We start from the raw sequence: 55688 nt of genomic DNA on the forward strand, positions 1-55688 counted from the left end.
CGGGCCAAAATAGATCGGCATCAGCACGTCTTTTGGCAACACGTCGGCCATCGGCGGGAAGCGCTTGTCGAGGGTGCCGAGGGCTTTGTCGACGAGTTTGTCGTCGAGGGAAAACAGCAGCGTCGAACCATGACGGGCGAGACTGACGTTCATGAACGCCTTGCCGGAAATCGCCTCCGGGTTTTCAGCGGTTTTCGCCGCGTACGGACCGAAACTGGAACTGACCTGACGCTGCCACACATGGCTCTGGCCTTCCTGCTTGTCGATCACCGGGAATACTTTCTCGGCGACGTTGGCTTCGAACGCGCCAACCATCGAACCGAACAGTTTGCCCAAATCACCATCAAGCTTGCTGCTGTCTTCGTCTTTGAGGCTGGCGACCAGCAACGGCGTGTACAGCCGCGAGTCGGCGTACCAGCACAGGCCCGCCGCGCCTGCGACGTGTTCGGTAAGGGTCTGCGCCACCGCTTCGTCGGCGCCGAGTTTGATCAGGATCGGCTTCTGCGGTTCGGCCGCCACCGGCAGGGTCACGCAAGCGCTCGCCCCCAGCGGCATCGCTTGCCAGACCGGTTTGAAATCGAAGTCCGGCTGGTTTTCCAGTTCATCCATGGCCAGATAGCTATGCCAGCCCTTGTCGTCCATGTCGAAACGCAACCCGGCGAAGTTCGGGATAAAGCGCTGATAGCCCATGGCGAGGACGCTGGAGTTGACCGATAGACGCTGCTTGGTTTCCGGGGTTTTCGCCGGCAGGCCGAACGCTTCGGGAAAAAGCTTTTCGCCATTGAGCAACGCCGCCAGCGCCGGCGCCGAAACGTGGCCGGACTCTTCCGAGACGCCGCTTTCCGGCTCGTAATACTTCGCCGGATTGGACAGCACTACCAGTTTGTCGCCACGGGACGCGAACAGCAGCGATTTACTGGCGTTGTAGCTGAGCTGATACAGCGGCACTTCGTCGCTGCCGACTTTGAGAGTGCCGAAGACGCTGAGCTGGGCGTCATCCAGCGCCACTTTGGCCAGCGGCTCGAGCAGCTTGGCCAATCCGCCGCGATCCATCACCAGCAGGAAATCCTTCAAGCGGCCATCGGCGCCACGCCACAGCGCAACATCGGCCGGTTGATCGAAAAGCTGCTCGATCAGGCTGTCCTGCAACTTCAGGTCATGCTCGTAGATGATCCGCCGCAGGCTGCCGATCAGGCCGAGGCGGTCGGCGTGAGTTTCGTAATAGAAGACGAAATCCTCGGTGAGCGTGGCCTTGAGAAACGGCACCGTCAGCAGATCCTTGGGCAACTGGCTCAGCGAGCGAGTTTCGAGCAAGGCGTCTGGACGGCCGAGGCCGAGCTTGTCACTGGCAAGTGTCGCCGGCGGCGCTTTGGGCTTGAGCAGCAGCCAGCCGAAACCGCCCGCCACACCGGCCACCAGGCACAGGCCGAGCACGACCAGCGGCCAGCGCCGCGAAGGTTTGGCCGCCGGTGTCGCGGCAGCTGGAGTCACAGTGTTATCGCTCATGTTCACAACATCCGAGTTCATCCGTGGCGGGATGCTTAATAGTTGAAAGTCTTGACCAGCAACAGATCACCGATCGCCCGCAGGGGCACGATGAAGGTTTCGCGTTTTTCGTCGACGGTGTTTTCGTTGAGCACCAGGGTGATCTGCGAGGTGATCACCTCGTTCTGGTTGCTGGTCTCCTCGAAGTTATAGCCACCATCGCCGTAGTTGCCCCAATAGTTGACGTAGACCAGATAGGTGCCGTGCAGCGGCGCGGTCATGGTGAACATTTCCGGGCCGGGGCCGTCGACGCCATCCGGGTCGAGGCCGCCGCCATTGCTCAGTGCTGGCCGCGCCCAGAACGCATGCTGACCGTCGGGGGTGACAATATGCAGATCCAGCTCGGATTTCGGGTCGTCCCATCCCAAGACAAGACGAATCTTCGCCGGCGTGCGCAGATTATTTGCTTCATAAAATTGCACGCGCTTGAGCGACTGGCCTTCGGCGCTGATCACTTCGACGCTATTGGAACCCGCACCGAATGCGTAAGGCCGGGCGAAACGCCCCTGATCGTCGGTGTACAAATTCAATGGATTGCCGTTGACGGCGAGGCTGTGCGGCGGGCGCATGTGCCCGAGGGCCTTGAGCTGGCCCTGGATCATCGTGCGATTGCGCTGGATGCCGCGATCGATCGGCGGTGTCGGGTAGGCGACCTGCGGATTTTCCGAGCGATCAAGCAAGCCGTGATAACGCCAGCCGCCGACCGGCTCGGACAATTGCGCAGTCGGCGCGGCCCACAGCGCAGGCGCGCAGGCGAGGCCAATCAACAGCAATAGAAATGAACGCATGTGACGCCTCCTGCCATGCCTTGAACGAAACCTTGCACCCGATCCTCGGTACTTCACAGCGGTGAACTGCGTTTCGTCTGAATGACCCACAACTGTCGGGCCGTAGAAGCCGCGAAGATTAGCGATTCGGCAGTTCTTTAACAATCGGATACATGTGTGATTGCTGCAGGAATTGCGCCGCCGGGTAGACGGTGAGCCGAATAGCCGGCATATTCGGCTCACCAAATGAGCCGAATAGCGCTGTTATTCGGCTCACGCATGCAGGAAAGATGATCGATGAGCGCGCACTGGATCTGGCAACAACCCGATTGGCCTGACTTCAACTGGCAAGCCGAGCGCCTCGCACCGCTGCTGCGCGAGTGCGTGCAGACACAGGGCCAACTCCTTGGCATGGCTGGTTCGGTCGGCGAATCGATGAGCGCGCAGAGTGAGCTCGATGCGTTGCTTCAGAACATCGTGACCTCTTCCGCCATCGAAGGTGAGCAACTGAACGTCGGTTCCGTGCGCTCCTCTCTGGCGCGACGGCTGGGCCTGGAATGGATTGATCGCGAGAGCGTCAGCCAGCGTAGCGAAGGGTTAGCGCAGTTGATGCTCGACGCCACCCACGGTTTCGACGAGCCGTTGACCCTGGCACGCTTGCTGGAATGGCACACATGGCTGTTTCCGGCCGAAGAAGCGACTTTCAGTGCCCGATCGATGCTCGTCGGCACACTGCGTGGCAAAGAACCGATGCAGGTGGTATCCGGGCGACTCGACCGGCCAACGGTTCACTTCGAAGCGCCACCGCGCCAAGGGCTGGAACAGCAAATCGAGCGATTCTTGAACTGGTTCGAAGCCAGCCGCGACCAGGTTTCGCTGGATCCGCTGTTGCGCGCAGGCATTGCGCATTTCTGGTTTGTCACTCTGCATCCTTTCGATGACGGCAACGGTCGTCTGACTCGCACCATCACCGATCTGGCACTGGCTCAGGGCGAAGCGCAGGCGATCCGCTTTTACGCCATGTCCGCGAGCATTCTCGAGGATCGAACTGGTTATTACCGGATTCTGGAATCCAGCCAAAAGGCCACGCTCGATATCACGGAATGGCTGACCTGGTTTTTGCAGACGTTGCTGCGCAGCCTGCAGCAAGCCATCGCCCGGATCGACTCGGTATTGGGCAAAACCCGCTTCTGGCAGGCGCATCGTGAATCCGACCTTTCAGCGGAGCAGATCAAGGTGCTCAATCGCTTGCTCGACGGCGGTGAGCGCGGTTTCGAACAGGGCCTGAGTGCCGGGCACTATCAAGCTGTTGCGAAAGTGTCCAAAGCCACCGCGACCCGACATCTTGCCGAGTTACTGGAGAAAGGTTGCCTGCGACGCTTGCCGGGCGGCGGACGCAGTACGCGTTACAAAATCAACTATCCGCAATGACTCGCCGACCATAATGGAGAGAGTTGGCGATGGCCCGCTCATTTGCCCATACCCCCCCTATCTGCTAGTGTCGCGCCGGTTTAACGTCTACCGGAAATTGCCGCCATGGCCCGCAAAAAAGCTGCACTGGATTTCGAACAGTCCCTCGCCGACCTGCAAACACTGGTCGAGCGTCTGGAGAACGGTGAATTGTCGCTGGAAGACTCGCTGACCGCTTTCGAGCAGGGCATCGGCCTGACCCGTGACTGCCAGGCGGCGCTGGCCCAGGCCGAGCAGAAAGTGCAGGTGCTGCTGGAGCGCGATGGCGAGCTCGCCGAGGAACCCTTCGACGCGGATGAGCCAGAATGATCGCAGCGTATTCAGCGAGCAGTCAGGCCCGGGTCAACGCGGCGCTGGAGACTCTGTTCAACGCGCCGTTGCCGGAACTGGCGCGGCTCTACGAAGCGATGCACTACAGCGTGATGAACGGCGGCAAACGCGTGCGTCCGTTGTTGGCTTACGCCGCGTGCGAGGCCCTCGGTGGCCAGGCCGGACAGGCCAGCGGCGCGGCGTGTGCGGTCGAGCTGATCCACGCCTACTCGCTGGTGCATGACGATTTGCCGGCGATGGACGATGACGATCTGCGTCGCGGCCAGCCGACGACCCACAAGAAATTCGACGAAGCCTGCGCGATTCTCGCCGGTGACGGCTTGCAGAGCCTGGCCTTCAGCGCCCTGCTCGACCCGCGCCTGAGCGATTGCAGCAGCGAAATCCGTCTGCAGATGGTCACTGCGCTGGCCCATGCCGCCGGCCCGGCGGGCATGGTCGGTGGTCAGGCCATCGATCTCGGTTCGGTCGGCCTCAAGCTCGATCAAAAAGCCCTCGAACAGATGCACCGGCACAAGACCGGCGCGTTGATTGAAGTCAGCGTCAAGCTCGGCGCTCTGGCCAGCGGCCGCGCCCAACCCGAGCAGCTACAGGCCTTGCAGACTTATGCACAGGCCATCGGCCTGGCATTTCAGGTGCAGGACGACATCCTCGACGTGGAAAGCGATACCGCCACCCTCGGCAAACGTCAGGGCGCCGACATTGCCCGCGACAAACCAACCTACCCGGCGCTGCTCGGCCTCGACGCCGCCAAGGCCTACGCTCTGGAACTGCGCGACCAGGCCCTGCAGGCACTGCGACCGTTTGACGCGGCCGCCGGGCCGTTGCGCGAGCTGGCCCGGTATATCGTCGAGCGGCGCAACTGACGGCGTATCGGCCAAAAAAGACCAACGCGTGGGCAGGGGGCGATGCATCAGGTAAACTGCCGCATCTTTTATACCTATAACGATTCGCCTGATGCCCACGACGTTTCATGAGATTCCCCGCAAGCGCCCGACCACGCCCCTGCTCGACCGCGCGAACACGCCGGACGGCCTGCGCCGGTTAGGCGAAGCCGAGCTGGAAACCCTGGCCGATGAGTTGCGCCTGGAATTGCTCTACACGGTCGGCCAGACCGGTGGGCATTTCGGTGCCGGCCTGGGCGTGATCGAGCTGACCATCGCGCTGCATTACGTCTTCGACACCCCGGACGACCGTCTGCTGTGGGACGTCGGGCATCAGGCGTATCCGCACAAGATCCTCACCGGTCGCCGCGAGCGCATGGCCAGCCTGCGTCAGAAGGACGGCATCGCCGCGTTTCCGCGTCGCTCCGAGAGCGAGTACGACACCTTTGGCGTCGGCCACTCCAGCACCTCGATCAGCGCCGCGCTGGGCATGGCCATTGCCGCCCGCCTGCAGGACAGCGATCGCAAGGCCATTGCCGTGATCGGCGACGGCGCGCTGACCGCCGGCATGGCTTTCGAGGCGCTTAACCATGCGCCGGAAGTCAACGCCAACATGCTGGTGATCCTCAACGACAACGACATGTCGATCTCGCGCAACGTCGGCGGGCTGTCGAATTATCTGGCGAAGATCCTTTCCAGCCGCACCTACGCGAGCATGCGCGAGGGCAGCAAGAAAGTCCTTTCGCGCCTGCCCGGCGCCTGGGAAATCGCCCGTCGCACCGAAGAATACGCCAAAGGCATGCTGGTCCCCGGCACCCTGTTCGAAGAGCTGGGCTGGAACTACATCGGCCCGATCGACGGCCACGACTTGCCGACCCTGATCGCGACCCTGCGCAACATGCGCGATCTCAAAGGCCCGCAGTTCCTGCACATCGTCACCAAGAAAGGCAAAGGCTTCGCCCCGGCGGAAGTCGACCCGATCGGTTACCACGCCATCACCAAACTCGAACCACTGGACGCTCCGGCCGCTGCGCCGAAGCAAGCCAGCGGGCCGAAGTATTCGGCGGTGTTCGGTGAGTGGCTGTGCGACATGGCTGCGGCCGACGCGCGTCTGGTCGGGATCACCCCGGCGATGAAGGAAGGCTCGGATCTGGTGGCGTTCAGCGAGCGTTTCCCCGAGCGTTATTTCGACGTGGCGATTGCCGAGCAACACGCGGTGACGTTCGCCGCCGGCATGGCGTGCGAAGGCGCGAAACCGGTGGTGGCGATCTACTCGACGTTCCTGCAACGCGGTTACGACCAGTTGGTGCACGACGTCGCGGTGCAGAACCTCGACGTGCTGTTCGCCATCGACCGCGCCGGTCTGGTCGGCGAAGACGGCCCGACCCACGCCGGCAGCTTTGACCTGTCGTACCTGCGCTGCATCCCGGGCATGCTCATCATGACCCCGAGCGATGAAAACGAACTGCGCAAGATGCTCACCACCGGCCACCTCTACAACGGCCCGGCAGCAGTGCGTTACCCACGCGGCAGCGGGCCGAATGCAGTCATCGAAAAAGGTCTCGAAGCGATCGAAATCGGCAAGGGCATCGTCCGTCGTCAGGGCAGCAAGGTCGCCATGCTGGTCTTCGGCGTGCAACTGAGCGAAGCGCTGAAAGTCGCCGAGAAGCTCGACGCCACCGTGGTCGACATGCGTTTCGTCAAACCGCTGGATGAAGATCTTGTGCGCGAGATCGCCGCTAGCCACGAATTGATCGTGACCATCGAAGAGAACGCGATCATGGGCGGCGCCGGCGGCGCGGTCAGCGAGTTTCTCGCCCGCGAGAACATTCTCAAGTCGATGCTGCATCTGGGCTTGCCGGATATCTATGTCGAGCACGCAAAACCGGCGCAGATGCTCGCCGAGTGCGGGCTGGATGAGGCCGGGATCGAAGCGGCGATTCGCCAGCGCCTGGATTTGCTCAACAGCTGACGCAATCCCGTGTAGGAGCTGCCGAAGGCTGCGATCTTTTGATCTTGCTCTTCGGCAGCTCCGGAACCTTTAAAAAGCAAAATCAAAAGATCGCAGCCTTCGGCAGCTCCTACATGGTTTTGCAAAGACCATAGATTGCCATGAACCTCTCGCGCCTCGCCCTGCCCTTCCTCCTGCTGCCCAGCGCCAGTGCTGTCGCCGACACATTCGAACGCGACCAAGCGCTGAAGCTGCCGGACACACTGATCAGCGCCAATCGTCAGGTCGAGGCGCGCAACGACAGCAGCGCCGCCAACACCGTATTCACCCGCGAAGACATCGATCGCCTGCAACCGAACGACGTGCCCGATCTGCTGCGGCGCGTGCCCGGCGTGCAAGTGGCGCAGACTGGCGGGCGCGGCAGCCTGCCGGGGATCTACATTCGCGGCACGCAATCGGCGCAGAGCCTGGTGCTGGTCGATGGCCAGCGCATCGGCAACTCGACATCCGGCGACAGCAATCTGCAGCACCTGAACATCGAGCAAATCGAGCGCGTCGAGGTGCTGCGCGGTTCGCGCTCGGTGATTTACGGTAGCGATGCAATAGGCGGGGTGATCCAGATCTTCACCCGACGCGGCACCGAGCAAGGCATGCAGCCACGCCTGCATCTGGGCTTCGGCAGTCAGCAGACATGGGAACGCAGCCTCGGCTTGTCCGGCGGCGACGAGAAGACCCGCTTCAACCTCGGCGCCAGCCTCGACGGAACTGCCGGGATCGACCGTACCCACGATTCGTATCCAAGCGACAGCGACCATGACGCCTACCGCAACAAATCCCTGAGCCTGAGCCTCAGCCACGCGCTGAGCGAAGACATCGAAGTCGGCGCCAATCTCTTGGATAACCGGGGCAGGAGCGAATTCGACAACCCGTTCGGCCGCTTCGATATGAACACCTTCGAGTCGGTGCAACAGCAGCCCTACAGCGACTTCAATGTCAGCAGCGTCAGCAGTTATGTCGATGCGCGGGTTAACGAAACCTGGAAAACCCGCGTTGAATTCGGCCACAGCGAAAACCGCGAGAGGACTTTCGACAAGCTCAGTGACGAGCGCACGGTATTCAACACCTATCGCGACTCGGTGAACTGGCAGAACGACCTGACGCTCGACACACGCAACAGCCTGATCCTCGGCGGCGACTGGTACGAAGACCGGGTCAACAGCAGCACTGCGTTCGATGAAGACAGCCGCTGGAACCGCGCCGCGTTCATCCAGCATCGTTATCAGGCGGACAGTTTCTCCACCGAGATCGGCCTGCGCCACGACGACAACCAGCAGTTCGGCCGCCAGAACACCTGGAGCGGCACCTTCACTCTGCCGCTGAATCCGGACAACGACGTGCTGCTGAGCTACAGCGAAGGTTTCCGCGCGCCGACTTTCAACGACCTGTACTACCCGGATTTCAGCAATCCCGACCTGAAGCCGGAAACCTCGAAAAGCTACGAACTGCAATGGCGCAGCCAATTGAGCGACAGCGCGCGTCTGGAAGCCTCGATTTACCGCACCGACCTGGAAGACGCGATCATCTTCGGCAGCAACTCACGCCCGCAGAACGTTGCGTCGGCGCGGATCAATGGCTTTGAAGCGGCGCTGAAACAGGATCTGTTTGGCTGGCAGAGCAGTCTTGGCCTGGCGATCATTGATCCGCGTGATCGCGATACCGGGCACACACTGGCGCGACGGGCGCGGCGCACGGCCAGTTGGGATGTGGATCGGCAGTTCGATCGTTTAGGGCTCGGCGCCAGTTGGCAATTGGTCAGCGGCAGTTACGACGACTTGAACAACACCCAGGCGCTGGGCGGCTACGGCACACTCGGATTGCGCAGCAGTTGGGCGCTGAACCGTGAGATCAAGCTGGATCTGAAGGTTGATAACCTGCTGGACAAGGGCTACAGCCGGGCGAACTACAGCTATGACGGTGGGCAATATGGCTATCGCGAGGAAGGTCGAGCGTGGATGTTCGGGGTGACCTGGACCCCGGAAATTCGCTGAGATCCAATGTAGGAGCTGCCGAAGGCTGCGATCTTTTGATCTTGATCTTCGGCGGCTCCGACACCGCCAAAAACAAAGTCAAAAGATCGCAGCCTTCGGCAGCTCCTACATGTCCGGCGCGATCAATTGGCAGAGCTTGGTGGTCGCACTGATCATCTGACCACTGGGTCTTTCCAGACCTTTATCACTGACCAGCAACAACCGCCCCTGCCTGACCGCCGCCACCTGCGGCCAGGCCTTCCACGCCCCTAGCTGGGCCTGATCACCGGCGACAATCACCTCGGGATCACGCTGCAACACCGCTTCGATGCTCACCTGCGGCGCCGGCAGATTCAGATCGGCGAACACATTGCGCGCGCCGCACACTTCAAGCGCATCGCTGATGATCTGCCCGCCACCGACGGTGTACAGCGGCTTGTCCCAGACCTGATAGAACACCCGTAACGGTTCGTCACGGCGATAACGCTGGCGCAGATCATTCAGCTGCTTGCGCAATTCGGCCGCCCGTTTCATCCCACGTTCAGGACGCCCGAGCTGTCCGGCAATGGCCTCAATCTGTATTGCCAGTTGCGCCAGTGTGTGCGGTTCGGCGACGAAGGTGGGGATGTTCAGACGTTTGAGCTGATCACGTTGTCCCGCGCCGACACTGCCGGGCCAGAGCAGCAACAAGTCCGGCTGGAGACTGAGCAGGCGCTCCATGTCGAGCTGGCCATAGCGGCCCACGGACGGAAGATCGGCAATCGCCGCCGGCCGCTCGCCCGCATCCAGCACGCCGACCAGCAGGTCGGCGGAATCCAGTTCAACGACGATTTCAGACAGCGACGGCGCGAGGCTGACCACCCGCAATGCGGCCAGCGCCGGGCTGCTCAGGGTGAGCAGCAGAACCGCCAGCCACAGGCGATGCATCAACCGAGTTGACGCGGAATACGGTAGAGGTAGAACAGCACCGCGGTGGACAGCGCCAGCAGCATTAACGGCACGGCTTCGAGGCCGACGAACACCGCCAGCGCGCCAGTCCACGCCGGCAAAGACGCCACCAGCAATGCCGCACGCCGACGCGCCGCAAGCGCAATCCAGGCGGCGGGTTCTTCGGCGGTATCGAGGGCTTTTTGCGTGGCGATCAGCGCGTGTTTGTAGCGAGCAAAGTACTTCAGGCTGACAAACATCGAGGCCACGCCAGCGATGAACAAAGGCATCGCCAGCACCGGCAACAAGCCTTGGCCTTCGCCAAACAGCGCATTGAGCACGAACAGCGGCAACAGGGCCAACGCCAGGTATTGCCACCAGGCCACCGACAACCGCCGCCGCACCTGGCCGCGGGTCACGCGCGGTCGGCCTCGCCCTGATGCTCGTTGCCCATCATGTGGTCGAGCTTGCTGGCCTTGGTCGCCAGGTAGAGTTTGTTGTGCGGATTGTGGCCGGTGTGCAGCGGCACGCGTTCGGCGACGACGATGCCCATGTCGGTCAGCGCTTTGACCTTGCGCGGGTTGTTGGTCATCAAACGCAGGGATTTCACGCCCAAATGCTCGAGCATCGGCAGGCACATGGCGTAGTCGCGCTGATCGGCGGCAAAGCCCAGACGCTCGTTGGCTTCCACGGTGTCGGCGCCGCCGTCCTGCAACTCGTAGGCGCGAATCTTGTTCAGCAGCCCGATGCCGCGGCCTTCCTGACGCAGATACAGCAGCACGCCACGGCCTTCGCGGGCGATCGCCTGCAACGCGGCTTCCAGTTGCGAGCCGCAGTCGCAGCGCTGGCTGAACAAGGCATCGCCGGTCAGGCATTCGGAGTGCAGGCGGCCAAGTACCGGGGCGCCATCGGCAATTTCACCGAGGCTCAGCACGACGTGCTCACGCCCGGTGCTCTCATCAAGAAAGCCGTGCATGGTGAATTGCGCAAAAGGCGTTGGCAGCTTGGAAGCGGCGACGAAGACGACAGGCACCGATGTGCTCCTGATCTAGAACTGAAAATTCGCAGGCCGGCATTGTAACAGCAGGTTCCTGTAGACGCTTAGGCTGAATTATCGGGCATAACGATCAAAATGTTTGATGACAATGCCGCTGACCCCCTGCCCTCTGTAGGAGCTGTCGAGTGCAACGAGGCTGCGATCTTTTGATCTGGTGCTTGTAGATCAAGATCAAAAGATCGCAGCCTCGTTGCACTCGTCAGCTCCTACAGGGATTTGCGTTGGGCTTCAGTTCGGGTTGAACGGATACGGCTGCTGCCACTTCTCGAAGATCGGTTTCAGCTCTCCGCTCTTGACCAGTTCCGCCATGCGCCGGTCATACAGCGCCATCAACGTCCGGGCCTGCGCGGTATCGGCGAAACCGAGAAACAGCGGCAATTCAGCCAGATGCGAATAACGGTACTGCGTCGGATCCGCGGCATCGCGCACAACCGCCTGAACCTCGGTCAGTGCGTCGATGTAGTAATCGGCCCGCCCCTGCTTGAGCATCAGCAGAATGCCGGTGCGCCGTTCAATTTGGTTGAAGCGCTTGATGTTCGGCAGATAATTTTCGTAGCGATAGCCGCGCACCCAGGCCAGGCGGTATTTGCCCAAAGTCGCCTGGGTCGGCAGCGGGCTGCTCGCCAGGCCCAGCGCGTAGACGTGATCGGAATCGAATTTCCACTGCGGGTACAGCACCTGCGTGGCTTCGTCGCGGTAGGAGCCGACCAGCGCGTCGACTTCCTTCAACTGCACCAGCCCGATCGAACGGGTGTACGGCACGGTGCGAATGTCCAGCATCACCCCGGCCGGTTCGAACACTTTGCGCAGAACGTCCCAGGCCAGACCATGACCATCAGCGGCGGTGTAGTCTTCCCATTCTTCGCTGGCCAGATGGATAACCGCAGGCACAGGCGCGGCGGCGTGCGCATGGGCGAACGTGCCCAGCAGAGCCAGAACCAGCAGCGCCAACCCGCGTCGCAGCATTGCTTGTTTCCTCACGTGAGTCGAATCAGGCAAATATCCATACCAGCCCTTGCATCGCCGCCCACGCAAACACGCCGGCCAGCACATCGTCGAGCATGATGCCGACGCCGCCGTGCACATGTTTATCGATCCAGCGGATCGGCCACGGTTTGAGAACATCGAAGAAGCGGAACACCAGAAAACCGGCGAGCAACCAGTACCAGCCTTCCGGCACCAGCCACAAGGTTATCCACATGCCGACCATTTCGTCCCAGACGATGCCTTCGTGGTCGTGCACGCGCAAATCGTCGGCCACTTTGCCGCACAGCCAGAAGCCGAACAGCATGGTGATGCCGAGCATCAGCCAGTAACCCCAGTCGGGCAGCATCTGCCATAACGGAATAAACGGCAGCGCCACCAGCGAGCCCCACGTGCCAGGCGCCTTGGGCAAGGTGCCGGAACCGAAGCCGAATGCGAGGAAATGCCACGGATTGCGCCAGACCGAAGGAGGCACGAATTCGGCAGGGACCTGTTTCGGGTGATCTGTCACGGTGTCTCCTGAAAATGTTGGTAGCCGCGAATTTGCGGGGTGATGTCGCGCCCATCGCGATCCAGCAGAACCACGCCGTCGCCCGACGCCACACGCCCGATCACATGGATCGGCCAGCCGTCGCCCTGCAGTGCCGGCAACTCGGCGGACGGCAAGGTGAAGGCCAGCACGTAGTCATCGCCTCCGCTCAATGCCGCGCGCTCGGCACCGCGCTGCCCGAGAAACGCGACTAAAGCATCCGACAACGGTACGCGCTCGCGTTCAATCTCAAGTCGTACCTTCGATGCCAGCGCGATATGCCCGCAATCGGCGAGCAGGCCGTCGGAGATGTCCAGCGCCGCCGTGGCCTTGCCGCGCAGGGCCTGACCGAGCGCCAGTTGTGGTTGCGGCGCCCAGTAATGATCGAGCAGCGGCTGGCCGACCTCGGGCGCGGCATCACGCTGGCCCAGCACCAGCGGCAAGGCGCCGGCAGCGTTGCCCAGTTCGCCGCCGACGCAGAGCAGATCGCCGGCCTGCGCGCCGCTGCGGGTCAGGGCCTGACCAGCCGGTACGCGGCCGAACACGGTGACGGTCAGGCTCAACGGCCCGCGCGTGGTGTCGCCGCCGACCAGGGCTACGCCGCAGCCTTGCGCCATGCGGTTCAAACCCCGGGCATAGGCTTGCAGCCAATCGGCGGTTACCGTCGGTAAAGTCAGGGCAAGGGTAAAGGCAACGGGCGCGGCGCCCATGGCGGCCAGATCGCTGACCGCGACGGCCAGCGAGCGCTGACCGAGCAGAAACGGATCGCAGGGGTCGGCGAAATGCACACCGGCCACCAGCGTATCGGTGGAAACCGCCAGCTGTTCCCCGGCGGGAACCGCCAGCAAGGCGCAGTCGTCGCCGATCCCCAAAGCAACGCCTTCGCCGCCCTGCGCACAAGGCGCGGCGGCGAAGAAATTGCGGATCAGCTCAAACTCGCCCATGGCCGAGAAAAAGTATTCAAGCGCCGATCAGCGCTTGAACGCCTTCACTTCAGCTTCACGCAGGCGCGGGGCCAGCTTGTCGAGCACGCCGTTGACGAACTTGTGGCCGTCGGTCGAACCGAACACCTTGGCCAGCTCGATACCTTCGTTGATCACAACGCGGTACGGCACGTCGACGCGCTTGAGCAGCTCCCAGGTCGACAGGCGCAGAACCGCCAGTTCAACCGGATCCAGCTCTTCGATCGCCAGATCCAGGCAAGGCGTCAGGGCGGTGTCGATTTCGGTCTTGAACTGCGGAACCCCGTGAAGGATTTCGCGGAAGTAGGCACCGTCGACATCGGTGAAATCGTTATCAACGCGAAACTGCGCTTCGATCTCGTTCAGCGATTGCCGGGCCATGTGCCACTGGTACAGCGCCTGGGTCGCAAGCTGACGGGCTTCGCGACGCTTGGCGCTTTTCGACGGCTTGCCGGCATCCGCAGGTTTCGGATCGCGCGGGTTGAAACGATCGCTTTCGTCGCTAATCACTTGGCCTCCAACTGCGCCAGCAGGCTGACCATTTCCAGAGCGGACAGGGCAGCCTCGGCACCTTTGTTACCGGCCTTGGTGCCGGAACGTTCGATGGCTTGCTCGATGGAATCAACGGTCAGCACGCCAAATGCGACCGGTACGCCGAATTCCATGGAGACCTGGGCCAGGCCTTTGGTGCACTCGCCAGCCACGTATTCGAAGTGCGGAGTACCGCCACGAATGACCGCGCCGAGGGCGATGATGGCTGCGAACTCGCCTTTCTGGGCGACTTTCTGCGCAACCAGCGGGATTTCGAAGGCGCCCGGGGCGCGGATGATGGTGATGTCGCTTTCGCTCACGCCGTGGCGAACCAGGGCATCAACGGCACCGCTGACCAGGCTTTCAACCACGAAGCTGTTGAAGCGGCCCACTACCAGAGCGTAGCGGCCTTTAGGGGCGATGAAGGTACCTTCGATGGTCTTCAGGGTCATTCGTCAGTTCTCTTAAAGAGCCGGGACGCGTCTGCTACGCGTCCCTCAGTGATTATTTGCCGCGAATCGGAGTCCGGAAACAGCCGGTCATTATTCGGAGGGCACGTATTCTACAACTTCCAGATCGAAACCGGATATCGCATTGAACTTCATCGGTGCCGACATCAAGCGCATTTTGCGCACGCCGAGGTCTCGCAGGATCTGCGAACCGGCACCGACGATGCTGTAGGTGGTCGGTTTTTTCGTCGGCGCCTGATCAGCGGTTTCACGGATATGCGCCAGCAGCACGTCGCCATCGAGCGGGTGACCGAGCAGCAGCACCACACCGCTGCCCGCCTCGGCGACCGCAGCCATGGCGGCGCGCAGGCTCCAGCGCCCCGGTTGCTTGACCATCAGCAGGTCGCGCAGCGGGTCCATGTTGTGCACGCGAACCAGGGTCGGCTCTTCCGCGCAGACAGTGCCCAGCGTCAGGGCCATGTGCACGTCGCCTTCCACCGAATCACGATAGGTCACCAGGTTGAATTGGCCCAGTTCGCTGTCCAGCGGCTGCTCGGCAATCCGCTGAACGGTACGTTCGTGGATCATCCGGTAGTGAATCAGGTCGGCGATGGTGCCGATCTTGATGTTGTGTTCAGCGGCGAACGCTTCCAGTTCAGCACGACGGGACATGGTGCCGTCGTCGTTCATCACCTCGCAGATCACCCCGCTCGGCTCGAAACCGGCCATGCGCGCCAGGTCGCAAGCGGCTTCGGTGTGGCCGGCGCGAGCGAGGGTACCGCCAGCCTGGGCCATCAGCGGAAAAATGTGGCCCGGGCTGACGATGTCTTCAGCCTTGGCGTCTTTGGCGGCAGCCGCTTGCACGGTGCGCGCGCGATCCGCAGCGGAAATACCGGTGGTCACGCCCTCGGCGGCTTCGATCGATACGGTGAACTTGGTGCCGAAACCGGAACCGTTGCGCGGCGCCATCAGCGGCAGCTTCAACAGTTCGCAGCGCTCGCGGCTCATCGGCATGCAGATCAGGCCACGGGCGTGCTTGGCCATGAAGTTGATGTGTTCGGCCTGGCAGCATTCGGCGGCCATGATCAGGTCGCCTTCGTTCTCGCGGTCTTCGTCATCCATAAGGATGACCATCTTGCCTTGGCGGATGTCTTCAACCAGTTCTTCGATGCTATTGAGCGCCACAGGGCACCCCCTTCAGTCAGGATTTGAGATAGCCGTTTTGGGCCAGAAAGCTTTCGGTGATGGTGCTGCCGGCGGTCTTTTCTGCAGCCTTGTCACCCAGCAGCAGACGCTCCAGATAACGCGCCAGCAAGTCGACTTCCAGATTCACCCGGCGGCCCGGCTTGTACGACGCCATGATGGTTTCGCTGAGGGTGTGCGGAATGATCGTCAGCAGGAATTCGGCGCCATCGACTTCGTTCACGGTCAGGCTGGTGCCGTCGACGGTGATCGAGCCTTTGTGGGCGATGTACTTGGCCAGTTCCTTCGGCGCGCGGATGCGAAATTCCACGGCGCGGGCATTGTCGCTGCGCGAGACCACTTCGCCGACGCCATCGACGTGACCGCTCACCAGATGCCCGCCGAGACGGGTGGTCGGGGTCAGGGCTTTTTCCAGATTGACCGGGCTGCCGCTTTTCAGGTCATTCATGGCGGTGCAATCGAGGGTTTCGCGGCTGACGTCGGCGGCAAAGCCGTCACCCGGCAACTCCACGGCGGTCAGGCAGACGCCGTTGACCGCGATGCTGTCGCCGAGTTTGACGTCGCTCAGGTCGAGCTTGCCGGTTGCGACGTGCACCCGCACATCACCGCCCTTTGGGGTCAGTGCGCGGATACTGCCGATGGATTCGATGATGCCGGTGAACATGGGGTTCTCCTTGAGAACGAGGCCAGCGCTAACGCGATGGCCGGGAATTATACGCGGGCTGAAGGGACAGGGATCGCAGTGACTCGCCAGTCATCGCCCACCGCGCGGATTTCAGTGATTTTCAGCTCCGGCGCGTCCTTCATCTGCGCCAGCGGCCAGTCGAGCAGCGGACGCGCCGTGGAGCCGAGGAATTTGCCGGCGATGAAGATCACGAATTCGTCGACCAGGCCGAGTTGCGCAAAGGCGCCGGCCAGACGCGGCCCAGCCTCGACCAGCACCTCGTTGGTGCCCCGGTTGGCCAGTTCGATCAGCAGTTGATGCAGATCGACCTGGCCGTCGTCACCCGGCACGATCAGGCATTCCGGGCCGTTGGCGTATTGCTCTTCGACCGCTACACAGGTGGCGACCAGCGCCGGCCCGGCCTTGAAGAACGGCGCATCCAGCGGCACCCGCAAACGGCCGTCGATCAACACGCGCAATGGCGGACGACTCATGGCCAGCGCAGTTTGTTCGCTGTCGAGACCGAGTTCGTCAGCGCGCACGGTCAGCCGTGCGCTATCGGCCAGCACCGTGTCGGCGCCGGTCAACACCACTGCCGCTTCTGCACGCAAACGCTGCACCGCAGAACGTGCCGCCGGGCCGGTGATCCACTGGCTCTCGCCGCTTTCCATCGCCGTGCGCCCGTCGAGGCTCATGGCCAACTTGACCCGCACGAACGGCAAGCCATGTTCCATGCGTTTCAGAAAACCTTGATTGAGCTTGCGCGCTTCAGCTTCCAGCACACCACTTTGCGTGGCGATACCGGCCTCGGCCAAGCGCTGCAAACCGCGCCCGGCGACTTGCGGATTGGGATCGCGCATCGCCGCCACGACCCGGGCAACGCCAGCAGTCACCAAGGCATCGGCACACGGCGGCGTGCGGCCATGGTGGCTGCAAGGTTCGAGGGTCACGTACGCCGTCGCGCCGCGGGCTTGCTCACCGGCGGCGCGCAGGGCGTGGACTTCGGCATGGGGTTCGCCGGCGCGCTCATGCCAGCCTTCACCGACAATCTGCCCGTCACGCACCAGCACGCAACCGACTCGTGGATTGGGATGAGTGGTGTAGTGGCCCTTGCGCGCCAGCTCCAGCGCGCGCGCCATGAAATGCGCGTCGAGGATCGCCTGCTCGGCGGCGGTGGTCATTCTTTCACCGGTTCGCGGGCGAGGCGGTCGATCTCTTCGCGGAATTCGTTGAGGTCCTGAAAGCGCTTGTACACCGAAGCGAAACGGATATAGGCGACCTCATCAAGCTTTTGCAGCTCGGCCATCACCAGTTCGCCGACCACGAGGGATTTGACCTCGCGCTCGCCGGTGGCGCGCAGCTTGTGCTTGATGTGGACCAGAGAGGATTCGAGGCGCTCGATGCTGACCGGACGTTTCTCCAGCGCGCGCTGCATGCCGGCGCGGAGTTTTTCTTCGTCGAACGGTTGGCGGCTGCCGTCGGTTTTGATCAGGCGCGGCAACACCAGTTCGGCCGTCTCGAATGTCGTGAAACGTTCGCCGCAGGCCAGGCATTCACGCCGGCGGCGCACCTGTTCGCCCTCGGCGACCAGACGCGAGTCGATGACCTTGGTGTCGTTGGCACCGCAGAAGGGACAGTGCATGGTGGCTGGCAACAAAAAATGGGAGGGCCATGGTAGCGCATCCCCGTGGCAAGACAAGCCATAGGCTTTGCGGTATACAGAACGGCATGATCGTCTGATCCATGGAATTCATTCTGCCGGAGCCTCCAATGCCGTTACGTCCGCTCGTTTTGCTCAGTCTTTTCAGCCTGCTGGTGGCCTGTGGCAGCGACGCACCCAAGCCGCAACCGCCGACGCCAGGCCCCGCGCCACAGCAGGCGCAGAAAAAAGCCAAAGAGGCCGCCGAACTCGGCCCGCTGCCGGCGCATCAGCGCGAATTGAGCGGCACCCTGCAAGGCGTGCCGGCCGGCGCCGAAGTCGAACTGGCGCTGCTGGTGATCGACGAAAAGGACCGCCCGCAGCAACTGCTCGCCAGTTCCAGCCTGATCGGCAACAACCAGATCCTGCCGTTTCACCTGCGTTTCAATCCCGAAGCGTTCCCAGTCGGCGCACGGGTTGAACTGCGTGGTCGCGCCAGCCAGTCCGGTCAATTGATCCTGCACCTGCCGTCGCAGACCATCACCCAACCGACCACCCAGGCGTTGGGCCAGCTGCAATTCGTCAAAGCGCCATGACGGCACCGCTCGACCTGCAACAGGCCTTGGGCGAATTGCTCGGCGACGCAAGACTGAAAGCCTGCGCGTTGCCGGGCACTGATTTGCAGCTGTGGCTGATCGACGGCGACAACATGGCCCGCGAGTTCAGTCAGGAAGAAACTCAGCGCATCCTGCACGAACCGCCGTACTGGAGTTTTTGCTGGGCCAGTGGTCTGGCGGTGGCGCGCTATCTGGCGGAGTTTCCCGAATGGGTTCGCGGCAAGCGCGTGCTGGATTTTGGCGCGGGCTCCGGCATCGCCGCGATTGCGGCGGTGAAGGCCGGGGCGCTGGAAGTGGTGGCTTGCGATCTCGATCCGTTGGCGATCGCCGCGTGCCGGGCGAATGCCGAGCTCAATGCTATGCAGATGAACTACTCGACGGATTTCTTTGCCGAGGCCGATCGCTTCGATCTGATCCTGGTCGCCGACGTGTTGTACGACCGGGCCAATCTGCCGCTGCTCGATGCGTTTCTCAGTCGAGGGCGCGAGGCGCTGGTGGCGGACTCGCGGGGGCGGGATTTTCGTCATCCGTTGTATGAGCGCATTGAAATGCTCGAGGCGATGACCTTGCCGGATCTGGCCGAGCCGGAAGAATTCAGACATGTCAGCCTCTACCATGCGCGGCGTGATTGACGCCGCCAAAAGATCGCAGCCTTCGTCAGCTCCTACTCTCGATCGCGTACCCCTGTAGGAGCTGCCGAAGGCTGCGATCTTTTGCGCCACCCCTTATAGTGCGGTCATTGACGCTTAGAGAGATCCCCCCATGAGTCAGCAAACGCCGTACATCTTCGACGCCACGACTGCCGATTTCGACCAGTCGGTGATCGAAGCCTCCTTCAACAAACCGGTGCTGGTGGACTTCTGGGCCGAATGGTGTGCGCCGTGCAAGGCGCTGATGCCGATGCTGCAAGGCATTGCCGAGAGCTATCAGGGCGAGTTGCTGCTGGCCAAGGTCAACTGCGACATCGAGCAGGACATCGTCGCCCGCTTCGGCATTCGCAGCCTGCCGACCGTGGTGCTGTTCAAGGACGGTCAGCCGGTCGATGGTTTTGCCGGCGCTCAACCGGAATCTGCCGTGCGCGCCTTGCTTGAACCGCATGTGCAGATGCCCCCGCCAGCCGCTGCCGACCCGTTCGAACAGGCTCAGGCGATGTTCGACGACGGTCGCTTCGCCGAGGCCGAAGCGACGCTGGTGACCCTGCTCAATGAAGACAATACCAACGCCAGGGCGCTGATCCTTTACGCCCGCTGCCTGACCGAACGCGGTGAGCTGGGCGAAGCGCAAACCGTGCTCGACGCGGTCAAGAGCGATGAGCACAAAGCCGCACTCGCCGGGGCCAAGGCGCAGATCCAGTTCCTCGGCCTCGCCCGCGATCTGCCGGACGCCGCTGACCTGAAGAGTCGCCTGGCGCAAAATCCGCAGGATGATGAAGCGGTGTATCAACTGGCGATCCAGCAACTGGCGCGCCAGCAATACGAAGCGGCGCTGGACGCCTTGCTCAAACTGTTCATCCGCAACCGCAGCTACGGCGAAGGCCTGCCGCACAAGACCTTGCTGCAGGTGTTCGAGCTGCTGGGCAATGATCATCCGCTGGTGACGGTGTACCGCCGCAAGATGTTTGCTGCGCTTTATTAAGATCAAAAGATCGCAGCCTTCGGCAGCTCCTACAGGGGTGTACTCCATTCCAATGTAGGAGCTGCCGCAGGCTGCGATCTTTTGCGGTTCACTCGATCCAGCTGTAGAGCGGCGTATCCCCGCCGCTCACCACTTTCACGTCCGCACTGTGGCGCAGGCGCACCAGCAAACGCTTGCCCGCCGCAGCACTGCCGGTCAGCGCTTCCAACTGATCGAGCAGATCCGGCCCGCTGAGTTGCCCGGCCTTGCGCAACAAGTCTTTGGCCACCTGCCACAACGCATCGTCCTGATTCACCGGCTTCGCCGCCGGAGCCGGCGCATCCGCCTCAGACTGCGCAACCGGCGCCTGCCCGCTCAGCGCCGAACCGAGCCTGGCCCAATCGCTGTCATCCAGTTCCACCGTCAAATCCACCGACACCTCGCCGACCGTTCCGCGTATCCGCAACATGAAGTTCGCTCCTGCACTTTTCTGGCCTGCATGCTCCCACGGGACTTGTGCAACGCCAAGCGCACGGGCACACTCTGCGCACTTTCGTTATAAGATTACATAACAAACTTTTCATTTTTTCGGAGTTCGTCATGCGTCGTTTGCTGCTTGCTTTGCCGTTTGCCCTGTTGCCGCTGGCCGCTGCCCATGCGGTTGATGAGCATGATCACGATCATGAGCACGGCAGCCTCGGCGCCCACGAGCATGGCGTGGGTCGCCTGAATGCCGCGCTCGACGGTCAGACCCTGGAGCTGGAGCTGGAAAGCCCGGCGATGAATCTGGTGGGTTTTGAACACGCGGCCACGTCGGACGCCGACAAGGCCAAAGTCGCCGCCGCTCGTGCGCAACTGGAAAAACCGCTGGCCCTTTTCAGCCTGCCCGCTGCGGCCGGTTGCAAAGTGGTCAGCCAGGAACTGGAAAGCCCGCTGTTCGGCGACAAGCCGGACACCGATGATCACGACGAAGATGAAGCGGACAAGGACGGTCACGAGCATCATCACGACCACAGCGAAATTCATGCGCATTACCAGCTCTCCTGCGCCACACCGGGTGCGCTGAACACGCTGAATCTGGCGAACATCTTCAAGACCTTCCCGGCGACGCAGAAGATTCAGGTACAACTGATCAGCGCAACCGGCCAGCAAGGCACGGAAGTGACGGCGAAATCGGCTGCGCTGAAATTCTGAAGCGAATGAAGAGCCTCTGTAGGAGCTGACGAGTGCAACGAGGCTGCGATCTTTTGATTGTAAAAAACCAGGATCAAAAGATCGCAGCCTCGTTGCACTCGTCAGCTCCTACAAGGCCCATGACCAACCATGAAATCGGTGCCATGACCCAAGCACTCATCGAACTTTCCGACCTTGGCTTCAACTGGCCCGGTCACCCGACGCTGCTGGACATCCCGGCGTTTCGTCTGGAAGCCGGCGAAACCCTGTTTCTCAAAGGCCCCAGCGGCAGTGGCAAGACCACGCTGCTCGGCCTGCTTGGCGGGGTGCAGAAGCCCGGTCGCGGCAGCATTCGCCTGCTCGGCCAGGAGCTGACCGAGCTTTCTGCCGGCAAGCGCGATACGTTTCGTGTCGATCACACTGGCTACATTTTCCAGCAATTCAATCTGCTGCCGTTTCTCTCGGTGCGCGAGAACGTTGAGTTGCCGTGTCACTTCTCGAAACTGCGCGCGCAACGGGCGAAACAGCGCCACGGCAGCGTCGATCAAGCCGCCGCCACCCTGCTCGCGCACCTGGGCCTGAAGGATGAAAGCCTGCTCGGTCGCCGCGCCGATTCCTTGTCCATCGGCCAGCAGCAGCGCGTCGCCGCTGCCCGGGCGTTGATAGGCCAACCGGAACTGGTGATTGCCGACGAACCGACCTCGGCGCTGGATTACGACGCCCGCGAGAACTTCATTCGCCTGCTGTTCGCCGAATGCCGCGAGGCCGGATCGAGTCTGTTGTTCGTCAGCCACGACCAGAGCCTGGCGCCGCTGTTCGACCGTCATCTGTCCCTGGCCGAACTCAATCGCGCCGCCACGTCTGCCGAGGTCTGAGATGTATCTGTTTCGTCTGGCCATGGCCAGCCTGGCCAACCGCCGTTTCACAGCCCTGCTCACCGCTTTCGCCATCGCTCTTTCGGTGTGCCTGCTGCTGGCCGTCGAGCGCGTGCGCACCGAAGCCAAAGCCAGTTTCGCCAGCACCATCAGCGGCACCGACCTGATCGTCGGCGCTCGCTCCGGCTCGGTAAACCTGCTGTTGTATTCGGTGTTTCGCATCGGCAACGCCACCAACAACATTCGCTGGGACAGCTTCGAACACTTCGCCAGCAACCCGAAAGTGAAGTGGGCGATCCCCATGTCCCTCGGCGATTCCCATCGCGGCTATCGCGTGATGGGCACCACCGAAGCCTATTTCGAGCACTACCAGTACGGGCGCCAGCAACACCTGGCGCTGGCAGACGGACGTGCGTTTGCCACTGATCCTTTCGAAGTGGTGCTCGGTGCCGAGGTCGCCGAAGCGCTGCATTACAAGCTCGGCGACAAACTGGTGCTGGCCCACGGCGTGGCGGCGATCAGTCTGGTCAAGCACGACGACAAACCGTTCACCGTGGTCGGCATTCTCCAGCGCACCGGCACGCCGGTCGATCGCACGCTGCACATCAGCCTCGGCGGCATGGAGGCGATTCACATCGACTGGCACAACGGTGTGCCAGCGCGCGGCAACGGCAGGATCAGCGCTGATCAGGCGCGCAACATGGACCTGACGCCGCAAGCGATCACCGCGTTCATGCTCGGTCTCAACAGCAAGATCTCCACCTTTGCGTTGCAACGCGAGATCAACGAATACCGCGGCGAGCCGATGCTGGCGATCCTGCCGGGCGTGGCCTTGCAGGAATTGTGGAGCCTGATGAGCACGGCCGAAAAAGCGCTGTTCGTGGTCTCGCTGTTCGTTGTGCTGACCGGGTTGATCGGCATGCTCACGGCGATTCTCACCAGCCTCAACGAGCGCCGCCGCGAGATGGCGATTCTGCGTTCGGTGGGCGCGCGACCGTGGCACATCGCAAGTCTGCTGGTGCTGGAAGCTTTCGCCCTGGCGCTGACCGGGGTGATTGCCGGGCTGGCGTTGCTGTACGTCGGCATCGCCGCTGCGCAAGGTTACGTGCAGGCCAATTACGGTTTGTACCTGCCGCTGGCGTGGCCAAGCGAGTATGAATGGACGCTGCTCGGTGGCATTCTGGCGGCCGCGCTGCTGATGGGCAGCGTGCCGGCCTGGCGCGCGTATCGCCAATCCCTGGCCGATGGCCTGTCGATTCGTTTATGAGGATGTTCACCATGCCCCGCGCCCTCCTTGCGCTGCTGATGCTGGTTGCCCTGCCTGTGTGGGCAGCAGCGCCGAAAGACCTGACCTGGTCGGAAATGATCCCGCCGGACGCGGCACCGGAAGTACCGAACATGACCCCACTGCACGACCTGTCGAAGATGGGCGACGCACTCTCAGCCGAGTCCGCGCCAGCGGCCAAGCAGGACATGCCGAATGCACCGGTGGTGAAGAGCCTCGACGGGCAGAATATTCGCCTGCCGGGTTACATCGTGCCGCTGGAAGTCAGCGAAGAGGGGCGCACCACGGACTTCTTGTTGGTGCCGTACTTCGGCGCCTGCATCCACGTACCGCCACCGCCGTCGAACCAGATCGTGCATGTGAAAAGCGAACTGGGCGTGAAGCTCGATGAGCTGTATCAGCCGTACTGGGTTGAAGGACCGTTACAGGTGAAGGCATCCAGCAGTGAACTGGCCGATGCCGGGTATCAGATGGAGGCGGAGAAGATTTATGCGTATGAGCTGCCGGAGTAGACTCCGGTAGATTTCAAGATCAAAAGATCGCAGCCTTCGGCAGCTCCTACATGGGATCGCATTTCAACTGTGGGAGCTGCCGAAGGCTGCGATCTTTTTGGGCGCATCACTGTTTCATTGAGCTGAGTCAAAACACCGTATCAGACGGCTTCGTACCCTTGGACATCGAATATTTTCATGTCTTTCGGAGCCCCCATGAACAAGTCCTTGCTCAGCGCCTCGCTGTTTGCCCTCGCGCTCACAGCCCCGCTCGCCCACGCCCACGAAGCCGGTGACATTCTTGTGCGCGCCGGCGCGATCACCGTCAACCCGAAGGCCGACAGCTCCAGCGTCAAGGTCGATCAGGGCCCACTGAGCGGCGCCAACCTGGGCGGCAAGGCGACCATGAGCAGCGACACCCAACTGGGTCTGAACTTCGCTTACATGCTCACTAACAACATCGGTATCGAGCTGCTGGCGGCCACGCCGTTCGAGCATGACGTCAAGCTCAAGGGCACCGCCCTGCCCGCCGCCAATGGCAAGCTCGGCACCCTGAAACACCTGCCGCCGACCCTCAGCGTCGTCTACTACCCACTGGATTCGAAATCGCCGTTCCAGCCCTATGTCGGCGGCGGCATCAACTACACCTGGATCTACGACGAACACGTCGGCAGCGAAGCCAGCGCCAACGGCTTCAGCAACTTCAAGGCGAAAAACTCCTGGGGCCTGGCCTGGCAGGTCGGCGCCGACTACATGATCACCGACAACATCATGCTCAACGCCCAGGTGCGCTACATCGATATCGACACCCGCGCGACCGTCGAGAACAACGCCGTCGCACCCGGCACCCGTGCACGGGTGAATGTCGATGTCGATCCGTTCATCTACATGGTCGGTCTGGGCTATAAGTTCTAAGTCGATTTTTAACCGAACGTTCACGTGGTGGTGAATGAGGCTTGGTGGCGGGCAGGCACAGACCTGACGACGACCGTACGCAGTTGATCGGGGGATAAGATTCCCTCGTCACAGGGATAGCGATATTCCGGCCGTGAAAAAGGCGCCTGTTGCAGGGCGCCTTTTTCATTTGGTGCTGAGTCGTGTGGTGGGTTCGAGATCGGGGCCCCTCACCCCAGCCCTCTCCCGAGGGAGAGGGAGCCGATTTGTGTGTTGTTCAAAACCTGAGTTCGGCTCGGTATTTCAGGTCGGCGTATTTCGCCCAGTCACCCTGGTCAGTCCCCTCTCCCTTTGGGAGAGGGTTAGGGTGAGGGCTTTATCAGGCACGCCCGAGCAAGCGCGCCAAGCCCACACTCATTGGCGTCTGCGACGGCATTTCAAAGCGCTGCAGCAAACGCCGGTTATCCGCCCGTGAGTGGCGGATATCGCCCGAACGCGCCGGCCCGTAGCTCACGGGCGGCAGTTCACCGACCACCGATTTCAACGCTTCGAGCATCTGCTTGAGGCTCATCGCCTGATTCCAGCCAACGTTGACCGCGCCTTCCTGCACCTCAGGCTTTTCCAGCGCCTGCACCAGCAAATCGACCAGATCACCGACATAGAGGAAATCCCGAGTCTGCTCGCCATCGCCAAACACGGTAATCGGCAAACCTTTGGAGGCGCGTTCGCTGAAGATGCTGATCACCCCGGAGTACGGCGAGGACGGATCCTGGCGTGGGCCAAAGATATTGAAGAAGCGAAAAATCGCCGGCTCGAGGCCATGCTGGCGACGGTAAAAATCGAAGTACTGCTCACCGGCCAGTTTGTCCGACGCATACGGTGTCAGTGGCGCCTTCGGGGTGTCTTCATCGATCGACTCGCCCTCGCCATTGTTGCCATACACCGCCGCGCTGGAGGCATACACCACACGCTTGACCCCGGCCAGGCGCATGGCTTCGCAGACATTCAGGGTGCCGATGAAATTGCTCTGGTGGGTTTTCACCGGATCGTCCACCGAGGCCTGCACCGAGGCCACCGCCGCCAGATGCGCAACAGCGCTGCAACCTTGCATGGCGCGGGCGACCAATGTGGCGTCGGCAACATCACCGACCACCAGTTCGACCCTGGGATTGTCCAGCGGCAGATTGCTGCGTTTGCCGGTCGACAGGTCGTCGAGCACCCGGACCGAATAGCCCTTGGCAAGCAAGGCATCGGTGAGGTGCGAACCGATGAATCCGGCTCCGCCAGTGATTAAAACCGTTCCTTCAGCCATGTCGGTAGAACCTGTCCAGTAAGCCCGGGAGTGCGGCACGCCAGGCGCGCGGCTTGATCCCGAAAGTGTGGAGAATTTTCTTGCAGGCCAGCACCGCGTGTTGTGGCTCTTCGGCAGCGTCCGGTCGCGCGGCGTGTGCCTGCGCGGTCGGTGCTTCGATCGCTAGCGGATGCAGGCTGCGTGCTTCGGTGAGAATCGCCTGGCCCAGCGCCAGCGGCGTGGTCGCTTCGTGGCCGGCGTAATGATAAGTGCCCCACAGCGGCGCGGCGCAGTCGAGTTGTTTGAGCACGGAAATGATCACCCGCGCGGCGTCATCGACCGGCGTCGGATTACCGCGACGATCATCGGCCAGCAGCAACTCTTCTGGTTTTTCCGCACGAGCGAGGAAGCGTCCGAGAGTGCCGTCCGGGCTGTCGTCGAGCAGCCAGCCAAAGCGCAGCAGCACATGTTGCGGGCAGGTTGCGCGAACGCTTTGTTCGATGCGCCACAAGGCCTGACCGCGCAGGCCCAGCGGCACCGGTTCGTCTTTTTCGCTGTAGGCCGTGGCCCGCGAGCCATCGAATACGCGATAGCTGGATGGTTGCACAAGGACGATGTTGTGGTGCTGGCACAGTTCGGCCAAACGCTCGATGGCGCGTTCCTGGCCGGTCATGCGGCTTTCGCTCACACTCTCGGCCTGGAACCAGTCGAAATAGTAGGCGAGGTTGATCAACGCATCGGGACGGGTGTCGTCGAGCAGTTGTGTGAGGCTCGCGGCATCCCAGCCGTTTTCGGGCGGGCGGGGGGCGAGGAAACCGATGTCTTCTTCCGCACCGAGGCGAATCAGCGCCTGCCCAAGGGCATTTCCGCCGCCCAGTAACATAAGGCGCATTCGCATAGAGTCAGCAGGCCCAGTCTGATTGGAACGATGGCTTTGACGACGGCACGCATGGCGCCGTGGTCGATCATTGCCGGAATCGTTGCATTTTGCGGGTTTAGTGCGCAACCGTCATCCGTAAAGTGCAGATCCGCGAATTTGCGGCGTCCCGACCGGCCCCTTCGCGAGCAGGCTCGCTCCCACAGGGGACCGGGTTCCAAGGTGGGAGCGAGCCTGCTCGCGATGGGATCCGAACGGTACTTGCATCTTCCCGCCCTCGCCCGCATAACTTCTGTCATGAATCTGCCCCTCCCCGCCGACAGCGCTCTGGCCGGTTTCCACCCCGCCGTCAGCGCCTGGTTCAGCAAGACTTTCCCGGCGGTCACCGCCGCTCAGGCCCGTGCGTGGCCGTTGATCCGCCAGCGCCGGTCGACGCTGATCGCGGCGCCCACGGGCTCGGGGAAAACCCTGACCGCGTTCCTCGCCGTGCTCGATGAGCTTGTCCATCGCGGTCTGGAACACCCCGACGGCCTGCCCGCCGAAACCCTGGTGGTCTACGTCTCGCCGTTGAAAGCCCTGTCCAACGACATCCAGATCAATCTGCAGAATCCGCTCGCCGGCATCACCGCGCAATTGCGCGAAATGGGCCTGCCCGAGCTGACCATCACCACCGCCGTACGCACCGGCGACACGCCGCAGAAAGACCGCGCCGCCATGCGCAAGACCGCGCCGCACATACTGGTGACCACGCCGGAATCGCTGTACGTGCTGCTCGGCTCGGAATCCGGGCGCAAGATGCTCGGCACCACGCGTACGGTGATCATCGACGAAATCCATGCCATGGCCGCCGGCAAGCGCGGCAGTCATCTGTCCTTGAGCCTGGAGCGTTTGCAAGCTCTCTGCGCCGAGCCGCTGACCCGGATCGGCCTGTCCGCCACGCAGAAACCGGTGGAGGCGGTGGCGCAGTTTCTGGTCGGTCATGATCGCCCCTGCGAAATCGTCGACATCGGCCACGCCCGCCCTCGGGATCTGGGCATCGAAGTGCCGCCGGTGCCGTTGTCGGCGGTGATGGCCACCGATGTCTGGGGCTTGGTGTATGACCGCCTCGCCGAACTTGCTCGCGAGCACCGCACCACACTGATTTTCGTCAACACCCGACGCCTCGCCGAACGCCTCAGCCGGCATCTGAGCGAACGTCTCGGCAAGCAGGCGGTGGCGGCGCACCATGGCAGCCTGGCCAAGGAATTTCGCCTCGACGCCGAACAACGGCTCAAGCGCGGCGAGCTGCAAGTGTTGATCGCCACCGCGTCGCTGGAGTTGGGCATCGATATTGGCGAAGTCGATCTGGTCTGCCAGATCAGTTCGCCACGTTCGATTGCCGCGTTTCTGCAACGGGTCGGCCGCTCCGGGCACCAGGTCGGCGGCACGCCCAAGGGCCGTCTGTTCGCCACCACCCGCGATGACCTGATCGAGTGCGCCGCCCTGCTCGACTGCGTGCGCCGGGGCGAGCTCGATATGCTGCACATCCCGGAAAAACCGCTCGACGTGCTGGCGCAGCAGATCATTGCCGAAGTCAGTTGTCAGGAATGGTCAGAGGATGCCTTGTTGGCGATGTTCCGCCGTGCCTGGCCTTACCGCGATGTCGATGAAAAACACTATCAGGCCCTGCTGAGCATGCTCGCCGAAGGTTACAACGGTCGCCAGGGCATCCGCAGCTCCTACCTGCACCGCGACGCCGTCAGCCGCACTTTGCGCGGCCGGCGTGGCGCGCAGCTGACCGCCGTGACCAGTGGCGGGACCATTCCGGACAACGCCGACTACAGCGTGCTGCTCGAACCGCAGGGCTTGAACATCGGCAGCGTCAACGAAGATTTCGCGGTGGAAAGTATCGCCGGCGATGTGTTCCAGCTCGGCAACACCTCATACCGCATTTTGCGGGTAGAAAGCGGCAAGGTCCGCGTTGAGGACGCGCAAGGCATGCCGCCGACCATTCCGTTCTGGCTCGGCGAAGCGCCGGGGCGCAGCGACGAACTGTCGGCCGCCGTCGCGCGTCTGCAAGGGCAGCTGGATGAGCTGCTCAGCGCCAGCCCCGGCAATCTGCAACCGGCGCTCGACTGGCTGACCGCGACACTTGGCCTCAACCTCGCCAGCGCCGAGCAACTGGTCGAATATCTGGCCCGCGCGCGGCAAACCCTCGGCGCCCTGCCCTCGCAGGACACGCTGTTGATGGAGCGGTTTTTCGACGAGTCCGGCGGCACCCAACTGATCATCCACACGCCGTTCGGCAGCCGTATCAACCGCGCCTGGGGCCTGGCCTTGCGCAAGCGTTTCTGCCGCACCTTCAACTTTGAATTGCAGGCCGCCGCCAGCGAAGACGCGATCGTGCTGTCGCTGTCCACCAGCCACAGTTTCGAGCTCGACGAAGTCTGGCGTTACCTGCACAGTAATAGCGCCGAACACACGCTCATCCAAGCGGTGCTCGATGCGCCGTTATTCGGCGTGCGCTGGCGCTGGAATGCCGGGGTGGCTCTGGCGTTGCCGCGCTTTACCGGCGGACGCAAAGTCGCTCCGCAACTGCAAAGGATGAAAAGCGAAGACCTGATCGCCAGCGTGTTTCCCGACCAGATCGCCTGCCTGGAAAACCTCGCCGGCGAGCGCGAAGTCCCCGAGCATCCGCTGGTGGAACAGACCCTTGACGATTGCCTGCACGAAGCGATGGACAGCGAAGGCTGGCTGACCCTGCTGCGGCGCATGGAGCGTGGCGAGGTGCGCCTGATCGCCCGTGATTTGCCGGCACCGTCGCCACTGGCGGCAGAAATCCTCAGCGCCCGGCCGTACACGTTTCTCGACGACGCGCCGCTTGAGGAACGCCGCACCCAAGCGGTGATCAACCGGCGCTGGAGCGATCCGCAATCGACCGACGACCTCGGCGCGCTGGACGCCGATGCGATCACCGCCGTGCGCGAAGAAGCCTGGCCGTCGCCCAACTCCCTGGATGAAATGCACGAAGCGCTGATGAGCCTCGCCTGCATCAGCGACGCCGAAGCCCGCGCCAACGCGGGTTGGCCGGACTGGCTGCAAACGCTGATGGCCAGCGGCCGCGCCTGCCTGTTGCAGATCGACACCGAGCATCAGTTATGGCTGGCTCGTGAACGCCTGAGTTGCCTGCAGGCACTTTATCCACAGGCCACGTTGCAGACCGCCGCTGTGGCGCTGCCTGGATTCGACGACGCATGGACACTTGATGAGGCGCTGGTCGAAGTGATTCGCGCCCGCCTCGGCGCCTTTGGGCCGATCCCGTTGCCCGCCATCGCCGAACCGCTCGCCCTGCCAGCCGCGCAAGTCAATCAGGCCCTCGCGCAACTGGAGCGTGAGGGCTATGTGTTGCGCGGCCAGTTCACGCCGAACAGCGCGATTGAAGAATGGTGCGAACGCCATCTGCTGGCGCGCATCCATCGCTACACGGTCAAGCGCCTGCGCCGGGAAATCGAACCGGTGGCGTTGCAGGATTTCATGCGTTTTCTGTTCGACTGGCAGCATCTGACACCGGCCACCCAAGGTCAGGGCAGCGCGGTGTTACCGGCCATTGTCGGCCAGTTCGAAGGTTACCCGGCGGCCGCTTCGGCCTGGGACAGCGACATCCTGCCGGCGCGCCTGAAGGACTATTCGCCGAGCTGGCTGGATGAGCTGTGCCGCAACGGCAAACTGGTGTGGACGCGCATCAGTGCGCGGCAGAAAGTCAGTGGCTCGGCGTTGCGCAGTACGCCGATTGTGCTGCTGCCGCGCAGTCAGGTGGGTTTGTGGAGTGCGCTGGCTGAGCAGACGCCAGTCAGTGAGTTATCACCGAAAACGCAAAAAGTCTTCGAAGCACTGAGTCAGCACGGCGCACTGTTTTTTGATGAGCTGATTCACGAAGCGCGCCTGCTGCGCAGCGAACTGGAAATCGCCCTGCAGGAACTGGTCGCCGCCGGGCTGGTGAACGCCGACAGCTTCGCCGGCCTGCGCGCGCTGATCACCCCGGCAAGCAAGCGTCAGCAGCGCAGCAGTCGGCGCGGACGCGGCGCGTTTATCGGCGGTATGGACGATGCCGGGCGCTGGGCACTGCTGCGCCGCGGATCAACCGTGGATGCGGCCGAGACGCTCGAACATGTGGCAATGACCCTGCTGCGCCGCTACGGCGTGGTGTTCTGGCGCTTGCTGGAACGCGAAGCGGACTGGCTGCCGAGCTGGCGCGAATTGCTGCGTACTTTTCATCGCCTGGAAGCCCGGGGCGAGATTCGTGGCGGACGGTTTGTCAGTGGTCTGGCGGGCGAGCAATTTGCGCTGCCGGAGGCGATTCCCTTACTGCGTGAAGTACGCCGGCGGCCGCAGGACGGCAGCCTGGTGGCGGTGTGTGGGGTTGATCCGCTGAATCTGGCGGGGACGTTGTTGCCCGGGGTGAAAGTGCCGGCGCTGGTGAGTAATCGGCTGGTGTATCGCGATGGGATTCCAGTGGCCGCGATGGTTGCAGGCAAGCCGCAGGTTTGGGTAGAGGCGGATCAGGTGGCCATGGAGCAGATAGGCCGGAAGTTGATCCGCAATTGATGTCGGTCGATCTGGCGTCTTCGCGAGCAGGCTCGCTCCCACAGTTCTATCCCGTTCCCCCTGTGGGAGCGAGCCTGCTCGCGAAAGCGCCGGCACTGTCTCCACACAAACAGGCGTCAGCTCCGCGACTCCTGCGGCATCTCAGCCGCCACCACCGCCCCCTCCTGCTGCCGCTTCGGCAACAGCACCTGCTGTGGATAAGTCTGCGCAAAATGCACATTCGCGGTGTTATCCACAAGCTTCTTCAGGCGCTGGTTGAACGCGCGGCTCACCGCATACTGCCCACCGGACACCGTGCGGAATTGCGCCGTCAGCACCACGCCATTGAGGTCCATCCTGTCCACCCCGAACACATCCAGCGGCCCTTGCAGGTTGTACTTGAGGAACGGGTCTTCGCGGATCGAATCACCGGCCTCGCGGATCAGCTCGATGGCCTTGTCGACATCGGTGTCGTAGGTGAACTGCACCGAGAAAAACGCAAAAGCGAACTGCCGCGATTGGTTGGTCACAGCCTTGATCTGCCCAAACGGCACCGAATGCACAAAGCCCTTGCCGTCACGCAGGCGCAGGGTGCGAATGGTCAGGCCTTCCACGGTGCCGGCATGGCCGGAATCGAGCACCACCCAGTCGCCGATCGACAGGGTGTCTTCGATGATGATGAACAGCCCGGTGATCACATCCTGCACCAGTTGCTGCGAACCGAAACCGATGGCCAGACCGACCACACCGGCACCAGCCAGGAGCGGCGCGACGTTGATGCCGAGATTGGCCATGGTGGTAATCGCGCAGATCACCACCAAGATGATTTTGATCGCATTGCGCAGCAACGGCAGGATGGTTTTCACGCGCGTGCTCGGCTGGCGCGCTGCGCGTTTGCTGACCGGGGGTTTCAGCGCTTCCTGAATCGCCGTATCGAGCACCACCCACAGCAGCCACGTCACCAGGAAGATCAGCCCAATGCTGCTCAAGGCATTGCTGATCGCTCGGCCGACCGTGCTGCTCTGGGCGAAATCGAGCAACGACACGCCCCAGATCCGCCCGAGAATATCGATGAACACAATTGCCATGACGATGCGCAGCAACGCATGCAACAGGCTGAGAAAGCGTTCCTTGTAGGCACTGCTGCGCTGCAGCGCCTCGGCTTTGCGCGACTTGAACAGGTGCTGCAATACGGTGCTGAGAAACACCGTGGCAATCAGCAACACGGTGGTGAACAAGGCGCATCTCAGGGCTTTCTGATTGTCCTCGCCGATGCCGATCAGACTGACCGCCGAAACCAGCACCATCAGCACGATCGGCCAGTACCACAGCCCGGAAAATATCCGCAGCGACTCTTGCAGCGACGGTTGTTTCAAACGCTGGGTCAACGGGCGATTACGGATCAGATGCGCCACCGGCCGGCGCAGGCGAATCACCAGCAAACCGAAGATGACCGAGGCGATCAGCCCGGTGAACACGGCGATACTGCTGGTGATATTGCCGCCCAGTTGCCGGGCGATCTGCGGGCTGGTCAGGGCATCGCTGAGGGCGGCGAGAAAGCCGATCAGGAACAACGGTCGCGGGCAGTATTCACGGATGATCCGCGCGGCGGCGCGCTTGTGCCCAACGTTGAACATCACCACGACGCACAACAACATCGACGTGGAAAAAATGCCGCTGCTGGTGGCGTAGGCCAGACACAGCGCCAGCGCGCGCCCCACCGAACCTTGCAGAAAATGGCTGACATACAGCGTCAGCGGCAGGCAGATCAGTGCCGGCACGGTGTACGGCAGCACGTAGCCGAGCAGGTCCTGACTGCGCTGGCGAGTGCGCAACCAGCGGCCCTCGCGCAGACGCTTGGCCAGCAGACTGCCAAGCACGGTCAACAGGGCGAAACTGCCCAGCCACACACCCGACAGCGTGAGGAAATCCCCGGCCACGCTCCAGCCCGAGCGGTTCGACGGCTGCTTGACCAGCCGATCGACTTCATCCGCCGCACGGTCGGCGCGCAGACGCCAAGCGTCGACCAGATGTTCGTTGAGGTCAAGTTTGTCCTGCACATCGTCGATGCTCGTACTGATCGCCCCGAGCAGACCGCCCTGCACCAGCGGTTCGGGTTCGGCGGGTTTCTCCGCCGAGTCGGCGGGAGCCGGAACGCCCGGTAGCGCGGCGGCGTGCGATGTGTTGACGCCGAAGCACAACAGCGCTCCCAGCAGTATGGCGATCCTGAAATTGCGCAAAACTCCGATCTCCCGTGGCTGAACAACCTGTAAGGAACTGATCGGTAATTGCGCGGCAAGTTCAAGAGCCCCCTCACCCCAGCCCTCTCCCCCAGGAGAGGGAGCCGACCGAGTTGCATGACCAAACTCACCAACTGCACGTCTTGAGTCGAACTCAAGTCCTAAAGACCATGAAGATCTGCTCCCTTCACAGTCGTACGCGATTTCAGGAGACATGAAGATCTGCTCCCTTCCCCCTCGCCCCCTTGGGGGAGAGGGTTGGGGTGAGGGGGTAAGCTCTTGATCTTCGCTTCACCCGCGACCGTCCGTAACACCACCGAAACTTTCCCGCCCCCGCCGCAGTCATCACAGAACAACGGCAACACGAGGACTTTCTACGGGAGGATGGGATGGCGACGATTCACATCGGTATTTCAGGCTGGCGCTACGCCCCGTGGCGCGGGGATTTCTACCCGAAGGGACTGGCGCAGAAGCGCGAATTGCAGTTCGCCTCCCGCGCGGTCAACAGCATTGAAATCAATGGATCGTTCTACGCCCTGCAACGTCCCGAACGTTATGCCCAGTGGTACGCCGAAACCCCCGATGACTTCGTCTTCAGCGTCAAGGCGCCGCGCTTCATCACCCACGTGCGACGCTTGCGCGAAATCGAAAAACCTCTGGCGAATTTCTTTGCCTCAGGCGTGCTGGAGCTGAAGGAAAAACTCGGGCCGATCCTTTGGCAGTTTCCGCCGAACTTCAAATTCGACGCCGAGCGCTTCGACCAGTTTCTCGCGCAACTGCCCCACGATACCCAGGCCGCAGCCGCCCTCGCCCGCCAGCACGATTCGCATCTGCCCGGCCACGCCAGCGTCAAAGCCTGGCGCAAAAAGCCGCTGCGCCATGCGGTGGAAATCCGTCATGAAAGTTTCATCGACACGGAATTCGTGCGCCTCTTGAAGCGCCATAACGTTGCACTGGTGGTCGCCGACACCGCCGGCAAATGGCCGTACCGCGAAGACCTCACCAGCGACTTCGTCTATCTGCGCCTGCACGGTGCTGAAGAGCTCTACGCCAGCGGCTACTCCGAACAGGCGCTCAAGCGTTGGGCCGAGCGCATCGACGCCTGGCATCACGGCAAACAGCCGGAGGACGCACATCTGATCGCCCCACGCCTGAAACCCCGCGCCCGCAAATCCCGCGAAGTGTTCTGCTACTTCGACAACGACATCAAAGTCCGCGCGCCCTACGACGCACGCAATCTGTTGCAGCGCTTCGACCTCGACAAAGACCTCGCCACAACTCCCGGGCAAGTCGCCGCTGAAGGAGTTTTGTCATGAGCATTCCCGAACCGGTCGGTTTCACCGACGAAGGCTCCGTGGTCTCACCCTCGGTGCGTACCTTCACTGTCCTGACGGTCAACACCCACAAGGGCTTCACCGCCCTGAATCGGCGTTTCATTCTCCCTGAGCTGCGCGAAGCGGTGCGCAGCGTCGCCGCCGACGTGGTGTTTCTGCAGGAAGTGCACGGCACCCACGAGCAGCATCCGAAACGCTACGACAACTGGCCGACCATGCCACAGTACGAATTTCTCGCCGACAGCCTCTGGCCGCAGTTCGCCTACGGGCGCAACGCGGTGTACCCGGCGGGCGACCACGGCAATGCGCTGCTGTCGAAATTCCAGATCATCCGTCACGACAACCTCGACGTGTCGATCAGCGGCCATGAAAACCGTGGCCTGCTGCATTGCGTGCTGCGCCTGCCTGGAGATGGCACCGAGGTGCATGCGATCTGCGTGCATCTGGGCCTGCGCGAAAGCCATCGCAACGCCCAGCTGGATCTGCTGCTGCAACGACTCGCCGAATTGCCCGCCGATGCGCCGGTGATCGTCGCCGGCGATTTCAATGACTGGCGCCAGCGTGCAGATGCGCAGCTCAAGCCCTGTGGCCTGCGCGAAGTATTCGCTGAACATCACGGCAAACCGGCGCGCAGCTTTCCGGCGCGATTGCCGGCGCTGCGGCTCGACCGCATCTACGTGCGCAACCTCAAGGCCAGCCGGCCGAAAGTTTTGACCAACCGGCCCTGGTCGCACCTTTCCGACCACGCACCGTTATCGGTGGAGATTGAACTATGAACAGTGCGCCACTGGAAAAATCCGCCGTCGAACCGGTCACGCTGAACCCGCCGGTGCGCGAGCCCGGCCACGTTGACGTCGAGTATCAATGGCACAGCAACAACCGCGTAGAGCTGCTGGAAAACGGCGAGGAATATTTCCCCCGCGTGTTTGAAGCGATGCGCGCGGCCAAGAGCGAAATCCTGCTGGAGACCTTCATCGTCTTCGAAGACAAGGTCGGCGCCGAGCTGCAGCAAATCCTCATCGATGCCGCCCAGCGTGGCGTGCGCACCACGGTCAGCCTCGACGGCTTCGGCTGCGGCGAGCTGAGCACCGGCTATCTGTCGGCACTGAGCGATGCCGGCGTGCATCTGCAAATCTTCGATCCGGCGCCAAAGCATTTGGGCATCCGCACCAACTGGTTCCGCCGTCTGCATCGCAAAATCGTGGTGGTCGACGGTTTGATCGCGTTTATTGGCGGGATCAATTTTTCCGGCGATCACCTGGCTGATTTCGGTCCAGAAGCCAAGCAGGATTATTCGGTGGAGATCCAGGGCCCGGTGGTCGCCGATATCCATCACTTTGCCCTGCTGCAGAGCGGCCGTCCGGGCCGCGCGCGGTTCTGGTGGCAGCGCCGGCGCCAGCGTTTGGCGGACATGGCTTTCACCGAACACGACGGCCAGGTACGGCTGGTATTCCGCGATAACGACCAACACAACACCGACATCGAAGACGTCTACCTGCAGGTGCTGCGCAAGGCCAAGCGCCGGGTGATCATCGCCAACGCCTACTTCTTCCCCGGTTACCGTTTGCTGCGCGAGATCCGCAATGCCGCGCGCCGTGGCGTCGAGGTGCGGCTGATCCTGCAAGGCCAGCCGGACATGCTCGTAGCAAAACTGGCGGCGCGCATGACCTACGATTACCTGCTGCGCGCCGGCGTGCAGATTCACGAATACTGCCAGCGCCCGCTGCACGGCAAAGTCGCGCTGGTCGACGATGACTGGAGCACCGTGGGCTCGAGCAATCTCGACCCGCTGAGCCTGTCGCTGAACCTGGAAGCCAACGTGCTGATCCGCGACCGCGCCTTCAATCAGCATCTGTACGAACGCCTTGAAGACCTCAGCCAGAACCACTGCAAGGCCATGGACGCCAAACTTTTGCCGCGCGGGCGCATCTGGCACATGACCGTGGGTTTTCTGGTCTTCCACTTTCTGCGGCACTTCCCGGCCATGGCCGGTTGGCTGCCGGCGCATAAACCGCGTCTGAAGCCTTTTCGAGGTGCCCGTCCATGAGTCATTCCGAAGTCCATTCCACTAGCCATTCGGCACAAGCGGCGCCGTCGAAATGGAGCCGCTGGAAACGTCCGCTGACCATCCTGTTTTTCCTCGCGCTGATCGTCCTGCTGACGATGTTCGCCACGCGCATCGAATGGGCCGAGGTGCTGGAGACTCTCGCCGATTTCAAGGTGCGCACGCTGATCATCGCCGCCAGCCTGACCTTGCTGAGTTTTCTGGTGTACGCCAGTTTCGACCTGATCGGCCGCACCTACATCCGTCAGGACCTGACCTGGAAGCAGATCCTGCCGGTGGGCATTATCAGCTACGCCTTCAACCTCAACCTCAGCGCCTGGGTCGGCGGCATCGCCATGCGTTATCGGCTGTATTCCCGGCTTGGCGTGAGCAAGGGCAACATCGCCAAGATTCTCGGCCTGAGCCTGGCAACCAACTGGTTCGGCTACATGACCATCGCCGGCGTAGTGTTCAGCAGCGGTCTGGTGCGCATGCCGCCAGGCTGGAAACTCAGCAGTGACGCGCTGCAACTGGTGGGTGTGTTGTTGCTGTTGCTCAGCGCTGGATATCTGGCGGCATGCCAGTTTTCCAAACGCCGCGAGTGGTCGATCCGCGGCGTGGAAATCAACCTGCCGTCGCTGCGCATGGCGATCCTGCAATTGCTGTTGGGTGCGTTGAACTGGTCGCTGATGGCGGCGGTGATCTTCACTTTGCTGCCGAGCAAACTGGATTACCCGCTGGTGCTGGGCGTGCTGTTGATCAGCGCGATTGCCGGGGTCATTACGCATATTCCGGCGGGGCTGGGTGTGCTGGAAGCGGTGTTCGTTGCGCTACTGCAACACGAGGCTTCGCGCGGCAGTCTGGTGGCGGGACTGCTGGCGTATCGGGCGATTTATTTTCTGTTGCCGCTGTTGATTACGGTGGTGATGTATCTGGTGGTGGAGGCGAAGGCCAAGGCGTTGCGGATCGAGAAGAAACCCACACACTAGAATCAAGATCAAAAGATCGCAGCCTTCGGCAGCTCCTACATTTGGAATGCAATCTCCCTGTAGGAGCTGCCGAAGGCTGCGATCTTTTGATTTTTCAGGATTGGATAATGCTCAACCGCTCCCCCACCACCATCTCGGTAATCCAGTCCACCAGAATTGACGTATAAGCCTGCTGCGACACCGGATCACTCAATGCGTGATCGGCGCCATCGATGATCCGGTGCGTCAATGAATGTGTCTGCTGACAGGCCGCGCGATAACTCATGATAGTTGCGTGGGGCACGAAGTCGTCGGTTTCCGATTCCACCAGCAGCACGTCGCCAGTGAATTGCGAGCAGGCATGCAGGGCACGATTACTGTCGGCGCGCACCAGAGTGCCGCGATAGTCGCGCAGGTCGGCCTTGTCCAGATCGCGCTTGGGCGTGTGCCATTGTTCGTCGCGGTACAGCGCCGGCACACGCAGCGCCAGCCAGCGCACCGGGCGCAATGACGTCAGGATCGAGGCAAGATAACCGCCATAACTGGTGCCGACCACGGCGATCGCCGAGGTGTCGAGGGCCGGGTGCGCCAGCAGGCGATCATAGGCCGCCAGCAGGTCACGCAGATTGTCTTCACGGGTCACCCGGGTCAGCGGAATTCCGGTCCCGCCGGTATGCCCGCGCAGGTCGAAGGTCAGGCACACACAACCCAGGCCGGCGATGCCTTTGGCCCGTTCCAGATCGCGCTCCTGACTGCCGCCCCAACCGTGCACGAACAACACCCCCGGGACTTTCGATTTGGGACTGAGAAAAGTCCCGCTCATCTGTTCGTCATCGATGTCGATTTGAATGCTTTCGCTTCTAGCCGTCATAGGATTTGACCGTTACGTATTTGAGAAGAAACGCGCTGTTTTCCGCCGGGCCGCGATAGACCTCGATGGCGTCCGCCGGCAGCGCCTGATCGATATAGGTTTCCACCGACGACACGCGGATGGCGCGCATCTGTGGATCGTTGACGAAACTTTGCAGCGCGGCCACTTCAGCACTGCTCGCGCCGCCCATGCGCCAGGATTGTTCGAGCACGCCGCTGCGCTGGTTGCCGTCGGCATCCAGGCCCTGGGCGATATCGTAATTGCGTCGCGAGGCAAAGAAGCGTGGGTAGGCTTCGTCGGCGGCGCTGTCGAACACCTGCGCCTGTTCGATGGCCAGGCGCACATCATCGGGCAGATCCAGCGCGAGCAACGCGTCATAGCCGCCCTGCACCACCAGCAGGTTCGAACCGCCGTAGACCTCTTCGCCCTGGCCGTCCTCGGTCAGGTATTGATCACCGCAGTAGCTCAAAACCTTACCGCCGATGAAGGACTGGCCGACGCTATGGGTGACGACGTTGCTCAAGTCCTGCTCCAGCACCACGCCTTCGCTGAACATTTTTTCTGCCTCGGGGCGGGCGAGGATTTCATCGAACGCATCAAGGCTTTTAATCACTTCCTGTCCGCGACCGGCGCAGGCGTGAATCGGCTTCAAGCGAATCGGCCCGGCGTACAGCAGATGCTCGGCGGCGGGCCGCGCATCTTCCAGGGCGAATACGCTGAGACCGTCGAGCACAACGTTGCGCACCCGCTCCGAGAACAGCGGCGACCAGCCCTGCGGCGCCTGCGCCAGATGACTGCGCAAACCGTGACTGATGGCTTTGGTGCAGATGAAATCGTATTCGACGTAGCCGCCCCATAAATCATCAGGGCCTGTGATGCCCAGCGTTTGAGCATGGGCGGCGCCGACGATGGTCTGCGTCGGGAGCAGGTAGAGTTCGCGGCCCTGATGTTTGGCCGGGTCGTAACTGCCGCCGAATTTGCAGCCGAGAATCTGCGCCAGCCAGCGCGCCAGGGCCTTATTGGTCTCGACTTCATGTTGCGGCGCCTCGGCACGCACCGAATGGGCCACGACGATTTTCTTGCTGGGTGTCGGGGTCATGCGTTCCCCTTGCATCAGTCGATGGGTTCACTCAGGGAAATTGCAGAGATCAGGCCAATCATCGATCTCCACGAAGCGCCCGGAGATCGGGTGTTTGCCGCTGAAGTGCTGGCATCAAGCCTGTTTCAAACTGCACGACGGCGGGTAAAACTCCGGCAAATTGCACGATCTCTCATCCTTGCAGAGTTCATTGTGGGAGCGAGCTTGCTCGCGAATGGGGGATGTCAATCGAAGCTGATGTGTCTGACACACCGAATTCGCGAGCAAGCTCGCTCCCACAGGAAGCTCATTGATTCAGCTTAGCGCGTCAGACCAAATCGCCCCCGGTAATCACTCGGCCCCAGCCCGGTAATCTTCTTGAAGATCGCGCGAAACGCGCCCGGATCCTGATAGCCCACCGTCCAGGCGATGTGATCGATCGTGCCATTGGTGAACTCGAGCATTTCCCGCGCCTTCCCTACCCGCAAATGCTGGCAATACTCGGTCGGTTTCAAGCCTGTCGCGGCGCGGAATCGGCGTAGAAACGTGCGCTCTTCAAGTCCCGCGCGCTCGGCCATCGCCGCCAGCGAAACATCCGTTGCCCCGGTGCTTTGCAACCAGTGCTGAACCTTGAGAATCGCCGCGTCGCCATGACTGAGGATCGGCGCGAAATTGCTTCCGCATTCACTGGCGCTGTCGCTGTGTTCCATCACCAGAAAACGCGCGGTCGCGGTGGCAATGCTCGGGCCGAGCAAGCGATCGACCAGACGCAAACCCAGCTCCGACCAGGCCATCAGCCCGGCCGTGGTGATCAGGTCGCCGTCGTCGACAATCGGCGTGTCGGCCTTCAGTTTGATTTTCGGATAACGCTCGGCGAACGCTTTGGCCGAGGTCCAGTGGGTGGTGGCGCTGCGACCGTCGAGCAAGCCGCTTTCGGCGAGCATCAACGAGCCCACGCAGACACCACCAAGCGTTGCGCCGCGTGCATGCTGATCGCGCAGCCATTGCGTCAGGCTCGCGGTCATCTGCGCTGCATCGAACCCGCCAAGAGACGGCGGGATCAGCACGGCGAGCAAAACGTCCTCGGCACCCGGATGACTGTCATAGACCCGGGTCGGCAATTGCTCGCCTGCGACCTGCCAGTGACTGACCCGCAGCACGGGCAACTGCGCAGCCTGATACTCGGCGGCGATGCGGTTGGCCACCGCGAACAGATCGGTCAGACCATGCACCGCCGCCAGTTGCGCGCCGGGATAAATCAGCACGCCCAATTCAGCGGTGGCGGCTCTTTGTGCAGCCATTGTCAGTTTTCCCCTGCCTATTGTCGGTGCGGCCAATCCTCGAATCACCGGCCAGCGCCAATACTGTGACCACACCCAATCACTGCCTCAAGGACAATCCCATGGCCAAGCAAGCGCTCATCGTAGTCGATATCCAGAACGACTACTTCCCCCAAGGCAAGTGGCCGCTGGTCGGCGCCGACGCCGCTGCCGATAACGCCGCACGGCTGATCGCAGCGTTCCGCGAAACGGGCGATCCGGTGGTGCACATTCGGCATGAATTCACCTCCGAAGACGCGCCGTTTTTCACTCCCGGCTCCGAAGGCGCGAAACTGCATCCGAAAGTGCTCAACCGCGCCGACGAGCCGGTGGTGCTCAAGCACTTCGTCAACTCGTTCCGCGAAACCGAACTGAAATCGGTGCTCGACGAACAAGGCATCACCGACCTGGTGGTGGTCGGCAGCATGAGCCATATGTGCATCGATGGCATCACCCGCGCGGCGGCGGACATGGGTTACGGCGTAACGGTGATTCACGATGCCTGCGCCAGCCGTGATCTTGAGTTCAATGGTCTGACAGTGCCGGCGGCTCATGTGCATGCGGCATTCATGTCGGCGCTGGGTTTTGCCTACGCCAGCGTGGTATCAACTGACCAGTTCCTGCATGGCAACGCCTAGCAACAACTGCACAACCCAAAGGCCCGCCGCGTTGCGGGCCTTTTTGCGTCTGTCATGAAAATCTCACGCGTGAGTCATTGATGGCACTTTGCATTGGTTGTAGTGTGGCCCACGCGTGAGACGCTCATAACCGGATTCCAGCCATGACAAGCCGTACTCAGACGCCTGCCGCCGCCAGCCTCAAGGGCGAGCGTGCCAAAGCATCGGCGAAAAAACCGTCGAGCTTCTACATGAAGCAGATGCGCGCGGGCCTGGCCGCCGCCGGTTATGTGAAACACGAAACTTGGGTGCTTCCGGAAAACCGAAGCTTGCTCAAGCAAATGGAGCAACAGCTACGCCAACCGCTTCTGGCTGGCTCTTTCATGTCGGAGAATTACATGAGCGCAGGCAACAACTGGACCATCGACAGCCTCTTCAATGCCCTCAAGGCGCTGGACGAGGTGGCTTCCGAAGAGATTTCGCTGTCCCTGATCCAGAGCTCCGAACCGAGCATCAAGCTGGAAATGAACGAATTCGGCGGTCTGCCGATTCACATCGCCCTGGCCGGCCAGCAGATCATCGTCGATACCGTACTGGTCGACATCGATTCGATCAGCAACGTCCAGGCTTTCAACGATGCCGTGCTGCGCAGCCGCGAGATGTTCCCGCTGTCGTCGATCGGTATCGAGTCGATGCCCAATGGGCAGACCGTCTACAACATGTTCGGCGCCCTCAGCGCTGATTCGAGCCTGACCAACGTCGTCACCGAGGTGAAAACCCTGGTCGACAACGTGCAGCGCGCCAGCGAAGCCTTCGAACACTTCTTCAAGTAATCAACAGGGAATATCCAATGACTCAGTCCATCTGGAGCAAGTTGTTCACCGCACTGCGCGGCGGCGCCAATGAAGTCGGCGAAGCCATCGCCGACCAGCAGGCCCTGCGCATCCTCGATCAGGAAATCCGCGACGCCGACACCGCGCTGTCCAATGCCCGCCGCGAACTGGTAACGATCATGGCCAAGCACAAACTGGCCGCCGACCGCGTCAGCGAATACGACGCCAAGATCAAGGATCTCGAAGCCAAGGCCGTCGCCGCACTGAATGCCGGCCGTGAAGACCTGGCGCTGGAAGTGGCCGAAGCGATTTCGACCCTGACCAACGACCTCGCTGCCGAGAAGAAGCTTAGCGATGAATTCGGCGCCTACGCCGACAACATGCGCAAAGACATCAGCAAAGCCGAATCGCGGATCAAGAGCCTGCGCCAGCAAGTGGACATGGCCAAGGCCCGCGACAGCGTGCAGAAAGCCCAAGTCAGCGCCTCGATTGCCAGCGGCGGCGCCAACGGCAAACTGGAAACCGCAGTCGGCACCCTGAACCGCCTGCAAGCCAAGCAGCAGCAACGCGCTGCCGAACTGAGCGCAGCGGACGAACTGGCCGACGCCTCCACCGGCAACGATCTGGAACGCAAACTGCGCGACGCCGGCATCACGCCGAACGAAGGCAGCGCCAATGCGATCCTTGAGCGCCTGAAACAGAAGTCCGCGCAGTAAGCTATTGCGCAAACCCTTGTAGGAGCTGCCGAAGGCTGCGATCTTTTGATGTTGCTTTTAAAAGACAAGATCAAAAGATCGCAGCCTTCGGCAGCTCCTACAAAGGGATTCGTCCCCCCGCACAACCTTTTCATTTTGTCTGCTCGTTCGTCGCTCGGCTCGGTACACTACCGCCACTTTTTCACCCCCGAACACCTCCACCCGCTTCAAGGAAAGTACCCATGGGATGGTTTAAAGACTTGCTCGGCACCAGCAATTGGCAGTCCGCTGCGCCAACGACCACTGCCGTCAGCGGCCCACTGGGCATGGCGCAAGGCAAAGGCGTGCGTTTCGACACGACCTTGTCGCTGCTGCTGGAAGGCTCGACGTCGGTGCGGGTGCCGTTCGATCAAGCGGTGTGGAGCGCCGGCTGGGTCGATCTCGGCCAGTCCAACAAACTGCATCGCTATTACATGAACGACGAGGATTTCTGGGTGCAGATCCACGTCACCGGCGATGATCAGGTCGAGTCGGTCACCCTGTTCAATTACCTCAGCTACGTGACGGTCAACAGTGACGCCGAACTGCAGCGTCTGGCCGGCCCCAACAGCCTGATCGGCCTGCCGACCTACACCCACGACGGTGTCGAATACACCCGCGAATGGGGCACCGAACTGCAACAGACCGAACTGGTGCCAATGACCGAACACGTGGTCAACCCGGACGAGTCCTACACCATCAAGCACCACGCGATGCTGTATGCCCGCGACACCGGCCTGACCGATCGCCGCGAACTGCTGCTGTTCTCCGTCGAACAGGACGAAGAAGGCACGGTCAGCCTGAGCACTTCGCTGGGCATCTCGCTGTACACGACTGATTTGAGCGCCATCTAAAAAAGGAAGTTTTTCATGCTGGAAGTCTTGGCCGTTTCTCTGAACAAAACCGCGCTGGTCGGTTTTGTCGTCTACCTGATCGGCGCCGTGCTGCTGTTCATGCTGTTTCAATTCGTCTACACGCGCATCACCGCGCACAAGGAATTCGAGCTGATCCGTGCCGGTAACACTGCCGCCGCCATTGCCCTGTCCGGGGCAATCATCGGTTTCGCGATTCCGGCGAGCAACGTGATCGCCTACTCGGTCAACGTGCTCGACTTTGTCCTCTGGGCGGTCATCGCCGCCGTCGTGCAGCTGTTGGCGTTCGTTGCGACCGGGCTGGTGCTCAATGGCACCTCCCAGCGCATCGCCAACGGCGAAGTGGCGGCCGGCATTTATGTGGCGGCCGTGGCGATCAGCGTCGGCATGCTCAATGCCGCGTGCATGACACCGTCCCACTGACCGGCAGGAAGCCTTGCGATGAAACGCAGCAAATATGTGCAGTTGTCTCTCGCCGCGTCGGTTGCGCTGGCGATTACCGGTGAAGCGGCGGCGCTGGATCAGCCGCGCAACTTCCAAAGCGTTGAACAGTGTGTCGACGCCGAAGTGGCCGCCGATGTCTGCTCCAACGCCTACGTCGCCGCCCTGAACGAACACCGACGCATCGCCCCGGCCTACGACGACAAGGCCAAGTGCGACGCAGACTTTGCCGCCGACTGGTGTCAGAAAAATTCCGATGGCCGCTTCGTGCCCAAACTCGGCGGTTTCAAAGTGCCGCAGAACGGTGAAGAGCCGCAAAATCTGGATGCCATTGCCGATGCGCAGATGCCGGCGGGCGACGCCACCAGCAGCGCAAGTCACGGCGGCTCGCATTATTCCGGCAGTTCAGGTGGCGGCGGTAATGGCTGGCTGACCGGTTGGCTGATCGGCAATGCAATGAGCAACAACGCCAATCGCACCGTTTACCGCGATCGCGAAACGCGCCAGCCGTACAATACTTCGACGCAATACCGCAGAGCTGAAACGACCACGCGCAGCCAGCCGGATTACGAGAGCAGCAAGAGCAAACCGGTGAACGTTGCTTCGTCGACTTCGCGGGGCGGCTTCGGCAGCCAGTCCAGCGCCCGCAGCGGTTGGGGTGGCTGGGGCAGCAGTTCCGGACGCTCGAGCAGCTGACAATGAAAAAGATCCACTGCGCCGAGCGCCCCGACTGGAAACACACCGCCGAAAGTCTCGGTTTCCTGTTCCACACCATCGACGACGAACCGTACTGGGACGAAAGCGCCTACTACCAGTTCAGCCTCGCGCAGATCGAAAACGATCTCGAAGACCCGACTACCGAACTGCACGAGATGTGCATGGATCTGGTCGATCGCGTAGTCAACAGCGAGGAGCTGCTGGATCGTCTGAGCATTCCGGCGGCGTACTACGACATGATCCGCACGTCCTGGCGCGAAGGTCATCCCCATCTTTACGGTCGCATGGACTTTTCCTACAGCGGCAGTGGCCCGGCGAAACTGCTGGAGCTCAACTACGACACGCCGACCAGCCTTTACGAAGCGGCGGCATTTCAGTGGGGCTGGCTGGAGCAATGCATCGAACGCGGCACGCTGCCACCGCATGCCGACCAGTTCAACAGCATCGACACCAGGCTGCACCAGGCTTTCGCCGAATTGCAGTTGAAGCGGCCGTTCTACTTCGCTTCGATGAAGGATTCGGTCGAAGACAAAGGCACCACTGACTACTTGCGGTTGATCGCGGAAAAGGTCGGCATCGAATCACGCCACATCGATATCGAAGACATCGGCCTGACGGCTGAAGGTCGTTTCGTCGATCTGCAGGATCGCTGGATCCCGCACCTGTTCAAGCTGCACGCCTGGGAATTCATCTTCCACGAACCGTTCGGCACAGCGATCGCCGATTGCGACACGCAGTTTTTCGAACCGGCGTGGAAGGCGATTCTGTCGAACAAAGGCGTGCTGCCGTTACTGTGGGAACTGCACAAGGGCCATCCGAATCTGCTCGCCGCGCACCTTGATGCGAATCCGCAGAGTGCGGTGCCGAAGGGCTGGGTGCGCAAGCCGTACTTTTCCCGGGAAGGTGCGAATATCGAACTGCAAACGGCCCAGGGTCTGATCGTCAAAGAGGATGGGCCTTATACCGATGCGCCGTTCATCCTGCAGGAGTTCGCGCCGCTGCCGAAGTTTGGCGACAGCTACACGCTGATCGGTTCGTGGGTGATTGGTGATGAGGCGGCAGGGATTGGTGTGCGTGAAGACAATAGTCTGATCACCAAGGATTCCAGTCGCTTCCTGCCGCACCTGATCCTCGACTGAAACAATTCCCCATGTAGGAGCTGACGAGTGCAACGAGGCTGCGATCTTTTGATCTTCAGAAGCAACGTCAAAAGATCGCAGCCTCGTTGCACTCGTCAGCTCCTACAGGTCCTCGGGGGCGGCGCTGATTTTGCCTCACAAAAAAGGCCCGTCGTTTAAGCGACGGGCCTTTTTCATTCAAAGCGGTTACAGCGGCCAATCAGAACGGAATATCGTCATCGAAGCTGTCGAAATCCGGAGCCGGTTGCGGTGCGGCCTGCTGAGGTGCCGGAGCCGAACGCTGCTGCGGAGCCGACTGCTGCGGGCGTGGGGCCTGCTGACGTGGCGCCTGCTGCTGGTAGTTGTTGCCGCCGCCTTGCTGGTCGCCCTGTTGTGGACGGCCGCCGAGCAGTTGCATGGTGCCTTGCATGTCGACCACGATTTCAGTGGTGTAACGCTTGATGCCGTCCTTTTCCCACTCGCGGGTCTGCAGCTTGCCTTCGATGTAGACTTGCGAACCCTTGCGCAGGTATTCGCCAGCGATCTCGGCAACCTTGCCGAACATCGACACACGGTGCCACTCGGTCTTTTCGACCTTCTGACCGGTCTGCTTGTCGGTCCATTGTTCGCTGGTGGCCAGACTCAGGTTGGTCACGGCGTTACCGTTAGGCAGGTAGCGAACTTCGGGATCCTGGCCGCAAGTGCCGACCAATATGACTTTGTTAACCCCACGGGCCATAACGTTCTCCTAAGCGTCGCACGCAGCCCCGGCCGGGTTGTTGACCAGGCGTTCGAGGGTGGTGCGATCCACTAATTCTTTGTCCAGTTTGATGTAAACAGCCGCCTCTTCGGCGACTATCACTGCATCTGTTACCCCTACCAGGGCCTTGAGGCGCTCGACCAGACCCGCTTCGCGGATCGCTTCGGGCGACAACGGCAAGCGCAGGCTCGTCACGTAGGGAGGTTCGCGCATGGTAACAGCAAAGGCCAGCCAAAGTGCAGCCAGCGCGGCGCATCCGAGGAACACAACCGACAGACCGCCATGCTGGAACAACCAGCCGCCGAGTATTCCGCCGAGTGCCGAACCGAGGAACTGGCTGGTGGAGTACACGCCCATGGCCGTGCCCTTGCCGCCTGCCGGTGAAACCTTGCTGATCAGCGACGGCAACGATGCCTCGAGCAGGTTGAACGCGGTGAAGAACACCACCGTGCCGATCACCAGGGCGCGCAGGCTATCGCCGAACTGCCAGAAGAATAGTTCAGTCAGCATCAGTGTCATGACGGCGCCGAGCAAAACTCGTTTCATTTTGCGTCGCTTCTCGCCGTAGATGATGAACGGGATCATGGCGAAGAACGAAATCAGCAATGCGGTGAGGTAGACCCACCAGTGCTGCTCCTTGGGCAAACCGGCTTTTTCCACCAGCGCCAGCGGCAGAGCAACGAAGCTCGACATCAACATGGCATGTAACACAAAGATGCCCAGATCGAGGCGCAGCAGGTCCGGGTGCCTGAGCGTCGGCATCAGTGCCTGCCGCGCCACGCCGGATTCACGATGCTGCAGTGGCCCGGTGGACTGCGGCACCATGAACATGATGATCAGGATGCCGACCAGCGCCATGGCGCCAGTGGCAAGGAACAGCCCGGACAGCCCGAACGCACTCGTCAACAACGGGCCGACGACCATGGCCACGGCGAACGACAGGCCGATGGTCATGCCAATCATGGCCATGGCTTTGGTGCGATGCTGTTCGCGGGTCAGGTCGGAAAGCAGCGCCATCACCGCTGCGGAAATCGCCCCGGCGCCTTGCAGAATCCGCCCGGCGATCACGCCCCAGATCGAATCGGCCTGCGACGCGAGAACACTGCCAAGAGCGAAGACGATCAGCCCGAGATAGATCACCGGTCGACGACCTATGCGATCCGAAATGATCCCGAACGGGATCTGGAAAATCGCCTGGGTCAGACCGTAAGCGCCAATCGCCAGCCCGATCAGGGCCGGGGTCGCTCCCGCCAGATCCATGCCATAGGTCGCCAGCACCGGCAACACCATGAACATGCCAAGCATACGGAAGGCGAACACCAGGGCCAGACCGCTCGCCGCGCGGGTCTCGCTGCCACTCATGCGTTCGCTGTGGGGATCGTGCATGGAAAAACCTCGTGTGAACCGGCGGCGATTCTACCAGTCCCATCGGAAGACGGGGTATATCGCGACGCTATGACGCGTATAGATGAAACTCTCTTCATGAACGGCAGAACGCCCTTCGTTGGATAGTGTGCATCCATCCAGTATTTGCCCGTATACTCCTACGTTTTCGACGCCCGCCGAGCGAGGCCACTTTGGACAAGATCCTGATACGTGGGGCCCGTACCCACAACCTGAAGAACATCGACCTGACCCTGCCACGGGACAAACTGATCGTCATCACCGGCCTGTCCGGATCCGGCAAGTCATCCCTGGCGTTCGACACGCTGTATGCCGAAGGTCAGCGCCGCTATGTCGAATCGCTGTCGGCTTACGCCAGGCAGTTCCTGTCGATGATGGAAAAACCCGACGTCGACACCATCGAAGGCCTGTCGCCGGCGATCTCCATCGAACAGAAGTCGACCTCGCACAACCCGCGCTCCACGGTCGGCACCATCACCGAAATCTACGACTACCTGCGCTTGCTCTATGCCCGCGTGGGTACGCCGCGTTGCCCGGATCACGACATTCCGCTGGAAGCGCAGACCGTCAGCCAGATGGTCGATCTGGTGCTGGCGCAGCCGGAAGGCAGCAAACTCATGCTGCTGGCACCGGTGATCCGCGAGCGCAAGGGCGAACACCTGTCGGTCTTCGAAGAATTGCGTGCGCAAGGTTTCGTCCGCGCCCGGGTCAACGGGCGCATTTGCGAACTCGACGAGCTGCCGAAGCTGGATAAACAGAAGAAGCATTCGATTGACGTGATCGTCGATCGCTTCAAGGTTCGCGCCGATCTGCAGCAACGTCTGGCCGAGTCCTTCGAGACCGCGCTGAAACTGGCTGATGGCATTGCCCTGGTGGCGCCGATGGACGACGAGCCGGGCGAAGAAATGATCTTCTCCGCACGCTTCGCCTGCCCGATCTGCGGCCACGCGATCAGCGAGCTGGAACCCAAGCTGTTTTCCTTCAACAACCCGGCCGGCGCCTGCCCGACCTGCGATGGCCTGGGCGTGAAGCAGTTCTTCGACATCAAGCGTCTGGTCAACGGCGAGCTGACCCTGGCCGAGGGCGCGATACGCGGCTGGGACCGGCGCAACGTCTATTACTTCCAGATGCTTGGCTCACTCGCCTCGCATTACAAGTTCAGCCTGGACAAGCCTTTCAACGACCTGAGCGCCGAGCAGCAGAAGTTCATCCTGCACGGCAGCGGCTCGCAGAACGTCGACTTCAAGTACCTGAACGACCGTGGCGACATCGTCAAACGCTCGCACCCTTTCGAGGGCATCGTGCCGAATCTTGAGCGTCGCTATCGCGAAACCGAATCGGCGAGCGTGCGCGAAGAGCTGGCCAAGTTCCTCAGCCATCAGGCCTGCCCGGATTGCCGAGGCACGCGTCTGCGCCGTGAAGCGCGGCACGTGTGGGTCGGTGAGAAAACCTTGCCGGCAGTGACCAATCTGCCGATCGGCGATGCCTGCGAATATTTCGCTGCACTGAAGATGACCGGGCGGCGCGGAGAGATCGCCGACAAGATCCTCAAGGAAATCCGCGAGCGTCTGCAGTTCCTGGTCAACGTCGGCCTCGACTATCTGTCGCTGGATCGCAGCGCCGACACACTTTCCGGTGGCGAGGCGCAGCGGATCCGTCTCGCCAGCCAGATCGGCGCCGGACTGGTTGGCGTTCTATACATTCTCGATGAGCCGTCCATTGGCCTGCATCAGCGTGACAACGACCGGCTGCTGGGCACGCTCAAGCATTTGCGCGATATCGGCAACACGGTGATTGTGGTCGAGCACGATGAGGACGCGATTCGCCTGGCTGACTATGTTGTCGATATCGGCCCGGGCGCGGGTGTGCACGGCGGGCGGATCGTCGCCGAAGGCACGCCGGACGAAGTCATGGCGCACCCGGATTCGCTCACCGGCAAATACCTGTCCGGCCGGGTGAAGATCGAAGTGCCGGCCAAACGCACGCCACGCAACAAGAAGCTCAACCTGTCGCTCAAAGGTGCGCGCGGTAACAACCTGCGCAATGTCGATCTGGACATCCCGATCGGCCTGCTGACCTGCGTGACCGGCGTATCCGGTTCGGGCAAATCGACACTGATCAACAACACGCTGTTCCCGCTGAGTGCCACCGCACTGAATGGCGCGACCACGCTGGAAGCGGCGGCACACGACAGCATCAGAGGTCTGGAGCATCTCGACAAAGTCGTCGATATCGACCAGAGCCCGATCGGTCGTACGCCGCGTTCCAACCCGGCGACCTATACCGGCCTGTTCACGCCGATCCGCGAACTGTTCGCCGGCGTGCCCGAGTCGCGCTCCCGTGGTTACGGCCCTGGACGGTTCTCGTTCAACGTCAAGGGCGGTCGCTGCGAGGCGTGTCAGGGCGATGGCCTGATCAAGGTGGAAATGCACTTCCTGCCGGATATCTACGTGCCTTGCGATGTATGCAAGAGCAAGCGTTATAACCGCGAAACCCTTGAAATCAAATACAAGGGCAAGAGCATCCACGAAACCCTTGAAATGACCATTGAGGAAGCCCGGGAGTTCTTCGATGCAGTGCCAGCGCTGGCGCGCAAGCTGCAGACGCTGATGGATGTCGGCCTGTCGTACATCAAACTCGGGCAGTCGGCGACAACCCTGTCCGGCGGTGAAGCACAGCGGGTCAAGTTGTCGCGCGAGCTGTCCAAGCGCGATACCGGCAAGACCCTGTATATCCTCGATGAGCCGACTACCGGTCTGCACTTTGCGGATATCCAGCAGTTGCTCGACGTTCTGCATCGCCTGCGCGACCACGGCAACACAGTGGTAGTGATCGAGCACAACCTCGATGTGATCAAGACCGCTGACTGGCTGGTGGACCTCGGTCCAGAGGGCGGTTCCAAGGGCGGTCAGATCATTGCAACCGGTACACCGGAGGAAGTCGCCGAGATGAAGCAATCTCACACCGGCCATTACCTCAAGCCGTTGCTGATCCGCGACCGGGCTTAACCGCCCGGCATGAAAAAGCCCCTGTCACCGTTGAAGTGACAGGGGCTTTTTTGTAGCCATTGCAATCAGGACGCGTGGGATTGCAGGTAGTTCTCAAGACCGATCAGTTTGATCAGCCCCAACTGCTTTTCCAGCCAGTAGGTGTGGTCTTCTTCGGTGTCGTTGAGCTGAACCCGCAGAATCTCGCGGCTGACATAATCCTGATGCTGCTCGCAGAGTTCGATACCCTTGCACAGGGCAGCGCGGACTTTGTATTCGAGGCGCAGATCGGCTTCGAGCATCTCCGGCACCGTAGTGCCGACATCCAGATCATCCGGACGCATGCGCGGCGTGCCTTCGAGCATCAGGATCCGCCGCATCAATGCATCGGCGTGGCCGGCTTCTTCTTCCATCTCGTGGTTGATGCGCTCGTAGAGCTTGGTGAACCCCCAGTCCTCATACATCCGCGAATGAACGAAATATTGGTCACGCGCGGCCAGTTCGCCGGTCAGCAACGTATTGAGGTAATCGATTACATCTGGGTGGCCTTGCATCGCCCTACATCTCCCTTCCTGAAAGTCTGTAGTTTGAACCAACCTGACCGTAAGGTCACCCGCTTCGCGCAATAAAAGCGAAGATATTCTGAGAAAAGCAGGCCAAATAACGCAAAAACCGCCCAAATGAGGGCGGTTCTGCTTCTCGTTTAGACTTCGTTAAGCTGTACGTTGAGCAGCTTTGCGATTGCTTCTCCATACGCCGGATCGGCTTGGTAGAAATGCTGCAACTGGCGATCGACCACGTCGCTCGAAACACCCGCCATTGCACCGGCAATGTTGCTCACCAGCAGTGCTCTCTGCTCGTCGCTCATCAAGCGGAACAACGCACCGGCGTGGCTGTAGTAGTCGGTGTCTTCGCGGTGATCGTAGCGATCTGCGGCACCGCTCAAGGCCAACGCTGGCTCGGCGTAATGTGGCGCTTGTTTCGGCGACTCGATGTAGCTGTTCGGTTCATAGTTCGGCGCCGCACCACCATTGCTGCCGAACGCCATGGAGCCGTCACGCTGATAAGTGTTCACCGGACTGCGTGGAGCATTCACCGGCAATTGCTGGTGGTTGGTGCCAACGCGGTAGCGGTGCGCGTCAGCGTAGGCGAATACGCGGCCTTGCAGCATGCGGTCCGGGGACAGACCCACGCCGGGCACCATATTGCTCGGGCCGAACGCAGCCTGTTCAACTTCGGCAAAGTAGTTCAGCGGGTTGCGGTTCAACTCCAGCTCACCGACTTCGATCAGCGGAAACTCTTTCTGCGACCAGGTTTTGGTCACGTCGAACGGATTCTCGTAATGAGCCGCCGCCTGAGCTTCAGTCATGATCTGAATGCACACGCGCCATTTCGGGAAATCACCGCGCTCGATGGCCTCGAACAGGTCACGCTGGGCGTAATCCGGGTCGGTACCAGCCAAACGGGCGGCCGCGGCTGGCGCAAGGTTTTTGATGCCTTGCTGGGTCTTGTAATGCCACTTGACCCAATGACGCTCGCCTTTGGCGTTGATCAGGCTGTAAGTGTGGCTACCGAAGCCGTGCATGTGACGGTAGCCGTCCGGAATGCCGCGATCAGAAAACAGAATGGTGACCTGGTGCAGCGCTTCGGGCGAATGCGACCAGAAATCCCACATCATCTGCGCACTTTTCAGGTTGCTTTGCGGCAGGCGCTTCTGCGTGTGAATGAAGTCAGGAAACTTCAGCGGATCGCGGATGAAGAACACTGGCGTGTTGTTGCCAACGATGTCCCAGTTGCCTTCCTCGGTGTAGAACTTCAAGGCAAAACCGCGAGGATCGCGTTCGGTGTCGGCCGAACCACGCTCGCCACCTACGGTGGAAAACCGCAGGAAGGTTGGCGTTTGTTTACCTACCGATTCGAACAGTTTTGCGCTGGTATATTCGGTGATGTCACGGGTGACGGTGAACGTACCGTAGGCGCCTGAGCCTTTGGCGTGGACACGGCGTTCAGGAATGTTTTCACGGTTGAAGTGCGCGAGCTTTTCGAGCAGATGGAAATCGTCGAGCAGCAGCGGACCGCGTGGGCCGGCGGAGCGGGAATTCTGGTTGTCAGCGACTGGCGCGCCACTGGCGGTTGTAAGCGTCTTGGTCTGGCTCATGCGGTCTTCTTCCTCTGTCAGTCTTTGAACTGCCGGCTAATGGGCTTGGCGGGAAGTATTGATCATCGACGGTATCGCTACAAATTCATTAACTTGCAGGCATCGATAGATATTTACTAATTATGTTTTCCCGGCACATAGTGGCAGTTCGACCCTGTTAGAAACTTGTACGGACGGCGCATTTCTTACGGGCACAAAAAACCGGGCACTAGGCCCGGTTCTTTGTTTCAGACTGACGTCTTACTCGGCGGATACAGCTTCGCCAGCAGTAGCACGATCAACCAACTCGACGTACGCCATAGGCGCGTTGTCGCCAGCGCGGAAACCGCACTTGAGGATGCGCAGGTAGCCACCCTCACGGGTAGCGTAACGCTTGCCCAGGTCGTTGAAGAGCTTACCAACGATAGCTTTCGAACGAGTACGGTCGAAAGCCAGACGGCGGTTAGCCAGGCTGTCTGTCTTGGCCAGAGTGATCAGCGGCTCGGCAACGCGGCGCAGTTCTTTGGCTTTTGGCAGAGTAGTTTTGATCAGCTCGTGCTCGAACAGCGACACCGCCATGTTTTGGAACATGGCCTTGCGGTGCGAGCTGGTGCGGCTCAGGTGACGACCACTTTTACGATGACGCATGGTTCATTCCTTACCAAACACTACGTTCGGTGATTACGACGATCAGGCAGTCGCCTTGTCGTCCTTCTTAAGACTTGCAGGCGGCCAGTTGTCGAGGCGCATGCCGAGGGACAGACCGCGGGAGGCCAGAACGTCCTTGATTTCAGTCAAGGATTTCTTGCCCAGGTTCGGAGTCTTCAACAGCTCTACTTCGGTACGCTGAATCAGGTCACCGATGTAGTAGATGTTTTCCGCCTTAAGGCAGTTAGCCGAACGTACAGTCAGTTCCAGATCGTCAACCGGGCGAAGCAGGATCGGATCGATCTCGTCTTCCTGCTCGACAACCAGCGGCTCACTTTCACCTTTGAGGTCGACGAACGCAGCCAGCTGCTGTTGCAGGATGGTTGCAGCGCGACGGATAGCCTCTTCAGGATCCAGAGTACCGTTGGTTTCCAGATCAATAACCAGCTTGTCCAGGTTGGTACGCTGCTCGACACGGGCGTTTTCCACCACGTAAGCGATACGGCGAACCGGGCTGAACGAAGAATCGAGCTGCAAGCGACCGATGCTGCGGCTTTCGTCTTCATCGCTCTGACGCGAGTCGGCTGGTTCATAACCACGACCACGAGCTACGGTGAGCTTCATGTTCAGGGCGCCGTTAGACGCCAGGTTAGCGATTACGTGATCGGGATTAACGATCTCGACATCATGATCCAGCTGAATATCGGCAGCGGTAACCACCCCCGAACCCTTCTTCGACAAGGTCAGCGTAACTTCGTCACGACCGTGCAGCTTGATGGCCAGACCTTTAAGGTTCAACAGGATTTCAATTACGTCTTCCTGTACACCTTCGATGGCGCTGTACTCGTGGAGCACACCGTCAATCTCGGCCTCGACTACTGCGCAGCCGGGCATTGAGGACAACAGGATGCGGCGCAGCGCGTTGCCCAGGGTGTGGCCAAAACCACGCTCGAGAGGCTCGAGAGTGATC

The 55688-nt window shown here is 61.4% G+C and carries 53 protein-coding genes (2 of these 53 running past the window's edge); 26 read left to right on the forward strand and 27 right to left on the reverse strand.

The genetic code is table 11. The annotated features are described in order from the left end of the window. Together AC0Z4S_RS18900 and AC0Z4S_RS18905 are read right to left on the reverse strand one after the other, a co-directional pair. Window positions 1-1506 carry the 5' portion of a DUF2138 domain-containing protein gene (locus AC0Z4S_RS18900; RefSeq protein WP_485624148.1) on the reverse strand. The gene continues 207 nt to the left of window position 1, outside the view, so the window shows 1506 of its 1713 coding nt (coding positions 1-1506); it begins with the start codon at window positions 1504-1506; its stop codon lies beyond the left edge, outside the window. A 35-nt stretch (window positions 1507-1541) separates the two neighbouring features. Next, window positions 1542-2333 (reverse strand): YfaP family protein, encoded by a 792-nt coding sequence (locus AC0Z4S_RS18905; protein ID WP_485624149.1) that lies wholly within the window; start codon window positions 2331-2333, stop codon window positions 1542-1544. 276 nt (window positions 2334-2609) lie between these two features. On the opposite strand from AC0Z4S_RS18905, the gene AC0Z4S_RS18910 reads away from it, so the two are divergent. From AC0Z4S_RS18910 to AC0Z4S_RS18930, 5 genes are all read left to right on the forward strand, one after another. Further along, entirely contained in the window at window positions 2610-3743 is a 1134-nt protein-coding gene (locus tag AC0Z4S_RS18910) for a Fic family protein (protein ID WP_485624150.1), read from the forward strand. 105 nt (window positions 3744-3848) lie between these two features. Next, window positions 3849-4091 carry an exodeoxyribonuclease VII small subunit gene (locus AC0Z4S_RS18915; RefSeq protein ID WP_016772991.1) on the forward strand — a complete coding sequence of 81 codons (243 nt, stop codon included), beginning with the start codon at window positions 3849-3851 and terminating at the stop codon, window positions 4089-4091. Continuing rightward, window positions 4088-4975 carry a (2E,6E)-farnesyl diphosphate synthase gene (gene ispA / locus AC0Z4S_RS18920; RefSeq protein WP_485624152.1) on the forward strand — a complete coding sequence of 296 codons (888 nt, stop codon included), beginning with the start codon at window positions 4088-4090 and terminating at the stop codon, window positions 4973-4975. The genes AC0Z4S_RS18915 and ispA overlap by 4 nt, the downstream gene beginning before the upstream one ends. 91 nt (window positions 4976-5066) lie before the next feature. After that, window positions 5067-6965 (forward strand): 1-deoxy-D-xylulose-5-phosphate synthase, encoded by a 1899-nt coding sequence (gene dxs / locus AC0Z4S_RS18925; protein WP_485624153.1) that lies wholly within the window; start codon window positions 5067-5069, stop codon window positions 6963-6965. A gap of 140 nt (window positions 6966-7105) precedes the next feature. Continuing rightward, window positions 7106-8992, forward strand: a complete 1887-nt coding sequence (locus AC0Z4S_RS18930; protein ID WP_485624154.1) for a TonB-dependent receptor domain-containing protein — start codon at window positions 7106-7108, stop codon at window positions 8990-8992. Window positions 8993-9097: 105 nt separating this feature from the next. Here the strand turns inward: AC0Z4S_RS18930 and AC0Z4S_RS18935 are convergent, their stop codons facing one another. The 12 genes from AC0Z4S_RS18935 to nrdR all read right to left on the reverse strand — a co-directional run bounded on the left by AC0Z4S_RS18935 (window position 9098) and on the right by nrdR (window position 17919). Then, a complete protein-coding gene (locus AC0Z4S_RS18935; protein ID WP_485624155.1) occupies window positions 9098-9898 on the reverse strand; it encodes a cobalamin-binding protein in 801 nt (266 codons plus the stop codon). After that, window positions 9898-10317, reverse strand: a complete 420-nt coding sequence (locus AC0Z4S_RS18940) for an MFS transporter (RefSeq protein ID WP_485624156.1) — start codon at window positions 10315-10317, stop codon at window positions 9898-9900. The genes AC0Z4S_RS18935 and AC0Z4S_RS18940 overlap by 1 nt, the downstream gene beginning before the upstream one ends. Then, window positions 10314-10931, reverse strand: a complete 618-nt coding sequence (ribA, locus tag AC0Z4S_RS18945) for a GTP cyclohydrolase II (RefSeq protein WP_041477692.1) — start codon at window positions 10929-10931, stop codon at window positions 10314-10316. The genes AC0Z4S_RS18940 and ribA overlap by 4 nt, the downstream gene beginning before the upstream one ends. Before the next feature lie 252 nt (window positions 10932-11183). Continuing rightward, window positions 11184-11921, reverse strand: coding sequence for a substrate-binding periplasmic protein (locus tag AC0Z4S_RS18950; protein ID WP_485624157.1), 738 nt, complete (start codon window positions 11919-11921; stop codon window positions 11184-11186). A gap of 25 nt (window positions 11922-11946) precedes the next feature. After that, the gene (locus tag AC0Z4S_RS18955; protein WP_253496222.1) at window positions 11947-12450 is read right to left on the reverse strand and encodes a phosphatidylglycerophosphatase A family protein; all 504 of its coding nucleotides are present in this window, start codon (window positions 12448-12450) and stop codon (window positions 11947-11949) included. Beyond that, window positions 12447-13412: a thiamine-phosphate kinase gene (gene thiL, locus AC0Z4S_RS18960; protein ID WP_485624158.1), complete on the reverse strand. Its 966-nt coding sequence runs from the start codon at window positions 13410-13412 to the stop codon at window positions 12447-12449. Before thiL ends, AC0Z4S_RS18955 begins: the two co-directional genes overlap by 4 nt. Window positions 13413-13439: 27 nt before the next feature. Continuing rightward, a complete protein-coding gene (gene nusB, locus AC0Z4S_RS18965) occupies window positions 13440-13940 on the reverse strand; it encodes a transcription antitermination factor NusB (RefSeq protein ID WP_024014489.1) in 501 nt (166 codons plus the stop codon). Continuing rightward, a complete protein-coding gene (gene ribH, locus AC0Z4S_RS18970) occupies window positions 13937-14413 on the reverse strand; it encodes a 6,7-dimethyl-8-ribityllumazine synthase (protein ID WP_003228649.1) in 477 nt (158 codons plus the stop codon). The genes nusB and ribH overlap by 4 nt, the downstream gene beginning before the upstream one ends. Window positions 14414-14503: 90 nt before the next feature. Further along, entirely contained in the window at window positions 14504-15595 is a 1092-nt protein-coding gene (ribBA, locus tag AC0Z4S_RS18975) for a bifunctional 3,4-dihydroxy-2-butanone-4-phosphate synthase/GTP cyclohydrolase II (protein WP_186546749.1), read from the reverse strand. A gap of 16 nt (window positions 15596-15611) precedes the next feature. Next, window positions 15612-16277 (reverse strand): riboflavin synthase, encoded by a 666-nt coding sequence (locus tag AC0Z4S_RS18980; RefSeq protein WP_485624159.1) that lies wholly within the window; start codon window positions 16275-16277, stop codon window positions 15612-15614. A 47-nt stretch (window positions 16278-16324) separates the two neighbouring features. Continuing rightward, the gene (gene ribD / locus AC0Z4S_RS18985) at window positions 16325-17458 is read right to left on the reverse strand and encodes a bifunctional diaminohydroxyphosphoribosylaminopyrimidine deaminase/5-amino-6-(5-phosphoribosylamino)uracil reductase RibD (protein ID WP_485624161.1); all 1134 of its coding nucleotides are present in this window, start codon (window positions 17456-17458) and stop codon (window positions 16325-16327) included. After that, the gene (gene nrdR, locus AC0Z4S_RS18990; RefSeq protein ID WP_485624163.1) at window positions 17455-17919 is read right to left on the reverse strand and encodes a transcriptional regulator NrdR; all 465 of its coding nucleotides are present in this window, start codon (window positions 17917-17919) and stop codon (window positions 17455-17457) included. The genes ribD and nrdR overlap by 4 nt, the downstream gene beginning before the upstream one ends. Window positions 17920-18047: 128 nt before the next feature. Between nrdR and AC0Z4S_RS18995 the strand changes: the two genes are divergently transcribed. The 3 genes from AC0Z4S_RS18995 (at window position 18048) to trxA (ending at window position 20168) form a co-directional block, all read left to right on the forward strand. Further along, on the forward strand, window positions 18048-18512 hold the full coding sequence (locus AC0Z4S_RS18995) for a YbaY family lipoprotein (protein WP_123420068.1): 465 nt from the start codon (window positions 18048-18050) through the stop codon (window positions 18510-18512). Next, the gene (locus AC0Z4S_RS19000; RefSeq protein ID WP_485624165.1) at window positions 18509-19165 is read left to right on the forward strand and encodes a class I SAM-dependent methyltransferase; all 657 of its coding nucleotides are present in this window, start codon (window positions 18509-18511) and stop codon (window positions 19163-19165) included. The genes AC0Z4S_RS18995 and AC0Z4S_RS19000 overlap by 4 nt, the downstream gene beginning before the upstream one ends. Window positions 19166-19295: 130 nt before the next feature. Beyond that, entirely contained in the window at window positions 19296-20168 is an 873-nt protein-coding gene (trxA, locus tag AC0Z4S_RS19005; RefSeq protein WP_485624166.1) for a thioredoxin, read from the forward strand. Window positions 20169-20256: 88 nt separating this feature from the next. On the opposite strand, the gene AC0Z4S_RS19010 is transcribed toward trxA, so the two are convergent. Continuing rightward, a complete protein-coding gene (locus AC0Z4S_RS19010; protein WP_485624168.1) occupies window positions 20257-20616 on the reverse strand; it encodes a hypothetical protein in 360 nt (119 codons plus the stop codon). Window positions 20617-20747: 131 nt separating this feature from the next. Between AC0Z4S_RS19010 and AC0Z4S_RS19015 the strand changes: the two genes are divergently transcribed. From AC0Z4S_RS19015 to AC0Z4S_RS19035, 5 genes are all read left to right on the forward strand, one after another. Continuing rightward, on the forward strand, window positions 20748-21341 hold the full coding sequence (locus AC0Z4S_RS19015; RefSeq protein ID WP_471878800.1) for a DUF2796 domain-containing protein: 594 nt from the start codon (window positions 20748-20750) through the stop codon (window positions 21339-21341). A 143-nt stretch (window positions 21342-21484) separates the two neighbouring features. Continuing rightward, on the forward strand, window positions 21485-22195 hold the full coding sequence (locus AC0Z4S_RS19020) for an ABC transporter ATP-binding protein (protein WP_485624170.1): 711 nt from the start codon (window positions 21485-21487) through the stop codon (window positions 22193-22195). Between the two features lies 1 nt (window position 22196). Beyond that, entirely contained in the window at window positions 22197-23462 is a 1266-nt protein-coding gene (locus AC0Z4S_RS19025; RefSeq protein ID WP_129999715.1) for an ABC transporter permease, read from the forward strand. An 11-nt stretch (window positions 23463-23473) separates the two neighbouring features. Next, entirely contained in the window at window positions 23474-23992 is a 519-nt protein-coding gene (locus AC0Z4S_RS19030; RefSeq protein ID WP_024014502.1) for a DUF3299 domain-containing protein, read from the forward strand. A gap of 195 nt (window positions 23993-24187) precedes the next feature. Then, window positions 24188-24886 (forward strand): OmpW/AlkL family protein, encoded by a 699-nt coding sequence (locus tag AC0Z4S_RS19035; RefSeq protein ID WP_253496245.1) that lies wholly within the window; start codon window positions 24188-24190, stop codon window positions 24884-24886. 358 nt (window positions 24887-25244) lie between these two features. Here the strand turns inward: AC0Z4S_RS19035 and AC0Z4S_RS19040 are convergent, their stop codons facing one another. Continuing rightward, window positions 25245-26177 (reverse strand): NAD-dependent epimerase/dehydratase family protein, encoded by a 933-nt coding sequence (locus AC0Z4S_RS19040; RefSeq protein ID WP_485624173.1) that lies wholly within the window; start codon window positions 26175-26177, stop codon window positions 25245-25247. Next, entirely contained in the window at window positions 26170-27054 is an 885-nt protein-coding gene (locus AC0Z4S_RS19045) for a sugar nucleotide-binding protein (RefSeq protein WP_041477681.1), read from the reverse strand. Before AC0Z4S_RS19045 ends, AC0Z4S_RS19040 begins: the two co-directional genes overlap by 8 nt. 276 nt (window positions 27055-27330) lie before the next feature. On the opposite strand from AC0Z4S_RS19045, the gene AC0Z4S_RS19050 reads away from it, so the two are divergent. Next, window positions 27331-31617, forward strand: coding sequence for a DEAD/DEAH box helicase (locus AC0Z4S_RS19050; RefSeq protein WP_485624175.1), 4287 nt, complete (start codon window positions 27331-27333; stop codon window positions 31615-31617). Between the two features lie 116 nt (window positions 31618-31733). Here the strand turns inward: AC0Z4S_RS19050 and AC0Z4S_RS19055 are convergent, their stop codons facing one another. Continuing rightward, window positions 31734-33836, reverse strand: coding sequence for a mechanosensitive ion channel domain-containing protein (locus AC0Z4S_RS19055; protein ID WP_485624177.1), 2103 nt, complete (start codon window positions 33834-33836; stop codon window positions 31734-31736). A 389-nt stretch (window positions 33837-34225) separates the two neighbouring features. On the opposite strand from AC0Z4S_RS19055, the gene AC0Z4S_RS19060 reads away from it, so the two are divergent. The 4 genes from AC0Z4S_RS19060 to AC0Z4S_RS19075 are packed head-to-tail and all read left to right on the forward strand — an operon-like array spanning window position 34226 to window position 38203. Further along, a complete protein-coding gene (locus AC0Z4S_RS19060; protein ID WP_485624179.1) occupies window positions 34226-35152 on the forward strand; it encodes a DUF72 domain-containing protein in 927 nt (308 codons plus the stop codon). Beyond that, window positions 35149-35946: an endonuclease/exonuclease/phosphatase family protein gene (locus AC0Z4S_RS19065; protein WP_042610638.1), complete on the forward strand. Its 798-nt coding sequence runs from the start codon at window positions 35149-35151 to the stop codon at window positions 35944-35946. The genes AC0Z4S_RS19060 and AC0Z4S_RS19065 overlap by 4 nt, the downstream gene beginning before the upstream one ends. Then, window positions 35943-37217 (forward strand): cardiolipin synthase ClsB, encoded by a 1275-nt coding sequence (gene clsB, locus AC0Z4S_RS19070; RefSeq protein ID WP_485624181.1) that lies wholly within the window; start codon window positions 35943-35945, stop codon window positions 37215-37217. The genes AC0Z4S_RS19065 and clsB overlap by 4 nt, the downstream gene beginning before the upstream one ends. Further along, the gene (locus AC0Z4S_RS19075; protein WP_485624183.1) at window positions 37214-38203 is read left to right on the forward strand and encodes a lysylphosphatidylglycerol synthase domain-containing protein; all 990 of its coding nucleotides are present in this window, start codon (window positions 37214-37216) and stop codon (window positions 38201-38203) included. Before clsB ends, AC0Z4S_RS19075 begins: the two co-directional genes overlap by 4 nt. 94 nt (window positions 38204-38297) lie before the next feature. On the opposite strand, the gene AC0Z4S_RS19080 is transcribed toward AC0Z4S_RS19075, so the two are convergent. The 3 genes from AC0Z4S_RS19080 to AC0Z4S_RS19090 form a co-directional block, all read right to left on the reverse strand. Beyond that, window positions 38298-39053 carry an alpha/beta hydrolase family protein gene (locus AC0Z4S_RS19080; RefSeq protein ID WP_071173737.1) on the reverse strand — a complete coding sequence of 252 codons (756 nt, stop codon included), beginning with the start codon at window positions 39051-39053 and terminating at the stop codon, window positions 38298-38300. Beyond that, window positions 39043-40152, reverse strand: coding sequence for a DUF3182 family protein (locus AC0Z4S_RS19085; RefSeq protein ID WP_485624185.1), 1110 nt, complete (start codon window positions 40150-40152; stop codon window positions 39043-39045). The genes AC0Z4S_RS19080 and AC0Z4S_RS19085 overlap by 11 nt, the downstream gene beginning before the upstream one ends. Before the next feature lie 299 nt (window positions 40153-40451). Further along, window positions 40452-41432 carry a GlxA family transcriptional regulator gene (locus tag AC0Z4S_RS19090; RefSeq protein WP_485624187.1) on the reverse strand — a complete coding sequence of 327 codons (981 nt, stop codon included), beginning with the start codon at window positions 41430-41432 and terminating at the stop codon, window positions 40452-40454. Between the two features lie 101 nt (window positions 41433-41533). On the opposite strand from AC0Z4S_RS19090, the gene AC0Z4S_RS19095 reads away from it, so the two are divergent. The 7 genes from AC0Z4S_RS19095 to AC0Z4S_RS19125 all read left to right on the forward strand — a co-directional run bounded on the left by AC0Z4S_RS19095 (window position 41534) and on the right by AC0Z4S_RS19125 (window position 46803). Continuing rightward, window positions 41534-42088, forward strand: coding sequence for a cysteine hydrolase family protein (locus AC0Z4S_RS19095; RefSeq protein ID WP_485624189.1), 555 nt, complete (start codon window positions 41534-41536; stop codon window positions 42086-42088). Between the two features lie 230 nt (window positions 42089-42318). Then, a complete protein-coding gene (locus AC0Z4S_RS19100; protein ID WP_485624216.1) occupies window positions 42319-42900 on the forward strand; it encodes a YjfI family protein in 582 nt (193 codons plus the stop codon). A gap of 17 nt (window positions 42901-42917) precedes the next feature. Continuing rightward, window positions 42918-43616, forward strand: a complete 699-nt coding sequence (locus tag AC0Z4S_RS19105) for a PspA/IM30 family protein (RefSeq protein ID WP_041477670.1) — start codon at window positions 42918-42920, stop codon at window positions 43614-43616. A gap of 221 nt (window positions 43617-43837) precedes the next feature. Then, a complete protein-coding gene (locus AC0Z4S_RS19110) occupies window positions 43838-44488 on the forward strand; it encodes a DUF2491 family protein (protein WP_471878813.1) in 651 nt (216 codons plus the stop codon). 15 nt (window positions 44489-44503) lie between these two features. Continuing rightward, the gene (locus AC0Z4S_RS19115) at window positions 44504-44929 is read left to right on the forward strand and encodes a DUF350 domain-containing protein (RefSeq protein WP_485624191.1); all 426 of its coding nucleotides are present in this window, start codon (window positions 44504-44506) and stop codon (window positions 44927-44929) included. A gap of 18 nt (window positions 44930-44947) precedes the next feature. Further along, window positions 44948-45643 (forward strand): DUF1190 domain-containing protein, encoded by a 696-nt coding sequence (locus AC0Z4S_RS19120; protein ID WP_485624193.1) that lies wholly within the window; start codon window positions 44948-44950, stop codon window positions 45641-45643. A gap of 2 nt (window positions 45644-45645) precedes the next feature. Further along, window positions 45646-46803 carry a glutathionylspermidine synthase family protein gene (locus AC0Z4S_RS19125; RefSeq protein WP_485624195.1) on the forward strand — a complete coding sequence of 386 codons (1158 nt, stop codon included), beginning with the start codon at window positions 45646-45648 and terminating at the stop codon, window positions 46801-46803. A 199-nt stretch (window positions 46804-47002) separates the two neighbouring features. Here AC0Z4S_RS19125 and AC0Z4S_RS19130 read toward each other — a convergent pair whose 3' ends face one another. Together AC0Z4S_RS19130 and AC0Z4S_RS19135 are read right to left on the reverse strand one after the other, a co-directional pair. After that, window positions 47003-47521: a single-stranded DNA-binding protein gene (locus tag AC0Z4S_RS19130; RefSeq protein ID WP_003228709.1), complete on the reverse strand. Its 519-nt coding sequence runs from the start codon at window positions 47519-47521 to the stop codon at window positions 47003-47005. A gap of 9 nt (window positions 47522-47530) precedes the next feature. Then, complete coding sequence (locus AC0Z4S_RS19135; protein WP_065615575.1) at window positions 47531-48928, reverse strand: MFS transporter; 1398 nt, start codon at window positions 48926-48928, stop codon at window positions 47531-47533. Window positions 48929-49119: 191 nt separating this feature from the next. Here AC0Z4S_RS19135 and uvrA point away from each other — a divergent pair, with 191 nt between their 5' ends. Further along, window positions 49120-51954, forward strand: a complete 2835-nt coding sequence (gene uvrA / locus AC0Z4S_RS19140) for an excinuclease ABC subunit UvrA (RefSeq protein WP_485624198.1) — start codon at window positions 49120-49122, stop codon at window positions 51952-51954. Between the two features lie 65 nt (window positions 51955-52019). Here uvrA and bfr read toward each other — a convergent pair whose 3' ends face one another. The 4 genes from bfr to AC0Z4S_RS19160 all read right to left on the reverse strand — a co-directional run. Then, entirely contained in the window at window positions 52020-52487 is a 468-nt protein-coding gene (gene bfr, locus AC0Z4S_RS19145) for a bacterioferritin (RefSeq protein WP_042610653.1), read from the reverse strand. A 149-nt stretch (window positions 52488-52636) separates the two neighbouring features. Continuing rightward, entirely contained in the window at window positions 52637-54091 is a 1455-nt protein-coding gene (locus AC0Z4S_RS19150) for a catalase (protein ID WP_485624200.1), read from the reverse strand. A gap of 240 nt (window positions 54092-54331) precedes the next feature. Continuing rightward, complete coding sequence (gene rplQ / locus AC0Z4S_RS19155) at window positions 54332-54718, reverse strand: 50S ribosomal protein L17 (protein ID WP_003176402.1); 387 nt, start codon at window positions 54716-54718, stop codon at window positions 54332-54334. Between the two features lie 42 nt (window positions 54719-54760). After that, window positions 54761-55688, reverse strand: the 3' portion of a protein-coding gene (locus AC0Z4S_RS19160; RefSeq protein ID WP_016772946.1) for a DNA-directed RNA polymerase subunit alpha. The gene runs 74 nt beyond the window's last position; the window shows 928 of its 1002 coding nt (coding positions 75-1002); the start codon falls outside the window, past its right edge; the stop codon is at window positions 54761-54763.

It is taken from the genome of Pseudomonas sp. 1L-B-1-E-C1, from assembly GCF_057291835.1.

What these genes read in the sequence shown, in the direction of transcription:
- AC0Z4S_RS19150 (WP_485624200.1), bottom strand. Translation starts at nt 54,091, where the DNA reads ATGAGCCAGACCAAGACGCTTACAACCGCCAGTGGCGCGCCAGTCGCT.
- AC0Z4S_RS19010 (WP_485624168.1), bottom strand. Translation starts at nt 20,616, where the DNA reads ATGTTGCGGATACGCGGAACGGTCGGCGAGGTGTCGGTGGATTTGACG.
- AC0Z4S_RS19025 (WP_129999715.1), top strand. Translation starts at nt 22,197, where the DNA reads ATGTATCTGTTTCGTCTGGCCATGGCCAGCCTGGCCAACCGCCGTTTC.
- AC0Z4S_RS19065 (WP_042610638.1), top strand. Translation starts at nt 35,149, where the DNA reads ATGAGCATTCCCGAACCGGTCGGTTTCACCGACGAAGGCTCCGTGGTC.
- AC0Z4S_RS19060 (WP_485624179.1), top strand. Translation starts at nt 34,226, where the DNA reads ATGGCGACGATTCACATCGGTATTTCAGGCTGGCGCTACGCCCCGTGG.
- AC0Z4S_RS19015 (WP_471878800.1), top strand. Translation starts at nt 20,748, where the DNA reads ATGCGTCGTTTGCTGCTTGCTTTGCCGTTTGCCCTGTTGCCGCTGGCC.
- AC0Z4S_RS19115 (WP_485624191.1), top strand. Translation starts at nt 44,504, where the DNA reads ATGCTGGAAGTCTTGGCCGTTTCTCTGAACAAAACCGCGCTGGTCGGT.
- clsB (WP_485624181.1), top strand. Translation starts at nt 35,943, where the DNA reads ATGAACAGTGCGCCACTGGAAAAATCCGCCGTCGAACCGGTCACGCTG.
- AC0Z4S_RS18915 (WP_016772991.1), top strand. Translation starts at nt 3,849, where the DNA reads ATGGCCCGCAAAAAAGCTGCACTGGATTTCGAACAGTCCCTCGCCGAC.
- AC0Z4S_RS19110 (WP_471878813.1), top strand. Translation starts at nt 43,838, where the DNA reads ATGGGATGGTTTAAAGACTTGCTCGGCACCAGCAATTGGCAGTCCGCT.
- AC0Z4S_RS19100 (WP_485624216.1), top strand. Translation starts at nt 42,319, where the DNA reads ATGAAGCAGATGCGCGCGGGCCTGGCCGCCGCCGGTTATGTGAAACAC.
- AC0Z4S_RS19125 (WP_485624195.1), top strand. Translation starts at nt 45,646, where the DNA reads ATGAAAAAGATCCACTGCGCCGAGCGCCCCGACTGGAAACACACCGCC.
- AC0Z4S_RS19020 (WP_485624170.1), top strand. Translation starts at nt 21,485, where the DNA reads ATGACCCAAGCACTCATCGAACTTTCCGACCTTGGCTTCAACTGGCCC.
- ispA (WP_485624152.1), top strand. Translation starts at nt 4,088, where the DNA reads ATGATCGCAGCGTATTCAGCGAGCAGTCAGGCCCGGGTCAACGCGGCG.
- ribD (WP_485624161.1), bottom strand. Translation starts at nt 17,458, where the DNA reads ATGACCACCGCCGCCGAGCAGGCGATCCTCGACGCGCATTTCATGGCG.
- AC0Z4S_RS19085 (WP_485624185.1), bottom strand. Translation starts at nt 40,152, where the DNA reads ATGACCCCGACACCCAGCAAGAAAATCGTCGTGGCCCATTCGGTGCGT.
- AC0Z4S_RS19000 (WP_485624165.1), top strand. Translation starts at nt 18,509, where the DNA reads ATGACGGCACCGCTCGACCTGCAACAGGCCTTGGGCGAATTGCTCGGC.
- AC0Z4S_RS19075 (WP_485624183.1), top strand. Translation starts at nt 37,214, where the DNA reads ATGAGTCATTCCGAAGTCCATTCCACTAGCCATTCGGCACAAGCGGCG.
- nrdR (WP_485624163.1), bottom strand. Translation starts at nt 17,919, where the DNA reads ATGCACTGTCCCTTCTGCGGTGCCAACGACACCAAGGTCATCGACTCG.
- AC0Z4S_RS18995 (WP_123420068.1), top strand. Translation starts at nt 18,048, where the DNA reads ATGCCGTTACGTCCGCTCGTTTTGCTCAGTCTTTTCAGCCTGCTGGTG.
- dxs (WP_485624153.1), top strand. Translation starts at nt 5,067, where the DNA reads ATGCCCACGACGTTTCATGAGATTCCCCGCAAGCGCCCGACCACGCCC.
- AC0Z4S_RS19135 (WP_065615575.1), bottom strand. Translation starts at nt 48,928, where the DNA reads ATGCACGATCCCCACAGCGAACGCATGAGTGGCAGCGAGACCCGCGCG.
- AC0Z4S_RS19040 (WP_485624173.1), bottom strand. Translation starts at nt 26,177, where the DNA reads ATGGCTGAAGGAACGGTTTTAATCACTGGCGGAGCCGGATTCATCGGT.
- AC0Z4S_RS19105 (WP_041477670.1), top strand. Translation starts at nt 42,918, where the DNA reads ATGACTCAGTCCATCTGGAGCAAGTTGTTCACCGCACTGCGCGGCGGC.
- AC0Z4S_RS19095 (WP_485624189.1), top strand. Translation starts at nt 41,534, where the DNA reads ATGGCCAAGCAAGCGCTCATCGTAGTCGATATCCAGAACGACTACTTC.
- AC0Z4S_RS19090 (WP_485624187.1), bottom strand. Translation starts at nt 41,432, where the DNA reads ATGGCTGCACAAAGAGCCGCCACCGCTGAATTGGGCGTGCTGATTTAT.
- AC0Z4S_RS18980 (WP_485624159.1), bottom strand. Translation starts at nt 16,277, where the DNA reads ATGTTCACCGGCATCATCGAATCCATCGGCAGTATCCGCGCACTGACC.
- bfr (WP_042610653.1), bottom strand. Translation starts at nt 52,487, where the DNA reads ATGCAAGGCCACCCAGATGTAATCGATTACCTCAATACGTTGCTGACC.
- AC0Z4S_RS19050 (WP_485624175.1), top strand. Translation starts at nt 27,331, where the DNA reads ATGAATCTGCCCCTCCCCGCCGACAGCGCTCTGGCCGGTTTCCACCCC.
- AC0Z4S_RS19045 (WP_041477681.1), bottom strand. Translation starts at nt 27,054, where the DNA reads ATGCGAATGCGCCTTATGTTACTGGGCGGCGGAAATGCCCTTGGGCAG.
- AC0Z4S_RS19035 (WP_253496245.1), top strand. Translation starts at nt 24,188, where the DNA reads ATGAACAAGTCCTTGCTCAGCGCCTCGCTGTTTGCCCTCGCGCTCACA.
- AC0Z4S_RS18905 (WP_485624149.1), bottom strand. Translation starts at nt 2,333, where the DNA reads ATGCGTTCATTTCTATTGCTGTTGATTGGCCTCGCCTGCGCGCCTGCG.
- trxA (WP_485624166.1), top strand. Translation starts at nt 19,296, where the DNA reads ATGAGTCAGCAAACGCCGTACATCTTCGACGCCACGACTGCCGATTTC.
- AC0Z4S_RS19080 (WP_071173737.1), bottom strand. Translation starts at nt 39,053, where the DNA reads ATGACGGCTAGAAGCGAAAGCATTCAAATCGACATCGATGACGAACAG.
- AC0Z4S_RS19120 (WP_485624193.1), top strand. Translation starts at nt 44,948, where the DNA reads ATGAAACGCAGCAAATATGTGCAGTTGTCTCTCGCCGCGTCGGTTGCG.
- ribH (WP_003228649.1), bottom strand. Translation starts at nt 14,413, where the DNA reads ATGACCCTGAAGACCATCGAAGGTACCTTCATCGCCCCTAAAGGCCGC.
- AC0Z4S_RS18930 (WP_485624154.1), top strand. Translation starts at nt 7,106, where the DNA reads ATGAACCTCTCGCGCCTCGCCCTGCCCTTCCTCCTGCTGCCCAGCGCC.
- AC0Z4S_RS18935 (WP_485624155.1), bottom strand. Translation starts at nt 9,898, where the DNA reads ATGCATCGCCTGTGGCTGGCGGTTCTGCTGCTCACCCTGAGCAGCCCG.
- thiL (WP_485624158.1), bottom strand. Translation starts at nt 13,412, where the DNA reads ATGGGCGAGTTTGAGCTGATCCGCAATTTCTTCGCCGCCGCGCCTTGT.
- AC0Z4S_RS19130 (WP_003228709.1), bottom strand. Translation starts at nt 47,521, where the DNA reads ATGGCCCGTGGGGTTAACAAAGTCATATTGGTCGGCACTTGCGGCCAG.
- AC0Z4S_RS19030 (WP_024014502.1), top strand. Translation starts at nt 23,474, where the DNA reads ATGCCCCGCGCCCTCCTTGCGCTGCTGATGCTGGTTGCCCTGCCTGTG.
- AC0Z4S_RS18950 (WP_485624157.1), bottom strand. Translation starts at nt 11,921, where the DNA reads ATGCTGCGACGCGGGTTGGCGCTGCTGGTTCTGGCTCTGCTGGGCACG.
- rplQ (WP_003176402.1), bottom strand. Translation starts at nt 54,718, where the DNA reads ATGCGTCATCGTAAAAGTGGTCGTCACCTGAGCCGCACCAGCTCGCAC.
- AC0Z4S_RS18910 (WP_485624150.1), top strand. Translation starts at nt 2,610, where the DNA reads ATGAGCGCGCACTGGATCTGGCAACAACCCGATTGGCCTGACTTCAAC.